51 protein-coding genes (1 of these 51 running past the window's edge) are annotated in these 57,287 nt (G+C 67.6%); 26 read left to right on the plus strand and 25 right to left on the minus strand.

The features are described from left to right. Positions 1–323: 323 nt before the first annotated feature. Positions 324–2,294: an APC family permease gene (locus DPV79_RS10580; RefSeq protein WP_059589415.1), complete on the plus strand. Its 1,971-nt coding sequence runs from the start codon at positions 324–326 to the stop codon at positions 2,292–2,294. Between the two features lie 70 nt (positions 2,295–2,364). On the opposite strand, the gene DPV79_RS42570 is transcribed toward DPV79_RS10580, so the two are convergent. Next, a complete protein-coding gene (locus DPV79_RS42570; RefSeq protein ID WP_165843502.1) occupies positions 2,365–2,523 on the minus strand; it encodes a hypothetical protein in 159 nt (52 codons plus the stop codon). A 198-nt stretch (positions 2,524–2,721) separates the two neighbouring features. On the opposite strand from DPV79_RS42570, the gene DPV79_RS10585 reads away from it, so the two are divergent. Together DPV79_RS10585 and DPV79_RS42575 are read left to right on the plus strand one after the other, a co-directional pair. Continuing rightward, entirely contained in the window at positions 2,722–4,626 is a 1,905-nt protein-coding gene (locus DPV79_RS10585) for a DUF3857 domain-containing protein (RefSeq protein WP_113045493.1), read from the plus strand. 70 nt (positions 4,627–4,696) lie between these two features. After that, positions 4,697–4,864 (plus strand): hypothetical protein, encoded by a 168-nt coding sequence (locus DPV79_RS42575; protein ID WP_021161681.1) that lies wholly within the window; start codon positions 4,697–4,699, stop codon positions 4,862–4,864. Between the two features lie 115 nt (positions 4,865–4,979). On the opposite strand, the gene DPV79_RS10590 is transcribed toward DPV79_RS42575, so the two are convergent. Then, the gene (locus DPV79_RS10590) at positions 4,980–6,029 is read right to left on the minus strand and encodes an AraC family transcriptional regulator (RefSeq protein ID WP_113045382.1); all 1,050 of its coding nucleotides are present in this window, start codon (positions 6,027–6,029) and stop codon (positions 4,980–4,982) included. A 70-nt stretch (positions 6,030–6,099) separates the two neighbouring features. Between DPV79_RS10590 and DPV79_RS10595 the strand changes: the two genes are divergently transcribed. After that, positions 6,100–7,302: an MFS transporter gene (locus DPV79_RS10595; protein WP_048020427.1), complete on the plus strand. Its 1,203-nt coding sequence runs from the start codon at positions 6,100–6,102 to the stop codon at positions 7,300–7,302. A 318-nt stretch (positions 7,303–7,620) separates the two neighbouring features. Here DPV79_RS10595 and DPV79_RS10605 read toward each other — a convergent pair whose 3' ends face one another. The 4 genes from DPV79_RS10605 to DPV79_RS10620 all read right to left on the minus strand — a co-directional run bounded on the left by DPV79_RS10605 (position 7,621) and on the right by DPV79_RS10620 (position 11,650). After that, on the minus strand, positions 7,621–8,343 hold the full coding sequence (locus DPV79_RS10605) for an HAD family hydrolase (protein ID WP_113045384.1): 723 nt from the start codon (positions 8,341–8,343) through the stop codon (positions 7,621–7,623). A gap of 23 nt (positions 8,344–8,366) precedes the next feature. After that, positions 8,367–9,338, minus strand: coding sequence for an ornithine cyclodeaminase family protein (locus DPV79_RS10610; protein ID WP_113045385.1), 972 nt, complete (start codon positions 9,336–9,338; stop codon positions 8,367–8,369). Positions 9,339–9,447: 109 nt separating this feature from the next. Then, positions 9,448–10,578, minus strand: coding sequence for a DSD1 family PLP-dependent enzyme (locus tag DPV79_RS10615; protein ID WP_113045386.1), 1,131 nt, complete (start codon positions 10,576–10,578; stop codon positions 9,448–9,450). A gap of 145 nt (positions 10,579–10,723) precedes the next feature. Beyond that, positions 10,724–11,650: a LysR family transcriptional regulator gene (locus tag DPV79_RS10620; protein WP_113045387.1), complete on the minus strand. Its 927-nt coding sequence runs from the start codon at positions 11,648–11,650 to the stop codon at positions 10,724–10,726. A gap of 231 nt (positions 11,651–11,881) precedes the next feature. Here DPV79_RS10620 and DPV79_RS10625 point away from each other — a divergent pair, with 231 nt between their 5' ends. After that, positions 11,882–12,736, plus strand: coding sequence for a hypothetical protein (locus tag DPV79_RS10625; RefSeq protein ID WP_113045388.1), 855 nt, complete (start codon positions 11,882–11,884; stop codon positions 12,734–12,736). A gap of 27 nt (positions 12,737–12,763) precedes the next feature. Here the strand turns inward: DPV79_RS10625 and DPV79_RS10630 are convergent, their stop codons facing one another. Then, positions 12,764–13,678, minus strand: coding sequence for an NAD(P)/FAD-dependent oxidoreductase (locus DPV79_RS10630; protein WP_042974023.1), 915 nt, complete (start codon positions 13,676–13,678; stop codon positions 12,764–12,766). Positions 13,679–13,817: 139 nt separating this feature from the next. On the opposite strand from DPV79_RS10630, the gene DPV79_RS10635 reads away from it, so the two are divergent. From DPV79_RS10635 to DPV79_RS10650, 4 genes are all read left to right on the plus strand, one after another. Further along, positions 13,818–14,258, plus strand: a complete 441-nt coding sequence (locus DPV79_RS10635; protein WP_113045389.1) for an Rrf2 family transcriptional regulator — start codon at positions 13,818–13,820, stop codon at positions 14,256–14,258. 250 nt (positions 14,259–14,508) lie between these two features. After that, a complete protein-coding gene (locus DPV79_RS10640) occupies positions 14,509–15,111 on the plus strand; it encodes a DUF2760 domain-containing protein (protein ID WP_059687611.1) in 603 nt (200 codons plus the stop codon). Beyond that, positions 15,108–16,949 carry an Hsp70 family protein gene (locus tag DPV79_RS10645; protein ID WP_113045390.1) on the plus strand — a complete coding sequence of 614 codons (1,842 nt, stop codon included), beginning with the start codon at positions 15,108–15,110 and terminating at the stop codon, positions 16,947–16,949. Before DPV79_RS10640 ends, DPV79_RS10645 begins: the two co-directional genes overlap by 4 nt. A gap of 5 nt (positions 16,950–16,954) precedes the next feature. Beyond that, complete coding sequence (locus tag DPV79_RS10650) at positions 16,955–19,723, plus strand: Hsp70 family protein (protein ID WP_113045391.1); 2,769 nt, start codon at positions 16,955–16,957, stop codon at positions 19,721–19,723. A gap of 130 nt (positions 19,724–19,853) precedes the next feature. Here the strand turns inward: DPV79_RS10650 and ctlX are convergent, their stop codons facing one another. Continuing rightward, complete coding sequence (gene ctlX, locus DPV79_RS10655) at positions 19,854–20,855, minus strand: citrulline utilization hydrolase CtlX (protein WP_113045392.1); 1,002 nt, start codon at positions 20,853–20,855, stop codon at positions 19,854–19,856. Positions 20,856–20,914: 59 nt separating this feature from the next. Further along, the gene (locus tag DPV79_RS10660; RefSeq protein ID WP_060086399.1) at positions 20,915–21,994 is read right to left on the minus strand and encodes an ornithine cyclodeaminase; all 1,080 of its coding nucleotides are present in this window, start codon (positions 21,992–21,994) and stop codon (positions 20,915–20,917) included. A gap of 297 nt (positions 21,995–22,291) precedes the next feature. Between DPV79_RS10660 and DPV79_RS10665 the strand changes: the two genes are divergently transcribed. Continuing rightward, on the plus strand, positions 22,292–22,723 hold the full coding sequence (locus DPV79_RS10665; protein ID WP_113045393.1) for an Lrp/AsnC family transcriptional regulator: 432 nt from the start codon (positions 22,292–22,294) through the stop codon (positions 22,721–22,723). A gap of 59 nt (positions 22,724–22,782) precedes the next feature. Here the strand turns inward: DPV79_RS10665 and DPV79_RS10670 are convergent, their stop codons facing one another. The 4 genes from DPV79_RS10670 to DPV79_RS10685 are packed head-to-tail and all read right to left on the minus strand — an operon-like array spanning position 22,783 to position 26,427. Then, complete coding sequence (locus tag DPV79_RS10670) at positions 22,783–23,376, minus strand: peroxidase-related enzyme (RefSeq protein WP_113045394.1); 594 nt, start codon at positions 23,374–23,376, stop codon at positions 22,783–22,785. After that, positions 23,373–23,903 (minus strand): CMD domain-containing protein, encoded by a 531-nt coding sequence (locus DPV79_RS10675; RefSeq protein ID WP_021158378.1) that lies wholly within the window; start codon positions 23,901–23,903, stop codon positions 23,373–23,375. Before DPV79_RS10675 ends, DPV79_RS10670 begins: the two co-directional genes overlap by 4 nt. A gap of 44 nt (positions 23,904–23,947) precedes the next feature. Beyond that, on the minus strand, positions 23,948–25,381 hold the full coding sequence (locus tag DPV79_RS10680; RefSeq protein WP_113045395.1) for a flavin-containing monooxygenase: 1,434 nt from the start codon (positions 25,379–25,381) through the stop codon (positions 23,948–23,950). Then, positions 25,378–26,427: a LysR family transcriptional regulator gene (locus DPV79_RS10685; protein WP_113045396.1), complete on the minus strand. Its 1,050-nt coding sequence runs from the start codon at positions 26,425–26,427 to the stop codon at positions 25,378–25,380. The genes DPV79_RS10680 and DPV79_RS10685 overlap by 4 nt, the downstream gene beginning before the upstream one ends. A 355-nt stretch (positions 26,428–26,782) precedes the next feature. On the opposite strand from DPV79_RS10685, the gene DPV79_RS10690 reads away from it, so the two are divergent. The 4 genes from DPV79_RS10690 to DPV79_RS10705 are packed head-to-tail and all read left to right on the plus strand — an operon-like array spanning position 26,783 to position 31,449. After that, positions 26,783–27,976, plus strand: coding sequence for an ABC transporter substrate-binding protein (locus DPV79_RS10690; RefSeq protein WP_021158383.1), 1,194 nt, complete (start codon positions 26,783–26,785; stop codon positions 27,974–27,976). A gap of 34 nt (positions 27,977–28,010) precedes the next feature. Further along, on the plus strand, positions 28,011–29,822 hold the full coding sequence (locus DPV79_RS10695) for an ABC transporter permease (RefSeq protein WP_113045397.1): 1,812 nt from the start codon (positions 28,011–28,013) through the stop codon (positions 29,820–29,822). An 11-nt stretch (positions 29,823–29,833) separates the two neighbouring features. After that, entirely contained in the window at positions 29,834–30,691 is an 858-nt protein-coding gene (locus DPV79_RS10700) for an ABC transporter ATP-binding protein (RefSeq protein ID WP_021158385.1), read from the plus strand. A gap of 29 nt (positions 30,692–30,720) precedes the next feature. After that, entirely contained in the window at positions 30,721–31,449 is a 729-nt protein-coding gene (locus DPV79_RS10705; RefSeq protein WP_113045494.1) for an ABC transporter ATP-binding protein, read from the plus strand. A gap of 157 nt (positions 31,450–31,606) precedes the next feature. On the opposite strand, the gene DPV79_RS10710 is transcribed toward DPV79_RS10705, so the two are convergent. The 9 genes from DPV79_RS10710 to DPV79_RS10750 form a co-directional block, all read right to left on the minus strand. Continuing rightward, positions 31,607–32,470, minus strand: coding sequence for a transporter substrate-binding domain-containing protein (locus tag DPV79_RS10710; protein ID WP_113045398.1), 864 nt, complete (start codon positions 32,468–32,470; stop codon positions 31,607–31,609). A gap of 36 nt (positions 32,471–32,506) precedes the next feature. Then, entirely contained in the window at positions 32,507–32,713 is a 207-nt protein-coding gene (locus DPV79_RS10715; RefSeq protein ID WP_113045399.1) for a hypothetical protein, read from the minus strand. Further along, the gene (locus tag DPV79_RS10720) at positions 32,710–33,447 is read right to left on the minus strand and encodes an ABC transporter permease (protein WP_113045400.1); all 738 of its coding nucleotides are present in this window, start codon (positions 33,445–33,447) and stop codon (positions 32,710–32,712) included. The genes DPV79_RS10715 and DPV79_RS10720 overlap by 4 nt, the downstream gene beginning before the upstream one ends. After that, entirely contained in the window at positions 33,447–34,163 is a 717-nt protein-coding gene (locus tag DPV79_RS10725) for an ABC transporter permease (protein WP_048020374.1), read from the minus strand. The genes DPV79_RS10720 and DPV79_RS10725 overlap by 1 nt, the downstream gene beginning before the upstream one ends. 2 nt (positions 34,164–34,165) lie before the next feature. Next, positions 34,166–35,599 (minus strand): M20 family metallopeptidase, encoded by a 1,434-nt coding sequence (locus DPV79_RS10730; protein ID WP_244321732.1) that lies wholly within the window; start codon positions 35,597–35,599, stop codon positions 34,166–34,168. Positions 35,600–35,757: 158 nt separating this feature from the next. After that, positions 35,758–36,933 carry a porin gene (locus DPV79_RS10735; RefSeq protein WP_113045401.1) on the minus strand — a complete coding sequence of 392 codons (1,176 nt, stop codon included), beginning with the start codon at positions 36,931–36,933 and terminating at the stop codon, positions 35,758–35,760. A gap of 123 nt (positions 36,934–37,056) precedes the next feature. After that, the gene (locus DPV79_RS10740; protein WP_165843503.1) at positions 37,057–38,325 is read right to left on the minus strand and encodes an MFS transporter; all 1,269 of its coding nucleotides are present in this window, start codon (positions 38,323–38,325) and stop codon (positions 37,057–37,059) included. A 137-nt stretch (positions 38,326–38,462) separates the two neighbouring features. Next, the gene (locus DPV79_RS10745) at positions 38,463–39,146 is read right to left on the minus strand and encodes a cysteine hydrolase family protein (protein ID WP_113045403.1); all 684 of its coding nucleotides are present in this window, start codon (positions 39,144–39,146) and stop codon (positions 38,463–38,465) included. 89 nt (positions 39,147–39,235) lie between these two features. Further along, positions 39,236–40,129: an MBL fold metallo-hydrolase gene (locus DPV79_RS10750; protein ID WP_113045404.1), complete on the minus strand. Its 894-nt coding sequence runs from the start codon at positions 40,127–40,129 to the stop codon at positions 39,236–39,238. A gap of 104 nt (positions 40,130–40,233) precedes the next feature. On the opposite strand from DPV79_RS10750, the gene DPV79_RS10755 reads away from it, so the two are divergent. Continuing rightward, positions 40,234–41,199, plus strand: coding sequence for a LysR substrate-binding domain-containing protein (locus DPV79_RS10755; protein ID WP_113045405.1), 966 nt, complete (start codon positions 40,234–40,236; stop codon positions 41,197–41,199). A 38-nt stretch (positions 41,200–41,237) separates the two neighbouring features. Here DPV79_RS10755 and DPV79_RS10760 read toward each other — a convergent pair whose 3' ends face one another. Next, positions 41,238–41,858 carry a TetR/AcrR family transcriptional regulator gene (locus tag DPV79_RS10760; protein ID WP_021158387.1) on the minus strand — a complete coding sequence of 207 codons (621 nt, stop codon included), beginning with the start codon at positions 41,856–41,858 and terminating at the stop codon, positions 41,238–41,240. 370 nt (positions 41,859–42,228) lie between these two features. Between DPV79_RS10760 and DPV79_RS10765 the strand changes: the two genes are divergently transcribed. The 8 genes from DPV79_RS10765 to DPV79_RS10800 all read left to right on the plus strand — a co-directional run bounded on the left by DPV79_RS10765 (position 42,229) and on the right by DPV79_RS10800 (position 52,291). Then, entirely contained in the window at positions 42,229–44,286 is a 2,058-nt protein-coding gene (locus DPV79_RS10765; protein WP_113045406.1) for a beta-glucosidase family protein, read from the plus strand. Between the two features lie 32 nt (positions 44,287–44,318). After that, entirely contained in the window at positions 44,319–45,566 is a 1,248-nt protein-coding gene (locus DPV79_RS10770; protein WP_165843504.1) for an MFS transporter, read from the plus strand. 31 nt (positions 45,567–45,597) lie between these two features. Further along, entirely contained in the window at positions 45,598–47,085 is a 1,488-nt protein-coding gene (locus DPV79_RS10775; RefSeq protein WP_113045408.1) for a sulfatase family protein, read from the plus strand. Between the two features lie 159 nt (positions 47,086–47,244). Continuing rightward, positions 47,245–48,282, plus strand: a complete 1,038-nt coding sequence (locus tag DPV79_RS10780) for a porin (RefSeq protein ID WP_113045409.1) — start codon at positions 47,245–47,247, stop codon at positions 48,280–48,282. A 66-nt stretch (positions 48,283–48,348) separates the two neighbouring features. Beyond that, complete coding sequence (locus tag DPV79_RS10785; RefSeq protein WP_244321733.1) at positions 48,349–48,750, plus strand: BON domain-containing protein; 402 nt, start codon at positions 48,349–48,351, stop codon at positions 48,748–48,750. 128 nt (positions 48,751–48,878) lie between these two features. Further along, positions 48,879–50,504: a sulfatase gene (locus DPV79_RS10790; protein ID WP_113045411.1), complete on the plus strand. Its 1,626-nt coding sequence runs from the start codon at positions 48,879–48,881 to the stop codon at positions 50,502–50,504. 75 nt (positions 50,505–50,579) lie between these two features. Next, positions 50,580–51,551, plus strand: coding sequence for a formylglycine-generating enzyme family protein (locus DPV79_RS10795; protein ID WP_165589145.1), 972 nt, complete (start codon positions 50,580–50,582; stop codon positions 51,549–51,551). A gap of 287 nt (positions 51,552–51,838) precedes the next feature. Beyond that, on the plus strand, positions 51,839–52,291 hold the full coding sequence (locus DPV79_RS10800) for a hypothetical protein (RefSeq protein ID WP_113045412.1): 453 nt from the start codon (positions 51,839–51,841) through the stop codon (positions 52,289–52,291). A 51-nt stretch (positions 52,292–52,342) separates the two neighbouring features. Here the strand turns inward: DPV79_RS10800 and DPV79_RS10805 are convergent, their stop codons facing one another. Together DPV79_RS10805 and DPV79_RS10810 are read right to left on the minus strand one after the other, a co-directional pair. After that, on the minus strand, positions 52,343–53,764 hold the full coding sequence (locus DPV79_RS10805) for a sensor histidine kinase (protein ID WP_113045413.1): 1,422 nt from the start codon (positions 53,762–53,764) through the stop codon (positions 52,343–52,345). Further along, positions 53,751–54,416: a response regulator transcription factor gene (locus DPV79_RS10810; RefSeq protein WP_059489055.1), complete on the minus strand. Its 666-nt coding sequence runs from the start codon at positions 54,414–54,416 to the stop codon at positions 53,751–53,753. Before DPV79_RS10810 ends, DPV79_RS10805 begins: the two co-directional genes overlap by 14 nt. Before the next feature lie 238 nt (positions 54,417–54,654). Between DPV79_RS10810 and DPV79_RS10815 the strand changes: the two genes are divergently transcribed. The 3 genes from DPV79_RS10815 to DPV79_RS10825 form a co-directional block, all read left to right on the plus strand. Continuing rightward, on the plus strand, positions 54,655–55,671 hold the full coding sequence (locus DPV79_RS10815) for an ABC transporter substrate-binding protein (RefSeq protein ID WP_027790810.1): 1,017 nt from the start codon (positions 54,655–54,657) through the stop codon (positions 55,669–55,671). A 111-nt stretch (positions 55,672–55,782) separates the two neighbouring features. Further along, complete coding sequence (locus DPV79_RS10820; RefSeq protein ID WP_059687630.1) at positions 55,783–57,093, plus strand: MFS transporter; 1,311 nt, start codon at positions 55,783–55,785, stop codon at positions 57,091–57,093. Positions 57,094–57,210: 117 nt separating this feature from the next. Beyond that, on the plus strand, positions 57,211–57,287 hold the start of the coding sequence (locus DPV79_RS10825; protein ID WP_060064984.1) for a YlcI/YnfO family protein. It continues 199 nt past the right edge of the window; the window shows 77 of its 276 coding nt (coding positions 1–77); the start codon lies at positions 57,211–57,213; the stop codon falls past the right edge of the window.

A 57,287-nucleotide genomic window follows, 5' to 3' on the forward strand; every position in this document is an offset into this window, starting at 1 on the left:
AGGCGGCGGCGAGCGGGGCGGGCCGGTATCGGGCGGTACGACGTGTGGGGCCGGCGGGCGCGGGACGGCGGCCGGCAAGATCACCGTGAAGGTCGCCACGAAGATCACCGCGAAGGTCGCCGGGGCAGGTTCGTCGTGTTGCGCGAGTGCGTGCGGGCGGACGATCCGGCGCGTGGCTGCCGGCGTCGTTCGTTTACACGCTGAAAGCGGTGCCGGGCCGCCGGGCGGCCCCTATGGAAGATGCGGACTGGCGCCGCGCCCGTGCGTCGATTAGTTTTAAAGGATCACGCAGCGCGTGGCGACGGACGTTCCGGGAGGGGACCATGACCGCATTCCAGAAAGTGTGGCAATTGCTCGTCGGCAAGCCGCTCGACCCCCTCGATCCGCGCACGCGGCATGCGATCGCCGTGACGCCGCTGCTGGCCTGGGTCGGGCTCGGCGCCGACGGCCTGTCGTCGTCGTGCTACGGCCCGGAGGAGGCGTTCCTCGCGCTCGGCCAGCACCACGCGCTCGCGCTGTTTCTCGCGCTGGCGACGGCGGCGACCGTGTTCATCATCGCGCTCGGCTACAACCAGGTGATCGAGCTGTTCCCGACGGGCGGCGGCGGCTACCGCGTCGCGACGGCGCTGCTCGGGTCGAAGCCCGGGCTCGTGTCGGGCGCGGCGTTGCTGGTCGATTACGTGCTGACCGTCGCGACGTCGCTCGCGAGCGGCGTCGACGCATTCTTCAGCCTGCTGCCGGTCAGCGCGCAAGCCTTCAAGCTCACCACCGAGATCGTGCTGATCCTGATGATGACGGGGCTCAATTTCCGCGGGATGCGCGAATCGATCATGGTGCTGCTGCCGATCTTCATCGGCTTCGTGATCCTGCACTTCGGGCTGATCGTGTACGGCGTCGCCGTGCACGGCAGCAGCCTCGCGATGGTCGTGCCCGACGCCGTGCACGAAGCGCACGGCATGTCGCAGTCGCTCGGCCTGTTCGTGCTGCTCGCGCTGCTGATGCGCGCGTTCTCGCTCGGCGGCGGCACCTATACGGGCCTCGAGGCCGTGTCGAACAACGTGAACATGCTTGCCGATCCGCGCGTGCCGAACGGCAAGGTGACGATGTGGTACATGTCGACGTCGCTCGCGTTCACGGCCGGCGGCATCATCCTGCTGTACATGCTGTGGCACGCGAAGCCCGTCGACGGCGAGACGCTCAACGCGGTCGTGTTCGGCAGCGTGATCGACCACCTCGGGCTCGGCTCGGCGTTCGCGCGCCACGCGCTGCTCGCGGCCGTGCTCGCGTTCGAGGCCGGGCTGCTGCTGGTCGGCGCGCAGACGGGCTTCCTCGACGGCCCGGCCGTGCTGTCGAACATGGCGTCGGATTCATGGGTGCCGCGCCATTTCCGCGACCTGTCGGGGCGCCTCGTGCGGCAGAACGGCATCATCGTCGTCGGGCTGTCGAGCCTGCTGATCCTCTTGTGGACGCACGGCAACGTCGACGTGCTCGTCGTGCTGTACAGCATCAACGTGTTCCTCACGTTCAGCCTGTCGCTGCTCGGGCTGTGCACGTACTGGTGGCGTCATCGCAGCGAGCCGGGCTGGCTCAAGCACTTCTTCCTGTCGGCGCTCGGGCTGAGCGTGACGGCGACCGTGCTCGGCATCACGCTGATCGAGAAGTTCACGGCGGGCGGCTGGCTCACGGTGCTCGTGACGAGCGCGGTGATCGCGCTGTGCTTCATGATCAACCGCCACTACGCGTATACGCGCGCGCAACTCGCCAAGGAGGACGAACTGTTCTCGGGCAAGGCACCCGAAGTCGACGAGACGGCCGCGCCGGGCAAGCCCGACCCGTCGCAGCCGACCGCCGTGCTGCTGGTCGGCAAGCATCGCGGTGCGAGCATGCACGCGCTGCTGTGGGTCAACCGGCTGTTTCCCGGGCACTTCCGCAACGTGATCTTCCTCGCGGTGGGCGAAGTCGACGCGAAGGCGTACGACGGTCACGAACATCTCGAACGGCTGCGTCACTCGATCACCGAAGCGCTCGACTACTATGTCGCGCACTGCCGTCGCAGCGGCATCGCGGCCGACTACCGGATCGCGTTCGGCACGAACCCCGTCGTCGAATTCATGAACCTCGCGTCGTCGACGCTCGACGAGTACCCGAATGCCGTGTGCTTCGCGAGCAAGCTGATTTTTCGGCGCGTGAATTTCCTGACGGCCTGGCTGCACAACCAGACGCCGGTCGAGTTGCAGGCGCGCTTGCACGTCGAGGGCAAGCAGATGGTGCTGCTGCCGATGAACGTCGGTTAGCGAGCGGGCGTGGCCGCGTTGCACGCCCGCGTGGACGCGGCACGCTTCGCCGGCGACCGGGCAGCGGCCGTCAGGGCCGGTTATGCCGATGCGGACGGTTCGGCCGCCGCAGCAGCGGATGATGGAATCTGGCTCTCGCGCGGTCGCGCCCCGGGCGCTTGAAGAAGAACAGCGCGGCGAGTGCGGCGAATGCCAGCAGGACGACGCCTTTCACGATTGCGCTTTCCATGGTGCCTCCCGGCCGCGCGCGATGACTCATCGATGACTCATTGTAGGTCGGCCTGCGCCGGCTTGACGCGTGCGGATGCGTCGCCCACACTGGCCGGCACGAGGGCCGCGCGCGTGACCTTGCCCGCCGCGCGGCCGCGTTTTCCGAACCGCGACGAGGTGCGATGTGGTGCGCTTTTCTGTCGGCCTGGCCGGCTGGATGTTGGCATGTGCTGTTGCGCTCGGCGCATCGCATGCGGCCGGTGCGGGCCCGGGCGCGAGCGTGGCCGCCGACGCGCCGCACGACGCGGCCGGCACAGCCGACGCGGCCGGCACGGCGCCCGTCACGCTCGTCAGCGACGTCCACGAATTCGTGATCCAGCACGACGGTTCGCTCGACGAGCACGACGATTCGACGCTGCGCGCGAACGACGCGAACGGCATCGATGCCGTCGCGCAGCGCTACGTGTGGTTCGACAAGAATCTCGAGAAGGTGGAGCTGCTCGCGGCCGAGACGATCGACCGCGACGGTGTCGCGCATCCGGTCGGCGCGGACGGCATCCGCGACGTGCAGGAACCGCGTTCGGCCGGCGCGCCGACGTTCCAGGACGGGCTGTTGCGCACCGTCGTGTTTCCCGGCGTCGAAGCCGGGTCGAGCACGCGCGTGGCGTTCCGCAAGACCCGCACGAAGCCCGTCAACCGCGGCTACTTCGGCTACACCGTGGAGCCGTCGCGCGAGCCGGTCGACAACCAGCGGCTGATCTTCGACGTGCCGGCCGACATGCCGCTGTACGCGGATGCGCGCGGCTACGTCGCGCTGCCGCCGGTCACCGCGAACGGCCGCACGCGCTACGAATTCGACTACCGGCACGGCCCGTACGACCGCATCGAGAACGGCGCGGTCGGCTACGCGACCTACGGCGACCGGCTCGTCGTGTCGACGCTGCCCGACTATGCGGCGTTCGCCGCGCGCTACCGCAACGCGGCCATCGATCCGGGCACGGACGATCCGGCCGTGACGCAACTGGCGCGCGCGCTGACCGCGGGCGCTGCCGATCCGCGGGACAAGGCGCGCATCCTGTACGACTGGGTGCAGGCGAACATGCGCTACGTCGGGCTGTTTCTCGGCGAAACGGCTGCCGCGCCGCATCGCGTCACCGACATCCTGCGCAACCGCTACGGCGACTGCAAGGATCATGTCGCGCTGTTCGGCGCGCTGCTCGCGGCGGTCGGTATCCGCAGCGAACCGGTGCTGATCAATCTCGGATCCGTCTACACGCTGCCGTCGGTGCCCGGTTACGGCGCCGGGGCGATCAATCACGCGATCACGTGGCTGCCCGACCTCGCCCGTTATGCGGATACGACGACGGCCGGCATCGCGTTCGGCTATCTGCCGCCCATCGTGATGGATCGTCCCGCGCTGCTCGTCGATACGGGCGTGCTGTCGCGCACGCCGGCCACGCAGCCGCGCGGCCGCGTCGCGCGGGTTCAAATCGATGCGGCCGGGCCGGGTGCCGCGCATTTCCACGCGTACATCGAGGATGACGGCTGGACGGCCGAACTCGAACGCAACCTGTTTCGCCGCGCGACACCCGACGCCATCGTCCAGCTCGCAAACAACCGTCTGCGGCAAAGCGGCTTGCGCGGCCGCGCGCAACTGTCGACCAGCGACCGGCGCGCGACCGACGGGCCGTTCGACGTGACGCTTTCCGGCACGCTCGATCATTTCGTATGGCCCGACGGCACGACCGCGTTACCCGCGCTGTCGAGCCTGACGGGCGGCATCGCGACGCAGGTCGAGAGCTGGCTGGCCGAACCCGTGCGTACGCAGCCGTGGGGCTGTATCGGCGGCACGTTCGACGAGACCGGCCAGATCGCGCTGCCGGCCGACGTCGCGGTGACCGACCTGCCGGCCGATACGGCCGTGCACGACCGCTTCGTCGACTTCACGTCGCATTACGTATTCGACGCGGCCGCGCATGTCGTGCAGGTCTCGCGGCGGATGACGGCGGATTTCGGCCGCCAGGTGTGTACGCCGGACGAATTCACGGCGTTGCGCGCGTCGCTCGAACGCATCGAGCGCGACACGCAGGCGCAGATCGTCGTGCGGGCGAAAGGGCGCTGAACGTTGAACGTTGAACGGGCAGGGGACGTGAGCGCGTGGAGACCATCGGTCGGCGCGCAGGAGGGACATCATGACGGAACGGGATCACGAGATCGCCGATCTCTCGAAGGAATTGCTGGGCCGGATCGTGCAAGGCACCGTTGCCGGCGGCGCGGTGGTGGATGCGGAGCAGTGCGCGGCGCTTGCCGTGCAGTGCGCGACGGCGCTGGTCGACAGGCTGGAAGCGCGCAGCGGCTGAGCGCGGCAATCACGCGTGGCGGCGATTCGGGCGGCAATTCGGGAGACGGCCGGCGGCCGCGGCCGGCATCACGCGCGATACATGGCGCGTGGCACGTCGCGTGACACGTCGCGCGTTACGCGTCGACGCGCGCCTCGCCGTCCGCGCGCACGGCGCCCGGCGGCTTGCCCACCACGCGCTTGAACGCGCGGCTGAACGCGGCGAGCGAGCCGTAGCCGAGCCGGTACGCAACGGCCTCGATCGTCTCGTGGTCGCGCGTGATCCATTGCGCGGCGAGCCGCATCCGCAGCTCGGTCAGGTAGCGCACGGGCGTCATCCCGGTGGCCGCGAGAAAGCGTTCGGCGAACACCGAACGTGACACGCCCGCTTCGGTGGCGAGTTCCGCCACGCTCCAGTTGCGGCCCGGATCGCGATGCAGCGCGACGATCGCGCGGCCGAGCTTCGGTTCGCGCAGCGCCTGCACCCAGCCCGTCGCGTCGCCGCAGCCGCATTCGACCCAGCCGCGCACGATGAACGCCGCGACCACGTCCGCGAGCCGCGCGAGGATGCCGGCGAAGCCCGCGCGCGCCGAGCAGGACTCGCGCTCCATCGCATCGAGCATCGGGCGGATTTCCGGGTAGCGCGCGAGCAGCGTGCCGACGTGCATGAACTCGGGCATCGTGCCGACGAGCGGCTGCATGCCGCCGAGATCGAGCTCCATGCACGCGCTGAAGATCAGCGCGTCGCCGGCACCCGGCTCGGTCGTCGCGCAACTTGCCGGCGACGCGCCCGACGACGCCACCGACGCCACCGTATCGCAGATCTTCGCGACCTCGAAGCCGTTGATCTCGCGGCACGGCGCATCGGGGTCGGAGACCAGCGCGTGCATGCCGCCGTGCGGCAGCAGGATCGCGTCGCCGGCTTCGAGCCGCATCGTCTCGCCGTTCGCGTCGCGCAGCAGCACGGGCCCGCGCCCGACGAAATGGAACTGCGCGCGGCCCGGCGCATCGCCGAAACTCAGCCCGAACGGCCGCGCCACCTGGATGCGGCGGTACTGGACGCCGCTCAGGCGCATCCCCAGCAGCAGTTCGCTGACGAGGTCGTGTACGTCGGCCGCGGACGAAGGCAAGGGCTCGGACATGGCGAGATTCGGACGATCGATCAACAAGAGCGGATTGTATGTCATAGACCGTCCTGTCGTGGTTCCTTACGATACGCCGTCATCGGTATTTTCCCTAAACGACACGGAACGACGCATGAATCCCGGAATTTCCTCTGTCGCCGCGACGGCGGCCCCCCGCGAACCGGCCTGGGGCGCGGTATTTGCGATGGCGCTCGGCGTGTTCGGGCTCGTCACCGCCGAATTCCTGCCCGCGAGCCTGCTGACGCCGATGGCCGAGAGCCTCGGCGTGACCGAAGGCGTCGCCGGGCAGGCCGTCACGGCCACCGCGACGGTGGCGCTCGTCACGAGCCTCCTGATCTCCGCGGTGACGCGCACGATCGACCGGCGGCGTGTGCTGCTCGCGTTTTCGGTGTTGCTGGTCGCGTCGAATCTCGCGGTCGCGTTCGCGACCAGCCTGACGATGCTGCTGATCGGCCGCGTCGTGCTCGGCGTCGCGCTGGGCGGCTTCTGGACGATGGCGACGGCCACCACGATGCGGCTCGTGCCGACGGCGATGGTGCCGCGTGCGCTGTCGATCATCTTCAGCGGCGTGGCAGTCGCGACGATCGCGTCCGCGCCGATGGGCAGCTACTTCGGTCACCTGATCGGCTGGCGCAACGTGTTCCTGATCGCGGGCGCGCTCGGCGGCATCGCGTTCGTGTCGCAGCTCGTCACGCTGCCGTCGCTGCCGCCGAGCGGCACGACGCGGCTGCGGACGCTGATCGACGTGCTGCGCCGGCCGACCGTCGGCCTCGGGATGTTCGCGACGATCCTCGTGTTCACCGGGCACTTCGCGTTCTTCACGTATCTGCGGCCGTTCCTCGAACAGGTCGCGGGCGTCGGCGTGAACGGCCTGTCGGCGATCCTGCTCGGCTACGGTATCGCCAACTTCGTCGGTACGTCGCTCGCGGGCCGCGTGCTCGAACACCGGCTGCGGCCGATGCTGATCGCGATGCCCGCGCTGATGGTCGTGCTCGCTGTCGCGCTCGTCGCGCTCGGCCGCGCACCGATGATCGATGCGGTGCTCGTCGCGTTGTGGGGGATGGCCTTCGGCGGCGTGCCGGTCGCGTGGTCGACCTGGGTCACGCGCACCGTGCCCGATGAAGCCGAAAGCGCGGGCGGACTGATCGTCGCGGCGATCCAGCTTGCCATCGCGACGGGTGCGGCGGCCGGCGGCGTCGTGTTCGACGCGAACGGCGCGGCTGGCGTGTTCGTCGGCGCGGCGGTCGTGCTGGCCGTCGCGGTCGCGGCGATCGTGACGGGCGTGCCGAAGCGGGTCGGCGTCGCCACGTCCTGACCGGCCGGCAGGCCGGCGCGGTGATGCGGTGGTGCAGGCCCGCCGGCGGCCGTCCGCCCGTCGGGCGTCAGGCGGTGCCGGCGCCCGCGATGCGGTCGAGGTCCGCGAGCGCATCGTCCGGCAACACGAGGCCGGACGCCGCGAGGTTCTCGCGCAGATGCGCGGCCGAACGCGCCGCAGCGGATCGCGGACGTGCGCAAGGCGGCGTGAGCGTGCGGCGGCCGGCCGTTCCATTTGCGCAGCGGGCGAGTGCCTGTCGTCAGCAAGTCATGGCGGTAATGCGTGCGTCGCGCACGCGGCGCACACAGGCGCTTGCGCTCACGCTACGTCGTCAGGCCCGCCGAGCGCGCGACACAGCATCGACAGGTCGTTGAGCGTCAGGTGCGGCGCGGCGGCCTGCTGCGGCACACGTTCCGGTTCCGGATGCGTGTCGCGAACCACCCACGCTGCCTGAAGCCCCGCGTTCAACGCACCGACGATATCGAGGTGATAGTCGTCCCCGACGTGCAGCAGTTCCGCCGGCTGCACGTCGAGCGTTTCCGCCGCCGCATGGAAGATCCCGGGCTCCGGTTTCGCGACCCCGAACGCCTGCGCGCTGAGCGTCGCACGAAAGTATTCGCCGCCGCCGGTCATCCGGAGATCGGCGTTGCCGTTGGTCACCGCGATCAACGGAAACCGCGCGCTCAGCCACGCGAGTGCCGGCAACGCATCGTCATAGAATTCGACCCGGTTGCGGGCGGCAAAGAACGCCGCGTACGCGTGCTCGGCGAGCGCGACATCCTCGTTCGCACGCTCCAGCGCAAGCCGGATCGATCCGATCCTCATCGCACGGAAATCGCCGGCGAGCCCGGGGCACAATCGTTCGTATTCCTCACGCAACCCGCTCAGCGACTGCTGCGTGGGCAGCACACGCGCGGTACCGGGCGCGTGCTCGATCAACCATGCGTGAAGCGCCGCTTCGGCCCGTACGACGGCCGGCCCGAACGGCCACAGGGTGTCGTCCAGGTCGAAGGAGAGGGCGGAAACTTTGGCGAGACGCATGGCGGTTGACGAGAGGGTTTCGTTTACCACGGCCACGGAATGGAGATTCCGGTGCCGTTTTCGAGGGCCTGTCGATACAGGAAGCGGGCGACGGTCAGGTCCTGAAGCGCCAGCCCGGTCATGTCGAAGACGGTGATCTCGTGCGGCGCGCGGTCGACCGACGCGGTTCCGGCGAGGATGTCACCGATTTCAGTGCGTGGCAAATCCGGCGCCCACTGGCACTCGCCGATGCTGCGCGCCTGATCGTGATCGTCCACGACGATGCGCGCGCGTTCCAGCACGCCTGCCGGAAGCTCGCGCTTGCCGGCCGTGTCGGCGCCGACGCAGGTCAGGTGGGTGCCCGGCCGAACCGCATCCGCATCGAACAGCGGGCCGCCGCCCGGCGTGGCCGTGATGACCACGTCGCTATCGGCCACCGCGTCGTTCCGGTCGCGTGCCACGCCGATCGTGCATCGCTCCCGGAACGCCGATTCGAACCCCGGGTCGGGCTCGCCGCTGACGTTCACGTACCGCACCGTGCAGCGTTGCGGCAGCAGCCCGAGCGCGTAGTCGAGCTGGACGCGCGCCTGCACGCCCGTGCCGAACACGCAGATTCGCGTGCTGTCGCGACGCGCGAGCAGTTGCAGCCCGAGGCCGCCGGCGGCACCGGTTCGCGCGGTGGTGATCGCATTGCCGTCCATGATGCACAGCGGGCGGCCCGTGGCCGGATCGAACAGCGCGACGGTGGCCTGATGCGGTTCGCCGCCGAGCGCCCGGTTGCCGGGCCAGAACCCGGCCGCCTTGAAGCCGAGCAGCGCCTGGCACGCGACGTCGCCCGACTTGATCCCGAATACGCCGCCCGTGTGCAGCTTCTCGCGAACCACCGGAAACACGCGCCCGGCCCGTTGACTGTGCAGCACGAAGGCTTCGCGAACTGCCGCCGTCACTTGCGCGGCCTCGAGGGCGGGTTCGACGGCATCGCGGTCGAGAAGCAGGAGTCGGGCGTCTGTCGGCATATTCGGGCAAGCGCTTTCGGCGCAACGCAAAACGAGGGTGTTTAAATTTTGTCCAGATTTGGACAAATAGTCAATGTATCGGCGAAACGGTGCGGGCGTGCGGTTCGGCTCACCACCCGTAGAAGCGCGGCCAGGCCTGCGCGCTGCCGTCGTCGCCGATCGCCTGATACTCGGGATGCTGCGCACCGGTGGCGCACGCGTGATTCGGCAGGATGCGCAGGCGGGTGCCGATCGGAAACCGTTGCGCGATGCCGGAGTCGGGCGCGCCCGCGCGCGACACGATCCCGTGCTCCTGGTTGGCGGCGCTCATCACGTAGTCGCCGAGCACGTCGCCGTGTTCGGTGCAGACCTGCCCGTAGCCGAAATCGCGCGCCTGACGCTGCGTGCCGCGGTCGCGGCTCATCGCCATCCAGCCTGCGTCGACGATCGCCCAGCCTTTCTCTTCCTGGTGCCCGATGACGGTGGTCAGCACCGACAGCGCGATGTCGGACAGGTCGCACACGCCGATGTTGTGCATCACGAGGTCGAACATCACGTACACGCCGGCACGCACCTCGGTGACGCCGTCGAGGTGTCGCGCCGCGAGCGCGGTGGGTGTCGAGCCGATACTCACGACCGGGCAGGGCAGCCCGGCGGCCCGGAGGCGTTCTGCCGCCTGCACGGTGCGGCTGCGCTCCTGTTCGGCGATGGCCGCCAGCGCTTCGGGCGTGCTGTATTCGTAGCTCGAGCCCGCGTGCGCCAGCACGCCGCCGAGCACCAGCCCGCCGTCGACCAGCGCGCGGCCCACGTCGATCAGCAGGCCGGCGTCGGGCGGGATCCCCGAGCGGTGGCCGTCGACGTCGACCTCGATCCACACTTCGAAGCGCTCGCCATGCGCGCGCCCGAATTCGGCGATCGCGTGTGCGGCGGGCAGGCTGTCCGTGACCAGCTTCAGGTCGCAGCCCTGCCGGCGCAGCGCGAGCGCCTGGCCGAGCTTCGCGGGCACCATGCCGACCGCGTAGACGATGTCGCGGATACCGTGCGCGAAAAACTGTTCGGCTTCCTTGAGCGTCGACACCGTGACGCCTTGCGCGCCCGCGGCGGTCTGGGCATCGACGACGTGCGTGCATTTGGTGGTCTTGACGTGCGGCCGGAACCGGACGCCGAGCGCGTCCAGATGTGCCTGCATGCGGCCGATGTTGTGACGCATGCGGCCGACGTCGATCAGGGCGGCCGGGGTGTTGAGGGTTTGAAGGTCCACGATGCGTTGCCTCGGAAGGTTGCCGATGCGAACACTGTAGGGGCGTCGACGGGCCGCGTGTTTAACGCAACGCTAATACGGCATTAAACACGGTTTAATTGACCGGATCGCGCGAGCCCAAGCCAAAGTCCGAGCCCGGCGCAACTCATGCCTTGCCGCGCCACGGCGGCGGGCTCAGCAACCGCGTCGCGGCTTCGAGGAAGACCCGTTGCCGTGCGGAGCGGCCGGTGCGCGACGGCAGCAGCGCCGTGACCGGCGCGGGCGGCAGGTGCCAGTCGGGCAGCAACCGGACGAGCCTGCCGTTCGCGAGCAGCGGCGCGACGTCCCACTCGGAGCGCTCGACGATCCCGAGCCCGGCCAGCGCCCATTCGGTGATGACGGTGCCGTCGTTGGAGGACAGCGCGCCGGTGACGCGGATCACGGCGGACCGGCGTGGGGCACCCTTGACGTCGCCGCCTGACGAGAAGCGCCATCGCGGGATGTCCTCGTCGTTCTCGCGCAGGCACAGGCAGTCGTATCGGGCCAGGTCGGACGGATGGTTCAATGCCTTGATGCGACGGGCATAGGCAGGGCTCGCGCACAGAAATCGCTCGTTGGGCGCAAGCGGATAGCCGATCCACGACGACGACTTGAGGCTGCCGACGTGCACGACCACGTCGGCCCCCGACGCGCTGGTCAACGGGCTGTCCGACAGGTGGAGCGCGATGTCGAGTTTCGGGTGCGCGCGCTGCAGGTCGCGCACGATCCGCGCGACGTACTTTCGCCCGAAGCCGAGCGGGGCGACGACGCGCAGCGTGCCCCGCACGTCGCCGTGGTCGCCTGAAATGCTGACCGGCAGCGCTTCCACGCGCTCGAGAATGTCGACGGCTTCCTGGTACAGCCGTTGCCCTTCGTCGGTCAACGCGACCCCTTTCGGCTGTCGCACCGCGAGCCTGGCGCTCAGGCGCGCTTCCATCCGCTGCAGGCGGATCGTGACCGCGGGCGGTGTGAGATCGAGCAGCCGGGCGGCGGAGGCCAGCGAGCGCGACGTGCCGATCGCGCGTACGAGCCGAAGGTCGTCGAGGTCGAGCATTTCGTGTCTCTTAATGTGAACGATGCAGGGCATTAAACCGCATATCACGCGTCGTAGCCATCGAGGCGGCGGCGCCGGCGACATGGCCGGTGTCGACGGCTTAAAGAACGGTCGCGTTGCGCCGATATAGAGACGACGTCCGGCTTTCTGTGCAGCGTGTCCAGACCAGCACGGTGCATGCCGTGGAAGGCCGAGACCTATTCCAACGAAAAAAATGGAGCCTCTCACCTTATGAAGTCCGTCTTTACCCGTCCCCTGGCAGGCCGCCTCGCAATCGTCGTCGCGGCCGCTTCGCTCGCCGCGTGCGGCGCGACGAACCCGCTTCAACAGGCCGGCCAGGGGATCATGGGCGCGCTGACGTCCGACGCGGGCCGGACCGACGTGTCGAGCCAGAAGCCCGTCGTCCTGAAGATTCCGAACGATCCCGGCATCCAGCCACGCAAGGTCGCGCCGTATTCGACGGTCATCGTCCGCGATGTCGGCTACGACAGCCGCAGCGTGCAGGTCATCGCGAACGCGCAGTACTACCGGCTTCGCTTCGAGAACCTGACGCCCGGATCGTTCGTCGTCCATGCGCGCACGGACAACGGGGTCGCCGGGTCGGGCGTGAAGTACGACGTCAACTTCAACGTGCAGGAATCGCCGAAGGGTTATCAGGTCGCGTTTCAGCCGATGACGCGCAATGCCTATCAGCAGGGGCTGATCGGCAAGTTTCCGGTACCGAACTTCAACGACGCGGACCTGCGCACGCAGTTGACGTCGCTGCAAATCGTCTACCGCTTCGAGGTGGATTCGCCGTACAACTCGGAATCGGTGACCGCGAACTTCATGCGTCTCGCGCGTCCGATGACCGCGCGGCAGGGCTGGGCCGATCCCGTGACGGGCAAGATCTACAGCAGCTACTTCGTGTCCACGCTGCATGGTCGCGACATGACGTATGTCACGCAGGTGTATCCGTATCACAACGGGTCGAAGGCGGTGATCACGGCGGTGATCACCGGCGTCGAAACCGCGCCGGACACGGTCGACTTCGGCGTGCTGATCAACGATGCGCGCCACATGCTCGAGAACATCTCGAAGTCCTGATCGTGTGCCCCGGGGCTGCGCACCGCGTCACGCGCGCAGCCCGACAATCAGCGACCGATGCGCGGCGACCCCGGCCATCACGCCCGACGCCGACGCGAACGTCGCGTTGCTCATCGGCGTCGACGCGTCGCCGGCCGCGAACACGCCGGCGACGCTGGTCTCTTTCCCCGCATCGACGCGCACGACGGGGCCGAGCGGCCCGTCGTCGAATGCACAGCCGAGCTGCTGCGCGAGATCGCTCGCCATTGCCGTACGCGCGCCGACGAACAGCGCATCGACCGGCACGACCTGCCCGTCGGCGAGCCGCAACGCTTCGATACGCGGCGCGTCGCCCAGGATTTCAACGACCGGCGAGCGCTCGATGCGAACGCCGCGCGCGTCGAGCAACGCGGCTTCTTCGTGGTTCGCCTCGACCACGCCTTGCGTGAACCACGTCGTCGGGCCCCAGTCCGGAATCAGGATCGCCTGGTGCACGGACAGCGGATGCGTGGCGAGCACGCCGAGCCGCCGGCCGCTCACCTCGTACCCATGGCAGTACGGACAATGCAGCACGCTGACGCCCCAGCGTTCGGCGAGCCCCGGCAGCGCGGGCAGTTCGTCGCGGATGCCCGTCGCGAGGATCAGCCGGTCGGCGCTGGCCCGGCTGCCGTCGGCCAGCGTCACGTGGAAGCGGCCGTCCGCATCGCGTTCGGCCGTGCGCGCGTCGCCTGCGATCCGCCGCACGGTCGGATACGCGGCGAGTTGCGCGGCGGCTTCCTCGACGATCTGCGCGGGCGGCTTGCCGTCCTGCCCGAAAAAGCCGTGCGCGTGCGCGGCAAAGCGGTTGCGCGGCCGGCCGGCGTCGATCACGAGCACGCGGCGGCGCGCCCGCGCAAGCTGCATCGCGGCCGACAGCCCCGCAAAGCTGCCGCCGATCACGATCACTTCATGATGGTCATGCATGTACCCGCTCCTTTCCTGAACCTGCGTGAATGAAGGGCGTGTTCCGATGGCGGCCAACTCATGAAACACGAGAAGTTGCATGATAGGGCGGTGGTATCATTCACGCAACTTCAAAAGTTTCGAGAGAGGGGCGCCGCCCGTGAGAACCGATAGCCGTTTGTCGCGCATGCTGCACGTGCTGATCCACATGGACCAGGCCGACGGCCCGCTGACGTCGGAGACGATCGCGACGATGCTGGGCACGAACCCGGTGGTCGTGCGACGCCTGCTCGGCGGTTTGCGCGACCACGGCTACGTGCAGTCGGAGAAGGGGCATGGCGGCGGGTGGGCGCTGAGCGTCGCGCTCGACGACATCACGCTGCTCGACGTCTATGGCGCGGTGGGCGAGCCGCCGCTGTTCTCCGATCTCGTCACCGACGACGAGGCCGAATGCCTGGTCGAGCAGGCCGTCAACGCGCACCTGTCGGCCACGCTGAAGGAGGCCGAGACGACGCTGCTCGCCCGCTTCGGCGAAGTCACGCTCGGCATGCTGTCGCGCGATTTCGAAGCGAAGGCGGCCCGGCGGCGCAAGCTGCGCTGACGCGCTGCAGCATCGCGGCCGGGCGCGGCCGCCGTGCGCGCCGGCGCGGCCGAAACCGTCGCGCCGCGATGTTCTGTCCCCCAACTTCTGCCCGGTTCGCCCGCCACAGGGCAAAATACGGGTTTTCCGCACCCGCGAGGGCGCGACCGAATCACGCGCCGGGCGGCGGCAGTGCGCAATCCGCACGCCGCCGCCGGGCGCCCAGGCAAGATCGCTCGCCGTGTCGCGAGCCCACAGGAGTCCAGACCTCATGCCCGAATCCAACCTGTCCTTCTTCGGCCGGCTGTCGCTGGCCGTCGGCACGTTCTTCTCCGTGCTCGGCAACCGCGAGTTCGCGGCCGGCGTGCTGCGCGTGCGCGACGGCGCCCCGGCGCCGGTCGCGCCGACCCCGGCCCCGGCTGCCGCGCCCGTTGCGCCGGCCCCCGCACCCGCACCCGCACCCGTGAAGGCGCCGGCGCCCGAGCTGCGCGAAGCGAGCCCGCAGGCCGCGCTGCAACTGCTCGGCCTGCTGCAGCGCGATGCGCGCTTCATCGACTTCGTCGAGGAAGACATCGCCGGTTATGCGGACGCCGAGATCGGCGCGGCCGCGCGCCTCGTGCACGACGGCTGCCGTGCCGCGCTGCGCGAACACTTCACGATCGTACCGGTGCGCGACGAAGCCGAAGGCAGCCGCGTGACGCTGCCGGCCGGTTTCGACGCGACGGCCGTGCGCGTGACCGGCAACGTGGTCGGCTCGGCGCCGTTCACGGGCACGGTCAGCCATCGCGGCTGGCGCGTGGCCGACGTGCGCCTGCCGAAGCTGACGGGCAGCCACGACGCCTCGGTTGTCGCACCGGCGGAGGTGGAACTGTGAGCGATCCGCGTTATTCGATCGGTATCGATCTCGGTACGACCCACTGCGCGCTGTCGTACGTCGACAGCAGCACGAGCGACGGCGAAACGATCACGCAGCAGGTGCTGCCGATCGCGCAGTTGACCGCACCGGGTGCGCTGGAATCGCGCGACCTGCTGCCGTCGTTCCTCTACCTGCCGCATGAAAGCGAGCTGACGCAGGGCGACCTGACGCTGCCGTGGACGGCCTCGCGCACGTTCGCGGTCGGCGAGATGGCGCGCACGCGCGGCGCCGGCACGCCGATTCGCCTCGTATCGAGTGCGAAGAGCTGGCTGTGCCACCCGGGCGTCGATCGCCGCGCGGCGATCCTGCCGAGCGATGCGCCGCCGGAAGTGGCGCGCGTGTCGCCGCTCGAAAGCTCGATCCGTTATCTCACCCACCTGCGCGAAGCGTGGGACCACGCGCATCCCGACGCGCCGTTCGCCGACCAGGACGTGACGGTCACGATCCCCGCGTCGTTCGACCCGGCCGCGCGCGAACTGACGGCGGAAGCCGCGCGCGCCGCCGGCTACTCGCGGATGACGCTGCTGGAAGAGCCGCAAGCGGCGCTCTACAGCTGGATCCAGAAGAGCGAAGGCGGCTGGCGCAAGCAGGTGCAGGTCGGCGACCTGATCCTGTGCGTCGACGTCGGCGGCGGCACGACCGACCTGTCGCTGATCGCGGTGGTCGAGCGCGACGGCAATCTCGAACTGCATCGCGTGGCCGTCGGCGAGCACATCCTGCTCGGCGGCGACAACATGGATCTCGCGCTTGCGCACGTGGTCGCGCGCAAGCTCGCGCAGCAGGGCACGCAGCCTGATCCGTGGCAACTGCGCGCGCTGACCTACGCGTGCCGCTCGGCGAAGGAAACGCTGTTGTCCGACCCGTCGACCGACGCGGTGCCGCTCGTCGTGCCGAGCCGCGGCTCGAAGCTGATCGGCGGGTCGATCCGCACGGAGCTCACGCGCGCGGAACTCACGCAGACGATCCTCGAAGGCTTCTTCCCGCAGGTCGACGCAGCCGCGCGCCCGGTGAGCCGCGCACGCGTCGGCCTGACGCAGCTCGGCCTGCCGTATGCGCAGGATGCCGGCATCACGCGCCATCTCGCGGCGTTCCTCGGCCGCCAGGTCGCGGCGCTCGACTCGCTCGAGGGCCTGCAGCGCACGCTGCCGCAGGGCGCGACGTTCCTGCATCCGACCGCCGTGCTGTTCAACGGCGGCGTGTTCAAGTCGACGCTGCTCACGCAGCGCGTGCTCGATACGCTCAATAACTGGCTCGCCGCCGAAGGCGCGCCGCCCGCCCGCCTGCTCGAAGGCGCGGATCTCGATCTCGCGGTCGCGCGCGGCGCCGCGTACTACGGCTACGTGAAGCGCGGACGTGGCGTGCGCATTCGCGGCGGCACGGCGCGTGCGTACTACGTCGCGATCGAATCGGCGATGCCCGCGGTGCCGGGGCTCGAGCCGCCGGTGCAGGCGCTGTGCGTCGCGCCGTTCGGGATGGAGGAAGGCTCGGACGCGGCGCTGCCGCCGCAGGAGTTCGGCCTCGTCGTCGGCGAACCGGTGCAGTTCCGCTTCTTCGGTTCGTCGGTGCGCCGCCAGGACCAGGTCGGCACGCTGCTCGACTACTGGTCGCCGGAAGAGCTGCAGGAGCTCGAGGAAATCCAGGCGACGCTGCCGGCCGAAGGGCGCACCGTCGGCGAGGTCGTGCCCGTGAAGCTGCATGCACGCGTGACCGAAGCCGGCACGCTCGAACTCGAGGCGATCCCGAGCGGCACGAACGAGCGCTGGAAGGTCGAGTTCGACGTGCGCGGCGCCGCCTGAGCGCGATGAAGCGCTATACGGTCGGGATCGACCTCGGCACGAGCAATACGGTCGTCGCTTACGTCGAGGCCGGTTCCGACGCGATCCGCGTGTTCGACGTCGAGCAGCTGGTCGGCCCCGGCGCGGTGGCCGCGCAGCCGCTGCTGCCGTCGGTGCGCTATCACCCGGCGGCGGGCGAGCTGCCGCCGGACACGTTGCGGCTGCCGTGGTCGGTCGCTGCGAAAGCAAACGCAAACGCAAACGCGAACGCGAACGCGGCCGCCGATCCGCCGGCCGTGATCGGCCGCTACGCGCGCACGCTCGGCGCGCAGGTGCCGGGCCGGCTCGTCACGAGCGCGAAGAGCTGGCTGTCGCACGCGTCGGTCGACCGGCTCGCGGCGATCCTGCCGTGGGGCGCGGCCGACGGTGTCGACAAGGTGTCGCCGGTCGACGCGAGCGCGAGTTATCTCGCGCACGTGCGCGATGCGTGGGACGCGCGTTTTCCCGATGCACCGCTCGCGAAGCAGGACGTGATCCTGACGGTGCCCGCGTCGTTTGACGACGGCGCGCGCGCACTGACGGTCGAGGCCGCGCGACGCGCGAAGCTGCCCGCGCTGCGGCTGCTGGAAGAGCCGCAGGCCGCGTTCTACGACTGGCTGTACGGCCAGCGCGACATGCTGCGCGACACGTTTGCCGCCGCGCGGCGCGTGCTGATCTGCGACGTCGGCGGCGGCACGACCGACCTCACGCTCGTCGATGTCGCGCCGGGCGACGACGGCGAGCCCACCTTCACGCGTGTCGGCGTCGGCAACCACCTGATGCTCGGCGGTGACAACATGGACCTCGCGCTCGCGCGCCTGGTCGAGACGCGGCTGACCGAGCCCGGCACGCGGCTGTCGGCCGCGAGCCTGTCGCAGCTCGTCGAGCGCTGCCGCGCGGCGAAGGAGCGGCTGCTCGGCGACGATGCGCCGGCGTCGGTCACCGTCACGCTGCTCGGCGCGGGCAGCAGGCTCGTCGGCGGCGCGCGTTCGGCCGAGCTGACGCGGCAGGAAGTCGAGCAGATCGTCGTCGACGGGTTCTTTCCGCAGGTCGAAGCCGGCGAGCTGCCGCGCCGTGCGCGCGCCGCGATCGTCGAATTCGGTCTGCCGTATGCGAGCGACGCGGCCGTCACGCGGCATGTCGCCGCGTTCCTGCAGCGCCATGCGGAAGGCCCGCTACCCGACACGCTGCTGCTCAACGGCGGCGTGTTTCGCGCGGGCGCGCTCGCCGGCCGTCTCGCGCAGACGCTCGGCGCATGGCGCGGCGCGCCGCTCGACGTGCTGCACAACGCGCACCCGGACGTGGCCGTCGCGCGCGGCGCGGTCGCGTACGGGCTCGCGCGTGCCGGGCATGCGCCGCGCATCGGTGGCGGGTCCGCGCGCAGCTATTTCCTCGTGCTCGACGACGGCGCGGCCGATTCCGCCGCGCGCGGCGTCTGCCTGCTGCCGCGCGGTGCGGAAGAGGGCCGCGAGATCCGGCTCGACGATCGCACGTTCGCGTTGCAGCTCGGGCAGCCGGTGCGTTTTCACTTGATGTCGACCGTGGCCGAGACCCCGTACCGGCCCGGCGATCTCGTCGATCTCGACGGCGGCGATTTCGTGCGGCTGCCGCCGATCGCGACGGTCGTCGACGCGAAGGCGGGCGGCGACGCACGCGAAACGCCGGTGAAGCTCACCGCGTCGCTGACCGAGGTCGGCACGCTCGAGATGCATTGCATCGCGACCGACGATGCGGCGCGCCGCTGGAAGCTCGAATTCCAGCTGCGCGGCGATGCGCCGGTGCACGGCGACGACGCCGCGCCCGCGCGACATCCGCGGCTCGATCAGGCGATCGAGCTGATCGAGCGCTCGTTCGGCAGCAAGGCTGCAGGTGTCGCGCCGAAAGACACGCGCCGGTTGCGCGCGCAACTCGAACAGGTGCTCGGCGCGCGTGAAGCGTGGGACGTCGCGCTCGCGCGCGAGCTGTTCGACGCGCTGCTCGCGCGCGCACGCCGCCGCCGCCGTTCGGCCGATCACGAGCGTGCGTGGCTGAACCTTGCCGGGTATTGCCTGCGTCCGGGTTTCGGTCATCCGCTCGATGCCTGGCGCATCGAGCAGCTGTGGCCGCTGTTCGACGACGGGATCCAGTACGTGACCGACGGGCAGGTGTGGTCGGAGTGGTGGACGCTGTGGCGGCGCGTGGCCGGCGGCCTCGACGACGATGCGCAGACGCAGGTGCGCGACGCGATCGCGTTCCTCGAACCGTCCGACGACAGGCGGCGCAAGCTGCCGTTCGATCCGGGCAAGGTCGGCCCGGCGGACATGACGCGGCTGTCCGCGTCGCTCGAACGGCTGCCCGTCGAGCGCAAGGTCGAACTGGCCGAACGCCTGATCGCGCAATTGCAGAAGCCTGCCGAGCGTGCGCTGTGCGCGTGGGCACTCGGGCGCATCGGTGCGCGCCGGCCGTTTTACGGCAGTGCGCACAGCGTCGTGCCGGCGGAAGTCGCCGGTGGCTGGCTCGATGCGCTGTTCGCGCTCGACTGGAAGCAGGTCGAGCCGGCCGCGTTTGCCGCTGCGCAGATTGCGCGGATGACCGGAGACCGTTCGCGGGATTTGCCGGACGTGACGCGCGACGCGGTAATCAAGCGCCTGTCGGCCGCGAATGCATCGCCGGCGTGGATCGACATGGTGCGCGAAGCGATCGCGTTCGACGAAGCCGATACGGTACGCGTGTTCGGCGAGACGCTGCCGGCCGGGTTGAAGTTGCTGGCGGGGTGAGCGGCGCGGTGACGCGATGGTATCGTCGGGATACCTGAGCATGCCGTCGATGCTCACGGATTCGACGACCTTGAAAAAACGGCTGCCGATGCATCGGCAGCCGTTTTCGTTTGTACGGATCGTGCGGCGGTCAGACCTGCGCCATCGCTTCACGCAACGATGCGGTCGACTCCACGGCGATCGCGTCCGGCGCAACGGCCCGCCGCGCGAGATGAATCCCGGCGAGCATGCAGCGCACCGACCCGCCGGCCAGCTCGATCGTCGGCACGTCGAGCGGCAGCAGCCGCGCGGAGCGCTCGATCACCGTGCGCTGGTCGCGCGTGAGGCAATCGAACGCGCGCCGCGACAGCGCGAGCACACGCCCGTCCTTGCCCGACAATTCCAGCGTATTGCCCGCGAAATTCGCGATCTGCGATGGATCGAGCGCGATCACCGCGCGCCCCGTTTCGGTCAGGCGTTGCGCGATTTCTCCGCGACGCCGGCTGTCGGCGATCAGGTCGAGGCCCACCATCGCGAATTCGGTGGCGACGCTCATCATCACGTTCGTGTGATAGATCGCGCGCCCGTCGGCATCGGCCGTGTCGAAGCAGATCGGCTCGAAATTGAAATGCGTGCAGAAGCGTTCGAGCGCGACCGGATCGGCGCGGCGCGAGCGCGCGGTGTAAGCGATCCGCGCGACGTGGTCGAGCACCATCGCGCCGGTGCCTTCGAGGAACACGTCGTCGTATTCGAGGCCCGAGTAGTCGATCACGTCCTGCACGCGATATTCGGCCTTCAGCATCTCGATCACGTCCGCGCGCCGTTCGCGGCGGCGGTTCGGGCTGTACATCGGATACAGCGCGATATGGCCGCCCGGATGCGTCGAGAACCAGTTGTTCGGGAATACGGAGTCGGGCGTGTCGCGCTCGCCGTGGTCGTCGAATACATGCACGCGCACGCCCGCATCGGCGAGCGTCTGCGCGGCGGCCGTGACTTCGTCGCGCGCGGCGGCCGATACCGACGGCAGGTCGGGCGTGCCGTTGCCGGCCGTGCGCTGGAAGGCGTTGTCGGCCGCGGTCTGCGGGTTCGGCAGGAAGCGGTGCGGCCGGATCATCACGACGGCGGCCGGCGCCTGGATCGATACGAGATTCATGACAGGCAGGAACGAAGGGCAGGAAAACGGGCGGCGCACCGGCCGCCCGGGTATCGCGGTCAGCGCGCGAACGCGGCGACGGCTTCGGTCACGTATGCCGCGTGACCCTGCGCGATCGCGGCCGGGTCGTCGATCAGCGCGAACAGGTTCTTCGGGTCGACGGCCGGCGGAATCAGCGCGATCTCGACGCCCGCGTTGTGCTGCTGCGCGAGCGCATACAGGTAGCGCAGCGCCGAATAATCCTCGAGCGCGAAGCCGACCGAGTCGAACACCGTGACTTCGTCCGCGCGTTCGCGGCCGGTCGTCTCGCGTTGCAGCACGCGCCACAGCTCGGTGACGGGGAAGTCGGCCGGCATCTGCTGAATCTCGCCCTCGATGCGCGACTGCGGCTCGAATTCGACGAACACGCGGCCCGCATGCAGCACGCCCGCTTCGAGCTCGGTCTTGCCCGGGCAATCGCCGCCCACGGCGTTCAGGTGCATGCCGGGCTCGATCATGTCGGCCGTGACGATCGTCGCGTATGCCTTGTCGGCGGTGACGGTCGTCACGATGTCGGCGCCGCGCACGGCGTCGGCGGTCGATGCGGCACGCACGACGCGCAGTGCCGGGTACGCGGCGAGGTTCCGCACGAGCTTGTCGGTCGCGCGCGGATCGACGTCGAACACGCGGATTTCGTCGATGCCGAGCAGCGTGTGGAACGCGATCGCCTGGAATTCGCTCTGCGCGCCGTTGCCGATCAGTGCCATCGTGCGCGCGTCGGGGCGGGCGAGTACCTGGGCGGCGAGCACCGACGTGGCGGCCGTGCGCAGCGCGGTGGTGAGCGTGAGTTCGGCGAGCAGCAGCGGGTAGCCGGTGTCGACTTCGGCGAGCGCGCCGAACGCCATCACCGTGTGCATCCCGCGCGCGGCGTTGACGGGGTGGCCGTTCACGTACTTGAACGCGAACAGCGACGCGTTCGCGACGGGCATCAGTTCGATCACGCCGTCGCGCGAGTGGCACGCGACGCGCGGCGACTTGTCGAAGTCGGCCCAGTGCAGGTAATCGGCGCGCAGCGTGTCGACGAGTTCGCGCAGGAACGTCGTGACGCCGGTTTTGGCGATCAGTCGGGCGGTGGCGGGAACGTCGAGGAAGCGGGTCATGCGTCTGTCTCCAAGTTCTCAGTGCCGGTACGGATGTCCCTGGCGTTCTGGTCGACCGGGCGGTGCTTCGGCGCGGCTCGGGCTTGTATGGAAAGCGGCGGCGCGGCGTGTCCGGCCGGTCGATACGTCATTATTTCCGCGAGTCGAGCCAACAAAAAGACAGCAAAAGTGGCAGATTTATCGATAGACTTGGCAGAATGCCAACACGATCCAGCACTTTGACAGGTTTCGCTGGCGCAGAATGCGCAGCCTCCGGCACGCTGGCGGCCGGTTCACGTTCAACAGGAAGCTCCGCCCATGATCACGCTCGACGATGTCGACCGGCAGCTCATCGCGCTGCTGCGCGACAACGCGCGACTGCCCGTCGTCGCGCTGGCGAAGGAACTGCGCGTCGCGCGCGCGACCGTGCAGAACCGGCTGACGCGGCTGGAGAAAAACGGCGTGGTCGTCGGTTATACGGTGCGGCTCAAGCCGGCGGCGGAACGCCACCGGATCCGCGCGCTGATGTCGATCGCCGTGCAGGGCAACCGCGGCGCGGAAGTGGTGAAGGTGCTGCGCGGGCATCCGAACGTGGCGTCGATCCACAGCACGAACGGGCGCTGGGATCTCGTCGCCGAGCTGCATGCCGATTCGCTCGAGCACTTCGATCGTGTGCTCGGCGCGATCCGGTTGATCGACGGGATCGCGAATACCGAGACGAGTATCCTGCTGTCGACGCACAAGGCGTGACGCGGGCGGCGCCTGCGTCAGCCCGTGTTCGGGTTGGGTCGGGCGTCAGGCGCCAGGCATCAGACGAGTGACGCCGGTTCCGGAAACACCGGCTCGCCCAGCGTCAGCATCAACCGGTTCGCCCACGCGAAGATCGCGACCGCGTGCGACAGGTCGAGAATCTCCTCATCGGTCAGCCCTTCGGCTTGCAGCGCGGCGATATCGCGCGCGTCGACCGTTTCGGGCCGCTCCGTCAGCGCGATCGCATAACGCACGATCGCGCGTTCGCGCGCCGTCGTGCCGGCCGTCGCCGGATCGTCGAATACCTGCTCGATCGCGTCGGTGCGTTTCGCGAGCTGCGCGAAGCGCTGCGCATGCACGGATGCGCAATACACGCAGCCGTTCACGCGCGACACGGCCGTGCTGGCGAGTTCGCGCTCGGCGCGCGACAGCCCGCCGGGGCCGTACATGATCGCGTTGAACACGCCCGAGCGTTGCCGCAGGATCTCGGGCAGATGGACGAGCAGCAGGTAATAGTCGGATGTCTTCGCTTGCGGGTGGCTCGCGTCGAGCACGGCCAGCTGCTCGGGCGTCGCGGCATCGAGCGAAACGGTGTCGAGCCAGGCGCGCCAGCCGAGCGTGTCGGACGTGAAGCCGTGGGCGCTCGTCGTCATGCGGCCTCCGTTGCAGTGCGTGCCTGAAGCGCCTGCGCTGCAACGGCGACGCGCAACTGGTACGCGACGAACGCCACGAGCTGCGACAGCGCGACGATCGCGGGCGTCGTGAGCCCGGCCGACTTCAGCGCGTCGAGATCGGACGGGCGCGCATCGACAGGGGCGAGCGTCAGCAGGCGTGCATGCGCCAGGATCGCGCCGATGCGTCGAGGCAGCGCATCGAACGCATCGGCATCCGCGCGTGCGATATCGTCGAGCGTGCCGCCCGCGTCGATCAGCCGCGCGCGATAGGTGTCGGTCAATGCCGGCGCCTTCGATTTGTGCGCGACATACCGGGCCGTGTGCAGTCTTTCGATCAACGAAAGATCGGGCAGCGCGGGATCGAACAGGGCAGCCTCGCTCAGCCGCGTATGAAGCAGCACCTTCTCGCGTGCGCGGCGCAGTGCGGCGATCGCGTCGCCGTCGTGCAGGCCGGCCACCGCATCGATCGTGTCCGGCGCATCGGCCGGCGTGATGGATTCAGTCATCGTTCAGGATTCCTTCGTCGTTTATGTGGTCGATGGGCGAGCGCTCATGCATCGGCGTCGCGCCACTCGTCGCCTTGCAGTTCCGCGTTCGCGTATGCGACGAGCGCGTCGTAGTGGCGATCGCGATCCGCGTCGAACAGCCGGCTCGCGATGCCGCGCGCGAGCCGCTCGGCGCCCGCGCTGATCGCCGGGATATCGCCGGACAGCTTGCCGTGGCTCAGGCTCGCCGCATGGTTGAAGCAATGGATTCGCGTGACGGCCGGGCATGCACCGGGCTCGCGTTCCTGGAACGAGAATGCGGGGCCGAGATCGGGCGATTCCGCGAGTTCGTCGAGCCACAACCCGGGTGCCGGCCGATAACGATCCTTCCAGCGCCGCACGTGCGAGCCGAACGACGCGAATTCCGCGCGCGTCGTCCAGTCCGAATGAAAGCCCGTCGCGAAGATCAGGAAATCGACGGTGTAGCGCCCGCGCGGCGTCGTCACGTCGAGGCCGTCCGCATGTTCGGCGAGCGTCTCGATCGGGCTGCCCGCATGAAAATGCGCATGCTCGTGACGCGACACGCGCAGCACGCTGTCGCGCGGCGGCGGCGTCTGCGACGTCAGCGCGTAGTGCATGAAGCGCCATTTCGTCGCGTCGTCGAGATCGGCATAGCCGTGCACGAGCCCCGGGCTGCCGATGCCCGTCAGCTTGTTGATGCGCGGAATGTCCGCGCGGCGGAAGAACAGGTCGACGCGCGCGGCGCCGGCTTCGAGCGCGGTACCTGCGTTGTCGAACGCGGACGCGCCCGCGCCGACCACGCCGATGCGCTTGCCCGCGAGCGCCGCGAAGTCGATCGGCTCGGACGAATGGGCCCAACGCGCGCGCGGCGCGCGGTGCGCGACGGGCGGCACGTAAGGGCCGCCGAGCCCGTCGCGGCCGGTCGCGAGCACGACGTGCCGCGCGAGCAGCGTCTGCGCTTCGCCGTTGCCGCGCACGTCGAGCGCGAGCAGGCCGTCGTCGCGCGGGCGCAGCGCGACGAGCGTGGTGTCGTTGCGCACCGGCAGGTCGAGCACGCGCCGGTACCAGCGCAGGTAATCCATCCATTGCGTGCGCGGAATCTTGTAGAGCGCGTCCCATGCATCGCGGCCGTATTGCGCTTCGAACCAGGCGCGGAACGTCAGCGCGGGCAGGCCGAGCGCAGGGCCCGCGAGCTGCTTCGGCGAGCGCAGCGTGTCCATCCGCGCGAACGTGACCCATGGCCCTTCGTACCCCGCCGGCGCGCGGTCGATCACGCACTGGTTGTCGATGCCGAGCAGGCGCAGTTCGGCGGCAGCCGCGAGCCCGGCCATGCCGCCGCCGACGATCGCGACGTCGAGCACGCGTGTGCCGTCGGCCTCGCGCGGCGGCACCCACGACGGCGCGGGCAGGTCGAGCCAGCGCAGGTCTTGAGCGAGCCGGGTTTCGAGTGCGTGGAGTGCATCGGGGAGCATCGTCATGCGGCCTCCGGGCGCGTGCGGCGCGATCGTGTCGTGCGTGGCGGGCTGGAAGGGCGTGAAGGATTTGAAGGATTCGAAGGACGTGACGGGCGCCCGGCACGCAGCCGGTCGCCGCGCAGCAGCGCGTCGTGCGCGGCGGCGTCGTGAAAGATCACGTCGTCGAGCAGTGTGCGCGTCGTCTGGTGCAGCGCGTCGAGCAGCGCATCGACGGCCGCCGTGCGCGCCTTGCCGGCCGGCGTCGCGACGCCGAACGCGAACGGGATGTCGACGTCGAGCGGGCGGGCGACGACGCCGTCCACCGGCAGTGCGACACCGGTGGCCGGATCGACGATGCCGATGCCGATGCCGGCACGCGCGGCCATCACCGCATTCAGCGACGCATTGGTTTCGATGAAGACGCGTGCGTCGACCCGCGCGGCCGCGAATGCCGCATCGATCCGCTGGCGCAGCCGGTGCCGGTTCGCGACCGTCACGATGCGGCGGCGCGCGAGATCGCGCAGCGCGATGCGCGGCTGCGCCGCGAGCGGGTCGCCGGCGGGCAGCACGGCGACGCAGGGCGTCTGCGCGATCCAGTGCACGTCGAGCCCCGCATGCGCCATCGGCAGCGTGACGACGCCGATGTCGGCCGTGCCGGCCAGCACCTCGTGCACGACATGCTCGGCCGATTCGCTGCGCAACTGGTAGTGCGGCGCCTGCGCGCCGTCGGGCAGCGCGGCGAGCGCGGCCGGCACGAGCGTTGCCGCGAGCGAAGGCGTCGCCGCGATGCGCACGGGTTCGGCGGTTTCGTCGCCGAGCGCCCGTGCGCGTGCCTCGATCGCACGCAGGCCGACCAGCGAGCGCTCGACTTCCTCGTAGAGCAGGAAGGCACGCCGCGTCGGCGTGACGCGCGGGCCGTGCCGGTCGAACAGCGCGTAGCCGAGATCGGCTTCGAGCTCCTGGATCTGCCGCGTGACGGCCGGCTGCGAGCGGCCGAGCAGTTCGCCCGCGCCGGTCACGCTGCCGGTCGACATGACCGCGGAAAACGCTTCGAGTTGATGCAGCTCCATGACACCTTCCGATGATGCGATTTGCGCATTGTAGAAGTGTGAGCATGCGTGATTCATATAATGAATTTTGCTATCGACAGCGCGAAAACTGCGAAGCGCAGGATCGTCGCGATGGCCGGACGGGCGCGCGTGCGTGCCGGTGGCGACGCGTGACGTACCGGAAACGCCAATCGAATCAAAACGATGCGATGCGTGCCGCCTCATCGCGCGCGGCAGCGCGTGCAGGCGGCCGTTCGCGGGCGTCGCCGGCTTCGCGCCGCGCCCGATATCGATATACGCAAAACTTCGTTGGATCGTCCTGAACCGGATGGTTACATGCCCTCACTCTTTTCGACTGACTGAAGCTGGGGGACGCATGAACGTTTCGGGGAACGACGCACGCGGCGCATGGCGGCGCGTGCTGGGCACGGTGGCGGCGCTCGCTGCCGCATGGGGCTTGTCGACGGGCGGCGCGCTCGCGGCGGGCGTATCGGGCGAGCCGGTGGTGATCGGCGTGAGCGGGCCGCTCACGGGCCAGGACGCGCAATACGGCGAGCAATGGAAGCGCGGCTTCGATCTCGCGCTCGACGAGATCAACGGCAGCGGCGGCATCCATGGCCGGCCGCTCGCGATCGACTTCCAGGATAGCCGCAGCGACCCGCGCCAGGCCGTCGCGATCGCGCAGAAGTTCGTCGCCGATCCGCGCATCGCGATCGAGCTGGGCGACTTCTCCAGCGCGACGTCGATGGCCGCATCGCCGATCTACCAGCGCGGGCAGCTGATCCAGTTCGGCTTCACGAACTCGCACCCGGACTTCACGAAGGGCGGCGATTATCTGTGGAGCACCGCGCTGAGCCAGGCCGAGGAGCAGCCGCTGCTCGCGCGCTACGCGGTGAAGGAGCTCGGCTTCAAGCGGATCGCGGTGCTGTACCTGAACACCGACTGGGGGCGCACCAGCAAGGACATCTTCGCGAAGGCGGTGGCCGGGCTCGGCGCGCAGGTCGTCGCGGCCGAAGGCTACCAGCCGGCGGAGAAGGATTTCCGTTCGACGCTCGTGCGCATCGGCGAATCGAAGCCCGATTCGATCGTGCTGATCTCGTACTACGCGGACGGCGCGCAGATCGTGCGGCAGGCGCGCACGTCGGGTGTCACGCTGCCGATCGCGGCGGTCGGCTCCGTGTATTCGCCGAAATTCCTCGAGCTGGGCGGCGCGGCCGTCGACGGTGTGTATACCGAATCGAACTTCTTCCCGGCCGAACCGCGCCCCGAGGTGCAGGCGTTCGTGCAGCGCTATCGCGCGAAATTCCATGCCGATCCCGATTCGTTCGTCGCGCGCGCATACGACGCGCTGATCCTGTCGGCGGAAGTGCTGCGCCGCTACGGCACGACGCGCCAGGCCGCGCACGACGGCTTCGCGAAAATCAGCGACGTGCCGAGCGTGATCTTCGGCAAGGTGCGCTTCGATCCGCAGACGCGCCGCGTCGCGGGCGCGCGCACCGTGTATCTCGTCGTGAAGCAGGGGCAGTGGGCGCTGTGGGACGGCGCGAAACCGCAGCTCGCCGCGCGCTGACCCTGAACCGCATGCACGTGACGGACGCATCGTGATGGCTTCCTGGCTCGACTACACGCTCAACGGCCTCATCGTCGGCAACATCTACGCGCTGCTCGCGGTCGGGCTCGCGTTGATCTTCGGCGTGTCGCACCTGATCAACTTCGCGCATGGCTCGGTGTACATGGTCGGCGCATTCATCGGCTGGCTGTGCCTGACGCGCTTCGGGCTGCCGCTGCCGGTCGCGCTCGCGGCGGTCGTCGTCGGCTGCGGCGCGCTCGGCGTCGCGATCGAGCGGATCGGGTTGCGACCGCTGCGCCACGCGGCGCGCATCGCGCCGCTGCTCGCGACGATCGGTATCAGCTTCATCCTCGACCAGCTCGCGCAGCTCGCCTTCGGCGCGGACCCGCGCGCGGTGCCGACGCCGCTGCCGGACTGGCATCTGCGCATTGCCGGCGCGACGCTCGGCTCGCTCGACCTGCTGATCGCGGGCATCGGCATCGCGGCGGCCGCGCTGCTGTACGGCTTCCTGCGCTTCACGCGGCTCGGCTGGGCCGTGCGCGCGACCGCGCAGGATCGCGACGCGGCGCTGCAGATGGGCGTCGACGTCGACCGCGTGAACCAGACGGTGTTCGCGATCGCGTGCGCGCTCGGCGGTGTGAGCGGGCTGCTGGTCGGCATGTACTACAACAGCATCGATCCGGCGATGGGCTTCCAGGCGACGCTGAAGGGCGTCGTCGCGCTGCTGATCGGCGGGCTCGGCAACGTGCCGGGCGCGATCGCCGGCAGCCTGCTGCTTGGCCTCGTCGAGAGCTACGGCGTCGCGCTGTTCGGCACGAGCTACCGCGACCTGTTCGCGTTCGGGCTGCTGATCGTGTTCCTCGTGTGGCGGCCGAACGGCCTGTTCAGCGGGAACCGCGCGCTGCCGCCCGAGCCGATGACGGGTACCTTCCTCGCGGCCGCGAAGGCCGTGCGCGTGCCGCGTCCGGTGCTCGTCGCGCTGATCGCATTGGCCGCCGTGCTGCCGTGGCTCGGCGCGTCGCCGTACGTGCTGCAGACGCTTACCAACGCGTGGCTGTACGGGCTGCTCGCGCTGAGCCTCACGCTCGTCGCGGGCACGGTCGGGCAGATCTCGCTCGGCCACGCGGCGCTGCTCGTGATCGGTGCGTATGCGTCGGCGCTGCTGTCGTCGGATCTCGGCTGGTCGCCGGCCGTGACGATCCCGTGCGCGGGTGTCATCACGGCCGTGCTCGGCACGCTGCTCGTCTATCCGGCGTTTCGCTTGCGCGGGCACTACGTGTCGATCGCGACGCTCGGCATCGGCGAAGTGGTGAGCCTCGTGATCCTGAACTGGGATGGCCTCGCGCGCGGCCCGCTCGGCATCACCGGCATCGCGCCGCTGCCGTGGGCGAGCACCGCGCGCGCCGCGTACTGGTTCACGTTCGCGGTGCTCGTCGGGTTCGCACTCGTGCAGGTGCGGCTGCTGCGCTCGCATCTCGGCCGCACGCTGCGCGCGGTGCGCGAGGATGACGTCGCCGCGCGCGCACACGGCATTGCGCCGAACCGCTACAAGGCGATCGCATTCGCGGTCGGCGGCGTCGCGGCCGGTGTGAGCGGCGGCATTGCCGCGCACCTGTACAGCTACATCAATCACCAGACCTTCGATTCGCAGGTGTCGATCCTCGCGCTGACGATGGTGATCCTCGGCGGGCTCGGCAACGTGCTCGGCGGCATCGTCGGCGCGATCGCGCTGATCGGGCTGCCGGAGCTGTTCCGCTGGGCGGCCGATTACCGGATGCTGATCTATGGCCTCGTGCTGCTGCTGCTCGTCCGGTTCCGGCCGCAGGGCCTGCTCGGCACGGTGTGAGGAGGAACGCGATGACCACCAATCGACCCTTGCTCGACGTGCAGGGCCTGACGCGCCGCTTCGACGGCGTGACCGCGCTCGACGGTGCGAGCCTGACACTCGCCGACGGCGAACTGCTGAGCGTGATCGGCCCGAACGGCGCGGGCAAGTCGACGCTGTTCAACCTGATCGCGGGCGCTGACCGGCCCGACGCCGGCCGTGTGACGTTCGACGGCCGCGACATCACGGGCACGGCGCCCGAGCGCCTCGCGGCGCTCGGCATCGCACGCACGTTCCAGCACGGCCGCGTGTTCGGCAACCTGAGCGTGCTCGACAACGTGCTGATCGGCGCGCATGCGCGGCTGCGTGCGGCGCGGCCGGGCTGGCCCGCGCTCGGCGCGGCGGCCGAGGTGTGGCGCGCGCTCGTGCGGCCCGCATCGGTGCGGCGTGAGGAAGCCGCGCTGCGCGACGAGGCGCGCGACATCATCGCCGGGTTCGGCGAACGGCTCACCCCGCGCATCGATCATCCGGCGCACAGCCTGTCGTATGCGAACCGGCGGCGCGTGGAGATCGGCCGCGCGCTCGCGCTGCATCCGCGCCTGCTGCTGCTCGACGAACCGACGGCCGGGATGAACGAGACGGAGACGGCCGAGATGCTGCAACTGATCCAGTCGCTGAAGGCGCGCGGCCTGACGATCCTGCTGATCGAGCACAAGCTCGAACTCGTGATGCGCGTGTCCGACCGCGTGATGGTGCTCGACAACGGCGTGAAGATCGCCGAAGGCGCGCCGCGTGACGTGCGGCACGATCCGCACGTGATCGAGGCATACCTCGGCCGCCGCCATGCGGGCGGCACGCCGGCCGACCGGGCGGCGCAGGCAGCCGCATGACCGACACTTCTTCCGGATTGCGAATGAACATGACCGATGCGCTGCTGAAACTCGAACACCTCGACACGTTCTACGGGCCCGTGCAGGTGCATTTCGACGTGAACTTCGAAGTCGGTCGCGGCCAGATCGTCAGCCTGCTCGGCGGCAACGCGAGCGGCAAGTCGACCACGATGAAGCTGATTCTCGGGCTGATGCGGCCGAAGCGCGGCGTCGTGCGCTTCGACGGCGACGACGTGACGGCGCTCGCGACGCCGCAGCGCGTGCGGCGCGGGATCGCGGCCGTGCCCGAGGCGCGGCGGCTGTTCGGCGACATGAGCGCGCGCGAGAACCTGCTGATGGGCGCGTACACGCGCGGCGACCGCACGGCGGTGGCGGAGGACTGCGAACGCGTGCTCGACCTGTTTCCCCGCGTGCGCGAGCGGCTGACGCAGCGCGCGGGCACGCTGTCGGGCGGCGAGCAGCAGATGCTGGCGATGGCGCGCGCGCTGATGGCGCGACCGAAGCTGATCTGCATGGATGAACCGACGATGGGGCTGTCGCCGCTTTACGTCGACAAGGTGCTCGAACTGATCGACGCGATCAACAAGCAGGGCGTGACCGTGTTCATGGTCGAACAGAACGCGAGCCTCGCGCTGGAGATCGCGCATTACGGGTACGTGCTGCAAACGGGGCGCGTCGTGCTCGAAGGCCCGGCGAGGGCGCTGCTCGACGACGAGCGGATCAGGGACGCGTATCTCGGCGGCGAGGTCGCGGCCTGATCGCGCGATCAGGGCCGGGGGCGCGGCGGTGCATGGCCTGGAGAGATGGCCGCACAAATTCGGACAACCGGATAAGTGGATCGGCGCCGCCCCTCGTAAGCGGATCGCAAGCGCGGCGGCTGTGCCGCGCCGAGCTGTCATGCCGCTTCGAAATCCATCATCGAGCCGGGGTTGTGTCGAATCCTATCCATTTCATGGATAGCTGCCGCGTCACGCCTTCGGCGATGGTTGCGCCGATGGCCTGATCGAACATCTTCAGCAATGCCGTATCACCCTTGCGCATACCGAGCGATGCGCCCGCCCCGAATACGCCGCCGGACAATTGCGGCCCCGCCATCGTCAGGCGGGCGTTCGCCGGCTTCTTCATCGCGCCCTGCATGTAGGTCATCGACACGAGCGTGATGTCGATGCGTCCGGACAGCAGATCGAGGTCGGCTTCCTCCGGGGTCTTGTACTCGCGAACGGTCACGTCGCCTTTCAGGTACCGTTCGACGAACGCGCTTGCCACGGACGCTGTCTGAACGCCGATGATCCTGCCCGCGAGCCGCGGCTTGATCGCGTCGACGAATCGCCGCAGGCCGGTGTCGTCCTTGTCCAGCCAGAGGATCGTTCCGTCGCCCGGCAATTTCGCAAGCGGGCTGGACTTCAGGGTAACGAATTTGCTTCCGATCGAGCTATAGGGCTCCGAGAAGGCGATCGTTTCACGTCGCTTCGGCGTGGCCGAGAGGCCGGACATCAGAACGTCGACCTTGCCGGAAAGCAGCGAAGGAATCAGGCTGTTGAACGGGATGACGACCAGTTTGCACTCGACCTTCATCTTCGCGCACAGAATCCTGTAGTAGTCGATTTCGTACCCGGCCAGCGAGCCGTCGGGGTTGGTGAAGTTGTATGGCCGGAATGCCCCTTCCGTGGCGATCGTGACGGTTTTCCACGGATGGTCCTCGGCTGAAGCGGAGGTGGGCGCGAGCAGTGCGGCAGCCAGCAGGGATGCCGCGGCGGCAAGGGTTATTTTCGCTTTCATGGGGAAGTCCTCTTTTTACAGGGCGGGGGCCGCCGGCTATCGATGGTTGGAGATGAACGGCCGGAATCGCGCGGATCGGCTGCGACCGAACGACTGGTCAGGTGTCCTGTCGTCGTCGATGACTTTGTCTTCGAGGGCGTCGAGCGTGACGCCTTTCGGAACCTCGTGGCGACCAAAGTTCTTTTTCAGCTGATCGACCCGCAGCGCCACTTGCGCGTCGTTCCTTGTCGATGTTCCGTTCATCCTCGATCCTCGAATGGCGCGACAGCGGTAGGTTCGATCGGGTCAAGTCGCATCGGACGCGAATCCGGGCGCAAGGCTGTCTCGATGCGTGCGACCAGCATGGTCAACAGCAGATTCAGCGTGAGATAGATCGCGCCGGCAATGACAAATACGTCCAGCGTTCGATAGGTCTCGCCGATAATGCGGGCGGCGATGCCGGTGACCTCCATCAACGTGATGATGGAGACGAGCGACGTCGACTTGACCATCGTCACGACTTCGTTCCCGTATGCCGGCAGCGCCTGACGCAACGCCAGCGGCAGCACGATGCGGCGCCATCGAAGCAGGAACGGCATGCCGCATGCCTGAGCTGCCTCGATCTGCCCGTGGGGTACCGACAACAGCCCGCCGCGGATGATCTCGCCCGAATACGCAGCGGTACACAGGCTCAGCGAGAGCAGCGCGCAGTAGTACGGTTCCCGGAGAAACGGCCACAGAACGCTCTCCTGGATCCACCGAAACTGTCCCGGGCCGTAGTAGATAAGGAAGATCTGCACGAGCAACGGTGTGCCGCGGAACACGAATATGTAAGCGCCGGCCAGCGCATTCAGCGGGGCGCTTCCCGATACGCGCATGGCTGCGAGCATCACGGCAAGCATCAGGCCGGCCATCAGGCTGGCCGAAGCGAGCTGCAACGTCAGCGGGACGCCTCCAAGCAGCGCGAGGAGGGTGTCGTAGGTGAACTGCAAGTCCATTATTGTCGCCTCACTCCACGCGAATAGAAGCGCTCGGCGGTGCGGAGCCCTCGCCCGGTACATGCCGAGATCGCGAGGAACAGGAGCGCCGCCGCCAGGAAAAAATCAAACGGCATGCCGGTGGCGTTCGCGCCGATCTGCGCCTGGCTCAGGAGATCGGCCACGCCGGTGACGGAGATCAGCGCCGACGCCTTGAGTGCCATTTGCCAGACGTTGCCGATGCCCGGCATGGCGTGGCGCAAGATCAGCGGGATGAGGATCCGGCGCAAACGCAACATGCGCGACATCCCGCATGCCACAGCCGCTTCGATCTCACCCTTGTTCACGGCGTTGTGCGCGCCGCGGAAGACTTCCGTGAGCTGGGCACCCGATGTGATTCCAATGGCCAGCACGCCCGCGATGGTTCCCGGAATGCCGACGAAACCGCTGGCTCCCAGCCACTTTCCGATCTGGGTCAGCGCGGTGCTGCCGCCGAAATAGAACAAATAGATGACCAGCAGTTCCGGAATGCCCCTGAGGACCGTCGTGTACGCCGTGGCCAGCACCCGCTGCGGCTTGCGCCCGCCGATCTTGGCCCAGCAGCCGAGCGCGCCGAATGCGCCTCCTGTCAGCAGGCCGCAGACGGCGACCGCGAATGTCGTGCCGGTGCTGGCCAGAAGCAGCCGGCCCCACCCCTGGCTCGAGAAGCCGAAGATGTCGAAGATGGACTGTTCCATGGTCAATGCGCGGCAGGGAGGGGCAGTTGCACGTCGTCCGGGATCGGATTCCGGAACGGCTCGTCTCCTACGCGTTCACGAAACTCGGCCTTGGCCTGTTCCAGGATGTCAGGGCGCAGATAAAGATGAACGGCCGTGCTGGCCATGATCTTGGCCGTGTGCACCATGCCCTTGTGGGCGATGCCCGACTTCCCCTGGGCGACCAGTTGCCATGAATGGCCGGGTGTGCCGATTGCATACGTGGCCCCGCGTGCCTGCACGGTGGGCGTGACCCAACTGACGCTTCCCACGTCGGTGGACGCAAGCTGCGAGCCATCGCCGACGCGCAGGGGAGCAATGGCGTTGCACAGCACGAGGCCCTTTTCCATCTTCATGCCGACACGGCGGAAAGCGGAAGAAACGGCTTCCTCGCCGACCGTCGCCTGAAACCGGGCGGCCAAGGCATGATCGGCGTCGTCGAACGCCGGCGGTCCGAGTGCGACGAACTGCGCCTGCATCAGATCCTCGAGGGGCGTGTTGCCGACCACGTTCGCGTCGCCGCTGACGATCTGCGAACGCACGGTCGTCTGGGTCATGAGGGCCGCGCCGCGAGCGATGTCGTCCACCCATTCGCGCAAACGCAGGAGATCGTCCAGATCTGCCGCGCGGACCAGGTATCTGACCGTTGCGCGCGCCTGCACGACGTTGGGTGCGGTACCACCGGTGTCGGTCACGGCATAGTGGATCCGGGCGCTCGCGGGCATATGCTCGCGCATGTAATTCACGCCGACGTTCATCAGTTCCACGGCATCAAGTGCGCTGCGGCCAAGATGGGGCGCAGAGGACGCATGCGATGCGACACCGGAAAAGTGATAGTTGATTTCGTTGCAGGCGAGGGAGACGGGATTGGCGACGCCGGAGAACGCCGCCGGATGCCAGCAGATCGCGGCGTCGACGTCGTCGAACACGCCGGCGCGGACCATGAAGCCCTTTCCGGCGCCGCCTTCCTCCGCCGGACAGCCGTAATAGCGGATCCGGCCGGGCAGGCCGTGCGCTTCCAGATAGTTCTTTACCGCGGCTGCGGCATGCATCGAGCCGGCGCCGAGAAGGTTGTGTCCGCACCCGTGTCCGCAGCCGCCTTCATGGACCGGGTCCCGCTCGTCCACGCCGGCCTTTTGCGAAAGGCCGGGCAGCGCATCGTACTCACCGAGAATGGCGATCACCGGCCCGCCGTGACCGGCTTCGCCCACCATTGCGGTGGGTATGCCGGCAATTCCCGTTTCGACGCGAAATCCCAGTTTGCGCAGCAACTGCTCGTGCGCCGCGGCGGAAAGGTACTCCTCGTAGTTGAGTTCGGGTGTCTCCCAGACCCTGTTGCTCAATGCCGTGAATTGATCCTGAATGGCATCGACGCGCGCCCAAACGTCGCGCATTGCATCCACCTGATTCTGCTGCATGAAATTCTCCTGGCTGAACGGATCGAGTACCGCCGATTAGCTGCCGTTCCATGTCTTCGACCACGCGCTGCGGGGACATCGACGGCGGTCCACAATTCAATGTACGTCGATCGAACGGAGCGAGCGACATGTCGGTGTTGCGATGGCCCCGCCGATGGTCAGAATTTATGCCGGATCCCGATGCGGACCATCGTCTGGCGATTGCTGTTCGAAGCCGGCAACGCGCTGATCGCCGCGACGGCCGAGCCGCCGGTCGAGTCGGTGCCGGATGCCTTCTGATAGACGGCGGCCAGATAGACGTCGGTGCGCTTCGACAGGAAGTAATCCGTGCCCACGGCGGCCTGAAGATATTTCGCCCCCGTATTGGTCGCGCCGTTCGCCTCGCCAACCGAATTGCCCTTCGTGTAGTTGAATGCCGCTCCCGCCAGCAGTGCCGACGTCACCTGGTATTTGAAGTTGATTTCGGCGTTGTTGAACGTTGCGGTGCCCGTGTAATGCATGGCGTTCAGGCCGGGAACCGCGCCGAGATTCATGAACCTGATGTTCGAATACGTCGCACCGATCGTCGCCGCGCCGAACGCGTAGGCGCCGCCGACGCCTATGACCTGATATGTATTGGCGGAAGCGAAGCCGCTGTAGACCGGCGTCGTGACCGCGGACGGCGTACCGGTGCCGGTATTGTTGGCGAACATGCCGGCGTTCGCGGCCGGCGTGCGGGCATTCAGGTACGCGGCACCGAGCGTCAGCGGCCCGTTCGCGTAGCTGGCGCCCAGCGACCAGATCTGGTTTGCCGTGACGTTGCCCGCGACTCCGCCGAGGCTGTACGTGCCGACGAACGTCACACCGGCATAGGTCGGGCTCGTGTACTTGATGGTGTTGTTGCCGCGGTATGAATTGTTGAAGTTGTCGATATCGCCAGCGTGCGCGGACATCGCGGTGCCCCACTGACCGGCGACGGCAAATGCGCCCACGGAGTCGACGACGGCATCGTATTGGCGGCCCAGTGTCACGGTGCCGAAACGACTCCCCAGGCCGACAAATGCCTGGCGTCCGAACTCGAGGCCGCCTTGTCCCAGCTTGCCGCTGCTGGCATCGAAGCCGTTTTCCAGCACGAAGAGCGCGTTCAGTCCACCACCCAGGTCTTCCTTGCCGCGCAGTCCCCAGCGGCTGCCCTGCAGTCCGCCGCTCGTCAGGTTGTACAACCGGGAGCCGCCGGCATTGGAGTTGTAGTTCAAGCCTTCGTCGACGATCCCGTACAGCGTCACGCTGCTCTGGGCATGCGCGATGCCTGAGAATGTGCCGAGTACGGCGAGGGCATATAACGACTTCTTCATCGATCGATCTCCGTGGATACTGGCTTTTTTGAATGGAACTCTTTTTTCGCTATTTAATAGTTATGCGAAATAATTATCATTGACCCGATGTCGGAGGGATGATCATCACCCGATCGGATCGTCTTAATCGACCGGCAGAGACAGCGCGCTTGCCCGCGTACGTTCGGACCCGGCTGCCGACGGCTGTGCCGCGTACCGGTAGCGTCCCAGCGTGGCGACCAGGATCGCGGCAGCAAACATGCATCCCGCCATGACGGCCAGCGGCAACGAGTAGTTCCGGTAATGGTCGTAATACAGCCCCAGCAAGGGCGGAACCACGACCCCGCCCAGGCAGAAAGTGGCCATGTTGAACCCGAAGAACGTGCTGAAGGACCGCATGCCGAGATAACGTCTTACCATGTAGGCCATCATGTCCTGCTCGGTTCCGATCGCGAATCCGATCAGGAGACACGCGATTCTCAAAATCGCCAGGCTGTTCGTTGTCTCAAAGAACAGGAAGCCGACTCCGCTCAGCGAAAAGAACAGGCAGGAGATGATCGTCGCGGGAAACCGGTCGACCAGCATCCCGCACAGCAGGCGGCTCACAAGAAATCCCAGACCCACGACGGCGGGGCCCTGAGCGGCTTGCGCGACGGTGAAACCGCGATCGGAAATCAGCAGTGGAATCTGTGACTGGAACGCGAGCGAGCTGGACGCAACGAGAAAAAATACGGCCGTCATGATCCACAGATGACGTGTGCGGATGCCCTCGGAAACCGTCAGACCGGGCTCGTCCTGGTTTGCCCCGCGCGTTGCGGGGCGGCGCTCCCTGAGCAACAGCATGGCGATCGCGCCGCCGACCACCGGAAACGCCGACAGGATCCGATATCCGGTTCGCCAATCGGTCGTTGAAATGAGTTCCTGGGAAACGATCGGCCATACCGACTGGCCGAGTCCGTATCCGACCGTCGCGACCGCGATCGCTGTCCCGAGCCTTTTGTCGAACCACTGGGGAAGAATCGATACGTATCCGAGCGAGGTGGTAGCCGCGCCGCAAAAGCCGATCGCGAACGTCAGCGACGCGATCAGGAAGACCGATCCGTGGACGGACGACAAGACGAAGATCAGCAGCCCGAGCAGTAGCGCGGAGGTGAAGGCCGCGCGCCTGACGCCGAAGCGGTCGATGAAGTGACCGCACACCGGCCCGCCGAACGCGCAGCCCAGCAGCGAAGCGGAGAATACGAGCGACAGTTCGGTTCGTCCCCAGCCGAACTCCGCGAGAACCGGGCGCATGAAGATCGCCAGGCTCGGAAAGAAGAAGCAGCCGAACCCGACGAACCCGCCGATGGCCACGCCCAGCAGGATCGCGGCATATCCCCCTTTCGACAGGTCGCTTGCTGTATTGCGCGTCATTTCGTTTTCCTCATACATGCTCTGATGCCGGCCGGATTTCGGGGGCCGGCCGGTACGACATTGGCGTCGACGGTGATGCGCACACATGAAGTCGGTCGGGGCTTGCCGGGACAGGCGTTCGGTGTGCTTCGCCCGGGTCAGGTGCGCCTGTTCAGTTGCTGCAAAAGCGCGTCGGTCGACGCGACGTCGGCAAAGCACTGCACCATGTTGCCGAGCGTGGCGTTGTGCTCTTCGTCGGTTCGCGCTGCATTGGCATCGGAGACGAAGACCGTCCGGTAATTGAGCATCATTGCGTCGCGCGCAGTCGACTCGCAGCAAATGTTGCTGACTGTGCCGGTAACGACCACCGTGTCCACGCCACGGCCTCTCAGGACCTCGTCGAGATCCGAAGCCCCTTGAATGAAAGCGCTGAAGCGGGTCTTCGTGCTGAACATGTCCGTCGAAGCCACGGACAGCGCCGGAAAGAGTTCGTATCCGGGATGACCTTGCGACAGGTTCTCGATCATCACGGCCGCGGCATCCGGATCGAGTCGCCGGCCGAACCAGTTGCTCCACGCGTCGGCTTGACCGCGAAAATCCGTCTGGATCCAGCATACGGTCGCGCCACGTTGTCGAAATGCGTCCGCCAATCGATTGATGGCGGGCACGATCTCGCGGGCGTACACAATCTCCAGTGCGCCGCCGGGCGCAACGAAGGCGTTCTGCATGTCGATCACGAGCAATGCGCATCGAAGCGGATCGACGTCTTCGAGCGACGTTGCAAGCCTGCCGCGTTGCCGCGACAGGCGAAGGGCGTGATCGGGAATCCTGATCCGGTGCATGCGCTGCTCCTGGCTTGAATCCTTTCCGATGGGAGCGATTCGTGCGGCGTCGTCGATTCGACGGCACGCACGATCGACCTGACTTCGTATTACAAATCGATCCGCATCAGGTCATGGGCCAGCCGCAGCGGTCCCGTGTAGTTCTTCCGGATGTCGGTCACGATTTCGTCCATCAGGTGCGGCCCCATCTGTTCCACTGGGAGATGCTTGGCGGCCGCGCGTTTCAGTACCGGGCTGGTCGAATCGAAGTGGCCGAAGTGCGTGGCGACGAGACTCTTGACGTTGGCGCGCACGGCGATCTTGCCCAGGTCGGTCGGACTGGTATGCGAAAAAGTGCCCACCCCGGTTTTCGCGCGATGCGCGATGAAGGATTCCGGGAACGTGCATTCGTGAATCAGCAGATCGGCGTCTCGTGCCAGCTTGACCATCGCATCGCATGGCGCGGTGTCGCCACTGAACGCGATCACTTTCCCTTCCGCCTCGACCCGCACGCCAAAGCACTCGCATACCTCGCGCGGGATGTGCTCGACCCAGTCGACCGAAATTTTCACGTCGTCGTCCTGGAACACCACACCAGGGCTCACTTCCCGTACCTCGGGTCGTATCGCCTCGAGATTCTGTTGCCGGATCGGGTAGGCACTGCGCGCGCGGAAGTCGGTCTGGTACGCGCCATGCTCGAACAAGTGATCGACGAAGTGCCGGGTGCCTTTCGGTCCGAGCACCAGCGGCGCTCCCGTTTTGTTGAGCATCCAGCTCGAAATCACGAAATAGGGGTAGTCGCAGATGTGGTCGTGATGCAGATGAGTCAGGAACACGAACCCCACGGACGCCGGGTCGATATTGGCGCGCACCATCTGCCGGGTTGCCCCTTCTCCGCAATCGAACAGAAAGTGGCGGCCGTTGTTCAGCGTCAGCAGGATGGCCGACTGTGCGCGGTCGGGATCGGGCAGCGCGGCGCCGGTTCCCAGCATCGTGATCTTCATGGCGTCTCCGGATTTGATGTTTGAGTGACGGCCAGTATAGTTCCGGCATAAATGACCAATTGATGAAGTTTCGTGGCGTAGTGAACACCAGGAGGAATCACCGAATGACTGCAGAATTTGAGGTTCCGTCGATCCGGCGCATTCGCTCGAGCTTGCGCATCCGCCATCTGGAACTCCTGCTGGCGCTGGACGAATTGCGCAGCCTGCACAAGGCGGGCGAGCGGATGAACATGACCCAATCCGCGGCCAGCAAGCTGTTGCGGGAAATCGAGGTGATGTTCGGTGTACCGCTCTTTTTACGGTCGCGCAGGGGGATTACGCCGACCGCGTTCGGCACGGCACTGTTCGGCAAGGCGTCGCTGCTGCTCGCAGATCTGGACGGTGCGCGCGACGAACTCGACAGCCTGGCACGCGGCGGGGCGGGCCGAATTCGCATTGGGGCGCTGCAGGTTGCGTTGCCGGTGCTGGTACCGCAATCGCTGGCCCGGCTGCGCGAGGAACAACCGGGCATCACGATGATGGTGCAGGAAGGCGCGAGCGACGTTCTGCTGACGGCGCTCGCGCACGGTGAACTCGATTGCGTGCTCGGCCGAATGACGCGACCGGTGGCGTCCGACAATTTCCGTTGGGAGGTGCTGTACGACGAACCGGTATGCGTGGTCGCCCGCCGCGGGCATCCTCTAGCCAGGAAGCGGAAGATTACGCCGGAATGCCTGGCGCGCCAGGCGTGGATCCTGCCGCCTCGCGAAGCGCCGCTGCGTCAAACGATCGAACACTATTTCGTCGCGCATCGGGTCGAACTGCCGAAGGTCGGCATCGAGTCGGTGTCGGTGCTGACAAATGCCGTGCTGATTCGTGACACGGACATGATCGCGGCCATGCCGCTGACGATGGCGCATCTCTACGAGGCGTTGGACATGCTCGCGATTCTGCGATTTCGCCCCGACTGGATGTTGCCGCCGGTAGGGATCGCGATGCGGGCCGGAGCATTGGAGTCGCCCGCGTTCGCTTCTTTTCTGTCCACGCTTCGCTCGGTGGCGCGGGAGCTGAAATCGGGGATGCCTTCGTAGTCGGCGGAGGATTCTCGCCGATCTATCCAATTACTGAATCAACGGAAGATAAACGCGACGACCGCGTCGCAATGCGCATCGATCGCTTTCTCGTCGAGCGCGTCGATGCCGTGCGCGTAGCGCATTTCCGCCGTCAACAGGTACGGCACTTGCGCGATCGCGGTAATCATGTACAGCAGCACGACCGGGTCGATCCGCGCGAGCCCGTCGGTCGTTTCGCTGACATAGCGCACCAGCGGCACCGAGCGATCGTGGCGCGGCCGCACGAAGGTTTCCGCCATCCACTTCAGGCGTTCCGAATCGCGATTGGCCTCCTGCATCATCAGCCGCGCGTGCTCGGGATGCGCGGCGCAATAGCGCACGTAGTTGCGGATGTACTGCTTGACGGCGTCGATCGAGAACGTGTCCGACGCCGGGTCGGGCAACGCGACGCCTTCCATGAACCGGTCGAACAGCTGCGTCACGCTGGCGCGCCACAGGTTCTCCTTGTTGCCGAAGTAGTAGCGGATCATCGCGTGGTTGACGCCTGCCGCGTCCGCGATGTCGCGCAGGCTGACCGCGTCGAAACCGCGGGTCGAGAACTGTTCGAGCGCGATCCCCAGAATGTCCGAACGGGTCTGCTCGCTGCGTTCCTGCTGTGCCTGCCGTGCAATCTGCATCTGTCCTGTCCTTGATCGAATCCCCCGGATTGTGCCGTCCGCGCGGATCGGCCGCAACGGGCCGTCCCGACCCGCCGCCGCGCGCCGGGGCGACCTCCTGGCCCGTCCGGGTCGGGGAAAACCCCGCCGTCGTTGCCGCCTTTACCCGCTTGACACTCACGCTCAAAACAATAATTATCCACTCGGATAATTATTTGGTGGAAACAGTTCGGCTGACGATGCAAGCGTGGTGTCGGCCGGTCCCATTCAGACGAAGCAACGCGTGATGACATCCTCGACTCGACTGCAGACCCCCATCGAATCCCCGGCCGCCGAGAGCATGGCGCCGGCGGATTGTCCCGACGCCCGTGCGCGGGAGACCGAAGCCCGCATGACCGACGACGAGCGGTTTTCGCTGCTCTACAGCCTGATGGTGCGCGTGTTCGGCCGCACCGGCCGCGAGCCGCGCGTGCCGGCCGACCTGCCCGTCATCGCCGGCTACGTCCCCGGCGTGCCGCGCCTCGGCGTGCCGGCGCTGAAGCTGGCCGACGCCAGCCTCGGCCTGCGCCATACCGAAACCGCGGACGAGCGCGCGACCGCGTTCCCGGCCGGGCTGGCGCTCGGCGCGACCTTCCATCCGGCGCTGGCGCGCACGATGGGCGCGGCGATCGGCAAGGAAGCGCGCGCACGCGGCTTCAACGTGGCGTTGGGCGGCGGCATCAACCTGGTGCGCGACGTGCGCAACGGCCGCAATTTCGAATACGTATCGGAAGATCCGCTGCTGTCCGGGCGGATCGGCGGCTGCGTGGTGGCCGGCACGCAGCGCGAGGGCGTGATCGCGCTGCTCAAGCACGTGTCGCTCAATGCGAGCGAGACCAACAAGTTCTTCCTGAACGCCGTGATCGATCCGGATGCGCATCGCGAGAGCGACCTGCTCGCGTTCCAGATCGCGATCGAGGCGGGCGATCCCGGCGCGCTGATGACCGCGTACAACCGGGTCAACGGCGAGTACACGAGCGGCAACCGGCATCTGATGCAGGACGTCGTCAAGGACGCGATGGGCTTCAAGGGCTGGATCATGTCGGACTGGCGCGCGGTGTACGGCTGGGAGTCCGCGCTCGCGGGCCTCGACCAGCATTCGGGCGCGCAGCTCGACGAGGCCGAGTGGTTCAACGAGCCGCTGCGGCGCGCGTACGACGAAGGCAAGGTGCCGCTGGCACGCATCGGCGAGATGGTGACGCGCATCCTGCGTTCCTGTTATGCGGTCGGCATCGATCGCGAGCGCGCGCCTGAGCCGGTCGATTTCGCCGCGCACGACGCGATCGCGCTGCAGATTGCCCGCGAGGGCATCGTGCTGCTGAAGAACGAACGCGAGGTGCTGCCGCTCGCGCCGACGACGCGGCGCATCGCGGTGATCGGCGGTTTCGCGCAGGCGGGCGTGCTGTCCGGGTCGGGCTCCAGCCAGGTGATGCCGCACGGCGGTTATGCGGCGGTCGTGCCGATGCGCAGCCATCCGCTGCTCGGGCCGACCGCGATGTGCATCGGCGGCGCGTCGCCGCTCGCGGCGTTGCGTGCGCAACGGCCGGACGCGATCGTCGAATACGACAGCGGCGCGCACGTCGCGGACGCGGTCGCGCTCGCGCGCCGCGCCGACGTCGTGATCGTCAATGCCATCCGTCACGAAGGCGAGCGTTTCGATTGTCCGGACATGACGCTGCCGTTCGGCCAGGATGCGCTGATCGACGCGCTGGCGCGCGCGAACGCCAATACGGTCGTCGTGCTGCAGACCGGCAACCCGGTCGCGATGCCGTGGAGCGGCGAAGTCGCCGCGATCGTGCAGGCGTGGTATCCGGGGCAGGCGGGCGGGCAGGCGATCGCCGAGATCCTGACGGGCCGCGTCAATCCGTCGGGCCGGCTGCCGGTCACGTTCCCGGCCGATGTCGCGGATACGCCGCATCCGGCGCTGCCGGGTGCCGATGTCGAACTCGGCACGCCGATCGACGTGCACTACCACGAGGGCGCGGAGGTCGGTTATCGCTGGTTCGCGAAGACGGGGCGGTCGCCGCGTTTCGGCTTCGGTTTCGGGTTGAGCTATACGCGCTTCGCGTACGACGACCTGCGGCTCGAAGGCGGCGACACGGTAACGGCGCGTTTCACGGTGACCAACACGGGCAAGCGCGACGGCGACGACGTGCCGCAGCTCTACCTGACGGATGCATGCGGCGAGTCGCGCATGCGGCTGCTCGGTTTCGAGCGCGTGACGCTGCGCGCGGGCGAATCCGTCCGTGTGTCGCTGAAGGTCGATCCGCGCCTGCTGGCCCGGTTCGACGGACAGGCCGGACAGTGGCGGATCGACGGTGGCACGTATCGCATCGCGCTGGCGCGTGCGGCGACCGATCACGCGATCGTCGGGGCGGTGCAGCTCGACGGGCGGGCGTTCGGGCGCTGAGCGGACGGCGGCGGACGATGAATGGAGAGATTATGGACGAATTGATGGTTGTATCGGCCCGCAAAACGGGCAACCGGTATCTCGGCGTGACGTTGACGGTCGCCTTCGTCGGCGTCTGGCTGGCGATGTTGCCGTATCCGATGGTGATCCTGCCGATGCTGGCGGAACGAATCTCGCCGACCGACAAGGCAGCCGTGCTGGCGCGGGCACTCGGCATCGGCTCGTTCATCGGCCTGATCGCGCAGCCGATCTTCGGTGTGCTGAGCGATCACACGCGCTCGCGCTGGGGCATGCGCAAGCCGTGGATCCTGGGCGGCATGCTGGGCGGGCTCGGTGCGATGGCCGTCATGGCGACCGCTCGCACGCCCGCGCAGCTCGCGCTCGGATGGGGGCTGATGGCGTTGACCTTCAATTCGACCTTGAGCGGTCTCAACGCGGTGCTGCCGGATCAGGTCCGGTCCGAAAAGCTCGGCGTCTATTCGTCGCTCGTCGGGTTCACGCCGCCGATCGGTGTGTTGCTGGGCGTCGGGATCGCGAGGCAACTGGCGCCCGACCTCGTTTCGATCGCGCTGGTACAGGGGGCGATCGCGCTGGTGGCGATTGTCTGCTTCGTCATGCTGACCAACGACCGGAAGCTGGATGCCGGCCACGTGAAACCGCTGCAGTGGAGGCAACTGGCGGCGAGTTTCTGGACCAATCCGGTCAGGCATCCGGATTTCGCGATCGCGTGGCTGTCGCGTGCGCTGGTGCTGTTCGGCGTAAGCAGCCTGCAGTACTACCTGCTGTTCTATCTGCGCGACCGGATCGGCCTGTCGACGAAAGAGACGCCGCACGCGATGTTCCTGTGCCTGCTGGTGGCCACGACGGCCATGACGGCCAGCGCACTGGTGTTCGGTCGCCTGTCGGATCGGATGCGGCGCCGCAAGGTCTTCGTGATCGGGGCCGGCATCGGGATGGCGCTCGGGTTTCCGGTGCTCCTGTTCTGCACGACGTTCCCGCAATTGCTGGTCGTGATCGCGTGGATCGGCGTGGCGCAGGGCGCGTATCTGGCCGTCGACCTCGCGCTGGTGACCGAAGTGCTGCCCGATCGTGATGCCGCGGCAAAGGACATGGGCGTGTTCCATCTCGCGAACGTCGTGCCGCAGTTGTCCCTGTCCCTTCTCGCCACCTGGCTGACCGGGCCGGGCGGTGCGATCCGCTTCGACGCGCTGTTCATCGCGGCAAGTTGCGCGGTGTTGCTCGGCGGGATCGTCATCGCTGCGATCAGGTCGGTTCGTTGACCTCGACGCGTATTTTTCCAACGGATATTTCATGACCACGAAGCCCAATTTCGTCATCATCGTCGCGGACCAGTTGCGTGCCGACTGCGTTCACGCGGTCCATCCCGCGACGCCCGTCCTCACGCCGAACCTCGACCGGCTCGCCGCCGGCGGTGTCGCATTCACGCAGGCGTTCGGACAACACAGTGTCTGTTCGCCGTCGCGCGTGTCGTTCCTGTCGGGACAGTATCCGCACGTGGCCGGCCATCGCACGCTCGGTTACCTGCTGGGGCCGGACGAGCCGAATTTCCTGCGCGTCTTCAAGGAAAACGGCTATCACGTCGCGATGGCAGGCGGTCGCGGCGACTCGTTCGCGCCCGGCGCGACCGAGCGTTCGGCGCACGAGTATGGCTTCCTGCCGGAGGAGACGCGGCGAAGCGCGGCGGAATTCCTGCAGAGCAAGACAAAGGGAGACCCAACCGACCCGATGGTGCGCGCGTTCTTTCGGGGGCAGCGTTCGAAGGAGCAGGCCGCGATCGAATACGACGAAGTGGTGATCCGCACGGCGGAGCATTGGCTTGCCGCTCCGCCTCGCGAGCCGTGGGTGCTGTATGTCCCGCTGTTCGCGCCGCATCCGCCGTTCGAAGCGGAGGAGCCGTGGTTCTCGATGTACGACCGCGCCGCGGTGCCCGAGGGTGCCGTCGGCAGTGGCCGGATGCCGGCGTATGTCGATGCGCTGTCCAGCGCGCATGGATGGGACCAGCTGACCGATGCGCAATGGCGGGAACTGCGTGCCGTGTACTACGGCATGGTGTCGAGACTCGATCATCATGTCGGCCGCGTGATGGACGCGGCTGCCCGGGCCACGGAGCCGGGGCGCCTGATCACCACGTTCTTTTCGGACCACGGTGAATACCTCGGGGATTTCGGGCTCGCCGAGAAGTGGCCGTCGGGCGTGCACGAATGCCTGTTGCGCAATCCGCTGATCGTATCGGGCGCGTCCCGGCCTGAGGTGGCCGGCACGACCTCGAGCGCGATGGTCGAGATGATCGATGTGTTTCCCACGCTGCTCGAGCTGGCGGGGCTGGAAGCGACGCATGCGCACTACGGGAAGAGCTTCGCACGCTGCCTTCGGGCGGCCGGAGAGACGCATCGTGAGCAGGCGTTCAGCGAGGGCGGCTTCCTGACCCGGGAAGTCGACCATTTCGAGCAGGCCGGCTTTCCGTACGACATCAAGGCGAAGCTGCAAAGCGGGCAACCGGAGACCGTGGGCAAGGCCGCGGTCATCCGGACGCCGGAATGGACGTACGTATGGCGTCTCTACGAGGCGCCCGAGCTGTATCGACGCACGACCGATCCGAGCGAGACGACGAACCTGGCCGGCCAGCCGGAGTATGCCGACATCGAGGCCGGGCTGCTGGAGCGCCTGTTGCGCTGGCAAGTCGAGACGGCTGATGTCCTGCCCGCCGCGAAAGGCTCCCGTTTCCCGCCGGTCGATTTGCCGCGACCCGGCGAGTGGAGTGCGCCGGAAGATCGATAGGCAATAACCGGGCGCGAAGGCGGTACGTTCACTACGCATTCGCGCCCGGCTCGCACGGGCTCGGAGAAGCCAGGCGAGATGTAGTCCGGTTGAACATGCAATTTAATAAGGATGATTAATTATTGGAGGAGCGGTGCGGTGAGGAGACTGACATTAGGCATGGTTGCGCTGGTGATTTCCGGAAGCGCGCACGCGCAGTCGAGCGTGACGCTGTTCGGCACGCTCGGCGGCGGTGTTCGATGGACCGATGGCGGGAAGGGCGGGCAACAGGTTGGCTTCGACAACAATCCGATTGCGGGTAATACCCTCGGTTTCACGGGCAAGGAGGACCTCGGCGGCGGAGTGAGAGCTGTGTTCCTGCTGCAGAGCGGCTTCAACCTGGGCACCGGTGCGTTGAAATCGTCGAGTACGCTTTTCTCGCAGCGGGCGTACGTCGGGCTGGAGGGGGGATTCGGCCGGCTGACGCTCGGGCGCCAGCTGAACGCCGCCGAAGATATCGGCGTTCAACTCGATCCGAACCAGGCCAATGGCTCGACGCTTGCGATGACGCCCGGCATTGTCTGGGGCGGCAATTTCTTTACGCTCGATGCCCGCTTCAACAACACGATCAAATACGTCGGCCGACTCGGCGGGTTTGCGCTGAGAGCAAGCTATTCGCCGGGCGGCGTGGCCGGCGACTGGCACACGGGTACGAATCTGTCCGTCGGCGCCAGTTATCAGTTCCGCTCGCTGCTGCTGGCGGCTGCGTACCAGAAGACCTACAGCGCCACCACCGACCAGTGGGCGAAAACCGCGATGGGCGGCGCGACGTGGCAACTCGGGCCGACGCGGCTGTACCTGAGCTACAGCACGCTGGCGGTTTCCGCGGCGAGCGCGGCCGGCAGCGAGCGGCGCGACAACATTCCCGGGGTCGGCATCGTCTACCAGATCACGCCGACGTTGCAGTTCACCGGCGCCACCTATTACGACATGGCCAGCAACCTGAAAAACGTTGCCGGGGCGGATGGCCGGAAGATGACTTCGTACGCGATGCTCGAATATTTCCTGTCGAAACGGTCGGAACTCTATGTGGAGTTCGACCGGAACGGCTTCTCGGGGGCCTACAAGAAGGATCCGACGAACGTGTCGGCACTGAACCTGCGTCCCGACGGGCGCACGGTGAGCGGTGTATCGATCGGCGTCATGACGCAGTTCTAGAGATATTGCCCATGGCGTCGCGGCGCATGAAGCGGCGCGATGCCAGGGCATCACGGGAGAAACGACATGCAGGTTGGTAGAACGGGATGCCGCCACGTTGCGGCAGCGATGATCGCGTTGAGCGCGCTGAGCGCGGCGGCTCAGGAATCGCAGGGTGGAGCGGCATCGGCATCGGCACCGGACGCGGCATCGGCGGTATCGGCGGCAGCGTCGGCGTCGGGCAGCGAGTCGCGCAAGGCGACGAAGGCGGCCGATCGCAAGTTGCGCAAACAGGTGGCAGGCGTGCTGGCGCGAACGAAGCGTCTCGATGCGAGCCGTCTGCTCATCTTCGCGAAGTCCGGCGTCGTCACGCTGTCCGGCGAGGTGGCCGATGCCGAGCAGGCCGCGCTGGCCGTGTCGGCCGCGCAGCGCGTGCCGGGCGTCGGCGAGGTGCGCAATCGGTTGCGCATCAGTCCGCAGACCCGGTAAGACGGGCACCCTTTGAATCGTCGCGTGCGTTGCATCGGGCATGACGGCGCGACCGTTCCGGCGGCGAAACGCGCGTGAACGAGGCAGCCACGAACAACGCATCAAACGTAGAGTGAATTGAACCGATCATGAAAGCCATACTCGTGATGTACGACAGCCTGAATCGGCACATGCTGCCGCCGTACGGCAACACCTGGGTCCACGCGCCGAATTTTCAGCGGCTCGCCGATCGCAGCGCGACTTTCGACAACTGCTATATCGGCAGCATGGCCTGCATACCGGCGCGCAGGGAACTGCATACCGGGCGCTACAACTTTCTGCATCGCAGCTGGGGGCCGCTGGAGCCGTTCGACGATTCGATGCCGGCCATGCTGCGCAAGAAGGGCATTCATGCCCATCTGGCGAGCGATCATCCGCACTACTGGGAAGATGGCGGCGCGACCTACCACACGCGATACAGCAGCTGGGAATTCTTCCGGGGGCAGGAGGGCGATCCATGGAAGGCGGAACTCGGGCCGCCTCCGATGCCGGCCCGGCTCAAGGGCGCGTTGAAGGAGAGCGCCGCGCGGCAGGATTTCGTGAACCGCCAGTATTACCCGACCGAGGATCTCCATCCGCAAACGCTGACGTTCGATGCGGGCGAAGCGTTCCTGAGAAAAAATCACGACAAGGATTCGTGGTTCCTGCAGATCGAGACATTCGATCCGCACGAGCCGTTCGCCAGCTATCCGAAGTATCGCGACCTTTACCCGGGCGAGGGAGGCGACGCGCACTTCGACTGGCCGCCCTACGGCCCCGTCTCCGCCGGCGAGACGGACGGCGACATGCGTACCGCGCAAGCCGGGTACGCCGCGCTCGTGTCCATGTGCGACCGTTCGCTCGGGCGGGTCCTCGACCTGATGGACGAACTGGATCTGTGGCGCGACACGATGCTGATCGTGTGCACCGACCACGGGTACATGCTCGGCGAACACGGATGGTGGGCGAAGACGGTCCAGCCGTGGTTCAACGAACTCGCCAACACGCCGCTGTTCATCTGGGATCCGCGCTGCCGTCGGGCGGGCGTGCGGCGCCAGTCGCTCGTTCAGATGATCGATATCGCGCCGACGCTGCTCGATTTCTTCGGGCTGGAACCCACGCCGGACATGCAGGGCGGCGCGCTCCGGAAAACGATCGACGAAGACGCGCCCGTTCGCGAGGCCGCGCTGTTCGGCATGCATGGCGAACAAGTGAACGTGACCGACGGTCGTTACGTGTACATGCGCTCGGGCGCCGACCCGGACCGTAACGAACCGCTGTACGAATATACGTTGATGCCGACTCACATGCGGGAGATGTTCGGTGTCGATGAACTGCAGGATATCGAACTGTCGGAACCCTTTTCGTTTACGAAGGGCGTGCGGACGATGAGGATCGCGAGCCGGCCGATCGGGTATGCGTACCGGTCGGGGACGCTGCTGTTCGATCTGCATGACGATCCGAAACAGGAGCGGCCGCTGTACGACGAGTCGGTCGAACTGCGGATGGCCGGACTCATGCGCGATCTGATGCGGGCCAACGATGCGCCGCAGGAGCAATACACGCGGCTCGGGCTGCCGTCCACCGGCGCGATCGAGCCCGCACAGCTCCTGGCCCGCAGCCACGCGGATCGCGCCGAACGGTTGCGTGCGCATCTGGCCGTCCAGGCACGGGCGATGCGCGCCGAGATCGAGCGCAAGCGCGCGGCGCAGGCCGGGGCGTCGTCGGGTGATTGACGTGCGATGCAATCCGGGTTTTGACATGCCGTGGCCGGCAGAGTCGGAGAAACGGTGGTCCGGCGAGGAGGAAAATTGAACAACGACAAGCATCGATCGTGCTGTCCCGGCGCGGGAAAGCGCCAGCAACTGTCCGCCGTTTCGGCGCATGCGTGCGCGTCGGGCATCCACAGCACGGGCGCCGGCGTGCCGTCGAACCGGGACATCGTCTGGTTCGAGGCAGGCAAGAGCTGGGTCGGCACGGATACGCCCGTCATCAAGGCGGACGGCGAGGGGCCACGGCGGCGCGTTACGCTGCGCGCGTTCGGGATGGATCGTTATGCCGTCTCGAATGCGCGGTTCGCGGAGTTCGTCGCCGCGACCGGGTATCGCACGGAAGCCGAGCGCATCGGCTGGAGCTACGTGTTTCGATCGTCCGCCGTTTCAGCGAACCATCTGGTGGGCACCGCGGACGCGCCGTGGTGGCTGGCGATCGACGGCGCGAACTGGGCGGCGCCGGAGGGGCCCGGTTCGTCGCTTGGCGGGCGCGAGCAGCATCCGGTCGTGCATGTTTCGTGGAACGACGCGTGCGCCTTCGCGGCGTGGTGCGGCGGCCGGCTGCCGACCGAGGCCGAGTGGGAGCATGCGGCAAGAGGAGGCGCGCAGGCGCGCCGGTATCCGTGGGGCGATGAGGAGCCGTCCGACGAGATGCAGTGCTGCAATATCTGGCACGGCGTGTTTCCCCATCTGAACACGTCGCCGGACGGGTATGCCGGCACGGTTCGGGTCGATGCGTTTTCGCCGAATCCCGCCGGGTTGTACAACTGCAGCGGCAACGTGTGGGAATGGTGCGCCGATCCGTTCCTGACGCAGTCGTTGTCGAGCGCGGGAAAGGCCAGGAACCGTCAGGCGCTCGCGGAGCGGGAACACACGCTGAAAGGCGGTTCGTATCTGTGTCATCGCGACTACTGTTATCGCTACCGCATCGCCGCCCGGACAGGCCGGCCGCGGGATACGTCGACCGGACACACGGGCTTCCGGATTGCGTACGACGCCGCGCACGAATGACTGGCGGCGTGCCGGCGGAGCGGCCGGGCGTTCTTGAATGGCCCGGCGGCCTGCATGCCGCAACGGTGGCGAATCGATCCTGGCATGCCGGCCATGTTCCCGTTCGACGCGATGTCGAACCGTGCCGATGGCGCGGCGATGCACGGGAGGCCGGTGCGGTTTGCCGGGCCACGTCGCGTGACGTGGCTCCCGCGCCGTTCCATCAGGCCTGCGAAAAATAATGATCGGTGGCGGCATTCAAGGTAGATTGACGTTTTCGCGATCGCGAACGCCACGGAGTGCCGCGCATGTTGACCTATTCCGTCCAGAAAGTCGGCTACGACTTCGATCAGCTGGATCCGCAAGGCGCGACGGACTACGCGTCGTTCATGCACGCGTTCGACGCGTTCCCGTGGGGCGCGCAGCATGCGCAGTGGGACGACACGCAGACGGGCCCGTTGCCTGCCCTCGTGCTGCAGCATGCCGATGATCAGCGGGAGTTGTGGGTGACCGCGCTGGGCGATGCACATGCGACGGGCTTCCAGTTGTTCGCCGTTTCGATGCGGATGAAGAAGGGGCTGTTCGGCCTCGGAAAGGGCAAGCTGGAGCGGAACGTCGACACGATCGACGTCGAATCGCGCGCGGATGTCGACACGTTGTGCCGGCTGTTTTGCGACCGCCGGTACGACGAACTCGACCGGCTGGCGGCGCGGCACGCGGAGCGCAGCGCGACGGCGTCTGGCGACGACGGCGACGATTGATCGCTGTCGCGCATCCGCATCAGGTGCCGCCGCATGCGCGATGCCGGCGGTCTAAGTCTCTTTCGTACCGGCCACCGCCGCGCGCGGAAACGTCAGCACGACCGCGAACCCGCCCGCGTCGGGAAACGCGAATCCGACGCGCCCGCCGTGCGCCTTCATCACTTCCTGCACGATCGCGAGCCCGAGGCCCGACCCGGTGCGCCGCTCGCTGCCGTCCGGCGCGATCCGCACGAACGGCTGCAATGCGGCGTCCCAGTGTTCGCGAGGGATGCCGCGGCCGTTGTCGGTGACGGTCAGCGTGATCGCGCCGTCGGTGTGACCGGCAGTTGCGACCGAAACGACGATGTCGTCCGCGTGGCCGTGCAGCAACGCGTTGTGCAGCACGTTCGACAGCGCTTCCTGCAGGCTGATCGCGTCGCCGTCGATCCACGCCAGCGGCGCATCGCTCGCGAACGCCACGGCGACATCGCGCTCGCCCGCGAGCGGAATCGTGCGGCCGAGCACATCCTTCGCGAGCGCGACGAGTTCGACCGGTTGCAGCGGCACGGCTTCGGTGCGATGGATCACCATCGCGTGATTGAGCAACTGGCCGGTGAGGCGACCGACGTCCGCGCTGGTCGCGCGCAGCGCGTCGAGGCGTGCCGCGTGGCGCGCGGGATCGGATTCGCCGTCGAGCAGCTCGATCTGCGCGTCGAGCCGCGCGAGCGGCGTGCGCATCTGGTGCGCGGCGTCGGCGATGAAGCGCTGCATCGCGTTGATGCGTTCGGCCAGGCGGTGTATCAATCCGTTGATCGACCCGATGATCGCGTCGATCTCGCTCGGCGTGTCGAAGGCCACCGGCCGCAGGTCGGCCGGGTCGCGCGCGGCGATGATCGTGCCGATCTGCGCGAGCGGGCGCAGGCCGCGCCGGATCGCGAGGCCGCTCGCGCCGATCGCGAGCACGCTCATCAGCAGGATCAGCGTCCATACCTTGAGGCTCATGTCGTTGGTGAGCTGCTGGCGTGCGTTGGTTGTCTGCGCAACGGTCACGAGCGCCCAGCCCGGCGTGCTTTCCTCGGGCATGTAGCGCGCAATCGTTGCGGTGCGGATCCGGTGCCCCTGGTACAGGCCGTTCGCGAACGCCGGGCCCTGTTTCGCGGCGGCGAGCGTTGCGGGGCTCGCGAGATCGCCGTAGCCGGCCACGACGATGCCGCGCGAATCGACGACCTTGTAGTAGACGAGGTCGTAGCGCGACAGCGTCGACAGCGCGGCCACCGGCGGATTCAGCGCGAGCACGCCGCCCTGCACGTAGAGGTTTTCCGCGACCTGGATCGAGGCGCCGGCAAGCAGTTGGTCGTACGCGCGTTCGGCCGCGACGCCCGCGTAGTAGCGCGCGATCGCCGCGAGCGCGAGCGCGCCGGACGCGACGACGAGCGCGATGAACAGCAGCGTGCGCCCGAACAGCGTCTTCGGGAACCAGTCAATGCGCGGCAATCTGATACCCCATCCCGCGTGCGGTGCGGATCTCGACCGAGCTGCCCTGCAGCTTCTTGCGCACGCGCGTCACGTATTGCTCGACCGCATTCGCGGTCGGCTCGTTGCCGAAGCTGAACAGCTGGTTCAGCAGTTCGTCCTTCGAGAAGATGCGTTGCGGGCGGCTCGCGAGGATTTCGAGCAGCGCGAATTCCTGGCGCGACAGCGATAGCGGCTGGCCGTCGAGTTCCGCGAGGCGGCTGCTGCGGTCGATCACGAGGCCGCCGAGCGTCAGCACGTCGTTCGCGTGGCCACTGTTGCGGCGCAGCAGCGCCTGCACGCGCGCGTCGAGCTCGCGGTAGTCGAACGGCTTCACCAGGTAGTCGTCGGCGCCGAGGCCGAGGCCGCTCACGCGGTCGTCGATCGCCGAGCGTGCGGTGACGAGCAGCACGGGTGTCGTGCTGCCCGACGCGCGCAGGTTGCGCAGCACCGCGAAGCCGTCCATGCCGGGCAGGTTCGCGTCGAGCACGACGAGGTCGAAGCGCTCGACGCGCAGCAGCCCGTTCGCGGTCGCGCCGTCGGTCTCGAGATCGACGGCATGGCCAAGCCGCGCCAGGCGGCTGCGGATCGCCGCGCCGATTTCGGCATCGTCCTCCACGACGAGAATGCGCATGGTGCCGTTTCGCAGATGAGTGGGTTAGGGGTTTTCCCGGGGCCGGGATGTCAGCATTTTCTCAGACTCGGTCGATAACCTGTGTCGAGCCGGATGCAGCACGCAAGGACGGCATTAATACCAGAAATATTCAAGGAGACGGCAACATGCAGCATGTCACGGGCACGACGAACGCGCGATGCAGCGCGACGCGGGCTTTCGCGTGGCCGTTTGCCGTCCGTCGCACGGCGGCCCGCGCATGACGACGTCGCCGCGCCGCCGCGCATTGATCGCCGCCGGCATCGGCATGCTGGCCGCGCCGCCGCTCGTGCGCGCGAAGCCGCGCACCGTCCGGATCTCGAAAGGCTTTGGGGTGCTGTACCTGCCGCTGCTCGTGATGGAGAAGCAGCGGCTGTTCGAGCGGCACGCGGCGCGCCACGGCGTGCGCGACGTCGCGGTCGACTGGGTGCTGCTCGACGGCGGCAATTCCGTCAACGACGCGATGATGGCCGGCACGCTCGATTTCGCGGGCGCCGGCGCACCGGGTTTCATCGAGCTGTGGGCACGGGCGCGCGGCATCCCGAACGTCGAGGTGATCGGCATCAGCGGGCTGTCCACCACGTCGCTGTCGCTGAACGCGAACCGCGCGGGCCTCGTGTCGCTGCGCGACTTCACGCCGTCCGACCGGATCGCGGTGCCCGGCATCCGCACGTCGCTGTCGGCGGTCGTGCTGCAGATGGTCGCGAGCCGGCAGCTCGGCGCGAAGCATTTCGCGCAGCTCGATTCGATCACCGTGAACCTGCCGCATCCGCAGGCGATGCAGGCGCTGATCCGGCGCGAGAACGGCGTGACCGCGCACTTCACGTCGCCGCCGTTCTCGACGCTCGAGCTGCGGCAGCCGGGCATTCACCGCGTCGTGAATTCGGTCGACGTGCTCGGCCCGCTGACGCTCGACGTCGTATTCGCGCCGAAGCGGCTCGTCGATACGGACCCCGCGCTGGCCGTCGCGTTTCTCGGCGCGCTCGACGAAGCGAACCGCCTGATCGCGCAGGACCCGCGCGCGGCGGCCGCGCTGTATGCGGCGTCGTCGGGCGTCGGCGTGTCGCACGACGACGTGATGCGGATGCTCGCCGCGCCCGACACGCGTTTCTCGGTACTGCCGAACCAGCTGATGGACTACGTCGAATTCCTGTACCTGGCCGGCACGATCAAGGCGAAGCCGCGCGCATGGCACGAGATGTTCGCGCCGATGCTCGACGACTACCGGTCGCGCTGATGCCGCCGCTTCCTTTCCCCGACATGCCCCGCACCCGCGCGATCGTCGCGCGCGGCGCCGATTCAAACGACATGCAACCGCTATGCAACCGATTCACGCAAGGAGCCTGAAGTGAATGCTACCGACACCCTGGACCCCGCGTCCGCCGAAGAACAGCGCATCATGTCGAAGATGGCGCGGCGCCTGCTGCCCATCCTCGTCGTGATGTTCCTGATCGCATTCATCGACCGGCAGAACGTCGGCTTCGCGAAACTGCAGATGGTGCACAGCCTCGGGATGACGGAAGCCGCGTTCGGGCTCGCGTCGTCGCTGTTCTTCATCGGCTACCTGCTGTTCGAGGTGCCGAGCACGCTCGCGCTGCATCGCTACGGCGCGCGCGTGTGGCTCGCGCGGATCATGCTGACGTGGGGGCTGATCACGGTGCTGATGGGCTTCACGACGTCGATGCCCGCTTTCTGCGCGCTGCGCTTCGTGCTCGGCATCGCCGAGGCCGGCTTCTATCCGGGCGTGATCTATTACCTGACGTTGTGGTTTCCCCAGAGCTATCGCGCGAAGGTGCTCGGCATCTTCACGCTCGGCAGTGCGCTCGCGAACATGCTCGGCTCGCTGGTCGGCGGCGTGTTGCTGAGCCTGAACGGCGTGTGGGGGCTCGCGGGCTGGCAGTGGGTGTTCGTGGCGACGGGCATCCCGGCGGTGATCGTCGCGATCGTCGTGTTCCGCGTGCTGCCCGCGTCGGTGCGCGACGCCCGTTTCCTGGACGACCGCGAGAAGCAGATCGTCGAGGCCGCGCTCGAACGCGAGAAACCCGCGCAGGCCGAGCACGGCCAGCCGTGGAAAGCGCTGCTCGACCCGCGCGTGATGCTGTTCGCGGCGACCTACATGCTGATGTCGACGTCGCTGTACGGCGTGACCTACTGGCTGCCGACGCTCGTGAAATCGTTCGGCGTATCGAGCACGACGAACGGCTTCCTGAGCATGCTGCCGTGGGCGCTTGCCGTGCTGCTGCTGGTGTGGCTGCCGGGGAAACTGCGCCGCGCGAAGAGCATCCTGCGCACGATCGCGATCGTCGCGGCGCTTGGCGCGCTCGGCTTCCTGCTGAGCCTCGTGCTGCCGTCGACGCCGCTGCGCTTCATCGCGCTGGTGCTCGGCGGCGCATGTATCCCGCTGCTGTATCCGTGCTTCTGGTCGATGCCGCCGCGCTACTTCACCGGCGCGCGGGCGGCGGCGAGCGTCGCGGCGATCAACTCGATCGGCAACCTCGGCGGCTTCTTCAGCCAGAACCTGATGCCGTTTGCCGGCAAGGTGACGGGCACCGCGTTCGGGCCGATGATCGTGCCGATCGTGTGCCTCGCGCTGCTCGGATTCGGCGCGCTGGTCGCGTGGACCCGCTCGGAGCGGGGGATGGTGGCGGTGCGGGCGTGAGGCGCGCGGCGCGGCCGGATTGTGGTCCCGGACACGTTGGTCAGGCCGAATGGCCGACTGCACGCGTAAAGGAGGGGGTGCTACCATGGATTACATATGTAATCCATGGAGTGTGCGATGAAAACCGCGACCATGCCGGCGCTGCGTGTCGATCCGCAATTGCGGGAGGCGGCAGAGTCGGTCCTTGAGGAAAA

The organism is Burkholderia reimsis, assembly GCF_003294055.1.
GTDB classification, from domain to species: Bacteria; Pseudomonadota; Gammaproteobacteria; order Burkholderiales; family Burkholderiaceae; genus Burkholderia; species Burkholderia cepacia.

Excerpts from the sequence above, each read along its gene's own strand:
- DPV79_RS10590 (WP_113045382.1), bottom strand. The coding sequence starts at position 6,029 with ATGACATACAATCCGCTCTTGTTGATCGATCGTCCGAATCTCGCCATG.
- DPV79_RS10595 (WP_048020427.1), top strand. The coding sequence starts at position 6,100 with ATGAATCCCGGAATTTCCTCTGTCGCCGCGACGGCGGCCCCCCGCGAA.
- DPV79_RS10780 (WP_113045409.1), top strand. The coding sequence starts at position 47,245 with ATGGTTGCGCTGGTGATTTCCGGAAGCGCGCACGCGCAGTCGAGCGTG.
- DPV79_RS42575 (WP_021161681.1), top strand. The coding sequence starts at position 4,697 with ATGACGGAACGGGATCACGAGATCGCCGATCTCTCGAAGGAATTGCTG.
- DPV79_RS10665 (WP_113045393.1), top strand. The coding sequence starts at position 22,292 with ATGATCACGCTCGACGATGTCGACCGGCAGCTCATCGCGCTGCTGCGC.
- DPV79_RS10700 (WP_021158385.1), top strand. The coding sequence starts at position 29,834 with ATGACCACCAATCGACCCTTGCTCGACGTGCAGGGCCTGACGCGCCGC.
- DPV79_RS10630 (WP_042974023.1), bottom strand. The coding sequence starts at position 13,678 with ATGCATGACCATCATGAAGTGATCGTGATCGGCGGCAGCTTTGCGGGG.
- DPV79_RS10745 (WP_113045403.1), bottom strand. The coding sequence starts at position 39,146 with ATGCACCGGATCAGGATTCCCGATCACGCCCTTCGCCTGTCGCGGCAA.
- DPV79_RS10620 (WP_113045387.1), bottom strand. The coding sequence starts at position 11,650 with ATGCTCGACCTCGACGACCTTCGGCTCGTACGCGCGATCGGCACGTCG.
- ctlX (WP_113045392.1), bottom strand. The coding sequence starts at position 20,855 with ATGAATCTCGTATCGATCCAGGCGCCGGCCGCCGTCGTGATGATCCGG.
- DPV79_RS10640 (WP_059687611.1), top strand. The coding sequence starts at position 14,509 with ATGCCCGAATCCAACCTGTCCTTCTTCGGCCGGCTGTCGCTGGCCGTC.
- DPV79_RS42570 (WP_165843502.1), bottom strand. The coding sequence starts at position 2,523 with ATGGAAAGCGCAATCGTGAAAGGCGTCGTCCTGCTGGCATTCGCCGCA.
- DPV79_RS10715 (WP_113045399.1), bottom strand. The coding sequence starts at position 32,713 with ATGAACGGAACATCGACAAGGAACGACGCGCAAGTGGCGCTGCGGGTC.
- DPV79_RS10755 (WP_113045405.1), top strand. The coding sequence starts at position 40,234 with ATGACTGCAGAATTTGAGGTTCCGTCGATCCGGCGCATTCGCTCGAGC.
- DPV79_RS10675 (WP_021158378.1), bottom strand. The coding sequence starts at position 23,903 with ATGACTGAATCCATCACGCCGGCCGATGCGCCGGACACGATCGATGCG.
- DPV79_RS10680 (WP_113045395.1), bottom strand. The coding sequence starts at position 25,381 with ATGACGATGCTCCCCGATGCACTCCACGCACTCGAAACCCGGCTCGCT.
- DPV79_RS10670 (WP_113045394.1), bottom strand. The coding sequence starts at position 23,376 with ATGACGACGAGCGCCCACGGCTTCACGTCCGACACGCTCGGCTGGCGC.
- DPV79_RS10725 (WP_048020374.1), bottom strand. The coding sequence starts at position 34,163 with ATGGAACAGTCCATCTTCGACATCTTCGGCTTCTCGAGCCAGGGGTGG.
- DPV79_RS10735 (WP_113045401.1), bottom strand. The coding sequence starts at position 36,933 with ATGAAGAAGTCGTTATATGCCCTCGCCGTACTCGGCACATTCTCAGGC.
- DPV79_RS10740 (WP_165843503.1), bottom strand. The coding sequence starts at position 38,325 with ATGACGCGCAATACAGCAAGCGACCTGTCGAAAGGGGGATATGCCGCG.
- DPV79_RS10760 (WP_021158387.1), bottom strand. The coding sequence starts at position 41,858 with ATGCAGATTGCACGGCAGGCACAGCAGGAACGCAGCGAGCAGACCCGT.
- DPV79_RS10705 (WP_113045494.1), top strand. The coding sequence starts at position 30,721 with ATGACCGATGCGCTGCTGAAACTCGAACACCTCGACACGTTCTACGGG.
- DPV79_RS10720 (WP_113045400.1), bottom strand. The coding sequence starts at position 33,447 with ATGGACTTGCAGTTCACCTACGACACCCTCCTCGCGCTGCTTGGAGGC.
- DPV79_RS10610 (WP_113045385.1), bottom strand. The coding sequence starts at position 9,338 with ATGCCGACAGACGCCCGACTCCTGCTTCTCGACCGCGATGCCGTCGAA.
- DPV79_RS10775 (WP_113045408.1), top strand. The coding sequence starts at position 45,598 with ATGACCACGAAGCCCAATTTCGTCATCATCGTCGCGGACCAGTTGCGT.
- DPV79_RS10625 (WP_113045388.1), top strand. The coding sequence starts at position 11,882 with ATGAAGTCCGTCTTTACCCGTCCCCTGGCAGGCCGCCTCGCAATCGTC.
- DPV79_RS10730 (WP_244321732.1), bottom strand. The coding sequence starts at position 35,599 with ATGCAGCAGAATCAGGTGGATGCAATGCGCGACGTTTGGGCGCGCGTC.
- DPV79_RS10695 (WP_113045397.1), top strand. The coding sequence starts at position 28,011 with ATGGCTTCCTGGCTCGACTACACGCTCAACGGCCTCATCGTCGGCAAC.
- DPV79_RS10785 (WP_244321733.1), top strand. The coding sequence starts at position 48,349 with ATGCAGGTTGGTAGAACGGGATGCCGCCACGTTGCGGCAGCGATGATC.
- DPV79_RS10650 (WP_113045391.1), top strand. The coding sequence starts at position 16,955 with ATGAAGCGCTATACGGTCGGGATCGACCTCGGCACGAGCAATACGGTC.
- DPV79_RS10685 (WP_113045396.1), bottom strand. The coding sequence starts at position 26,427 with ATGGAGCTGCATCAACTCGAAGCGTTTTCCGCGGTCATGTCGACCGGC.
- DPV79_RS10585 (WP_113045493.1), top strand. The coding sequence starts at position 2,722 with ATGTTGGCATGTGCTGTTGCGCTCGGCGCATCGCATGCGGCCGGTGCG.
- DPV79_RS10770 (WP_165843504.1), top strand. The coding sequence starts at position 44,319 with ATGGACGAATTGATGGTTGTATCGGCCCGCAAAACGGGCAACCGGTAT.
- DPV79_RS10750 (WP_113045404.1), bottom strand. The coding sequence starts at position 40,129 with ATGAAGATCACGATGCTGGGAACCGGCGCCGCGCTGCCCGATCCCGAC.
- DPV79_RS10790 (WP_113045411.1), top strand. The coding sequence starts at position 48,879 with ATGAAAGCCATACTCGTGATGTACGACAGCCTGAATCGGCACATGCTG.
- DPV79_RS10580 (WP_059589415.1), top strand. The coding sequence starts at position 324 with ATGACCGCATTCCAGAAAGTGTGGCAATTGCTCGTCGGCAAGCCGCTC.
- DPV79_RS10710 (WP_113045398.1), bottom strand. The coding sequence starts at position 32,470 with ATGAAAGCGAAAATAACCCTTGCCGCCGCGGCATCCCTGCTGGCTGCC.
- DPV79_RS10810 (WP_059489055.1), bottom strand. The coding sequence starts at position 54,416 with ATGCGCATTCTCGTCGTGGAGGACGATGCCGAAATCGGCGCGGCGATC.
- DPV79_RS10800 (WP_113045412.1), top strand. The coding sequence starts at position 51,839 with ATGTTGACCTATTCCGTCCAGAAAGTCGGCTACGACTTCGATCAGCTG.
- DPV79_RS10690 (WP_021158383.1), top strand. The coding sequence starts at position 26,783 with ATGAACGTTTCGGGGAACGACGCACGCGGCGCATGGCGGCGCGTGCTG.
- DPV79_RS10605 (WP_113045384.1), bottom strand. The coding sequence starts at position 8,343 with ATGCGTCTCGCCAAAGTTTCCGCCCTCTCCTTCGACCTGGACGACACC.
- DPV79_RS10765 (WP_113045406.1), top strand. The coding sequence starts at position 42,229 with ATGACCGACGACGAGCGGTTTTCGCTGCTCTACAGCCTGATGGTGCGC.
- DPV79_RS10815 (WP_027790810.1), top strand. The coding sequence starts at position 54,655 with ATGACGACGTCGCCGCGCCGCCGCGCATTGATCGCCGCCGGCATCGGC.
- DPV79_RS10660 (WP_060086399.1), bottom strand. The coding sequence starts at position 21,994 with ATGACCCGCTTCCTCGACGTTCCCGCCACCGCCCGACTGATCGCCAAA.